Origin of the sequence: Phenylobacterium sp., from assembly GCF_041913825.1 — a bacterium.
Lineage (GTDB): Bacteria > Pseudomonadota > Alphaproteobacteria > Caulobacterales > Caulobacteraceae > Phenylobacterium.
Genome location: NZ_JAYSEO010000001.1, coordinates 221,543 through 276,693, shown reverse-complemented (window position 1 = coordinate 276,693; position 55,151 = coordinate 221,543). Strand labels below are relative to the sequence as shown.

General features: G+C 70.7%; 54 protein-coding genes (2 of these 54 running past the window's edge). 19 read left to right on the top strand and 35 right to left on the bottom strand.

The features are described 5' to 3' along the window. On the bottom strand, positions 1-574 hold the start of the coding sequence (locus ACE3Q8_RS01325) for a polyhydroxyalkanoate depolymerase (RefSeq protein ID WP_374468150.1). The gene continues 698 nt to the left of window position 1, outside the view; the window shows 574 of its 1,272 coding nt (coding positions 1-574); its start codon is at positions 572-574; the stop codon falls past the left edge of the window. A 99-nt stretch (positions 575-673) separates the two neighbouring features. Next, complete coding sequence (locus ACE3Q8_RS01320; protein WP_374468148.1) at positions 674-1,291, bottom strand: SCO family protein; 618 nt, start codon at positions 1,289-1,291, stop codon at positions 674-676. 49 nt (positions 1,292-1,340) lie between these two features. Between ACE3Q8_RS01320 and ACE3Q8_RS01315 the strand changes: the two genes are divergently transcribed. Further along, positions 1,341-2,732, top strand: coding sequence for an ActS/PrrB/RegB family redox-sensitive histidine kinase (locus ACE3Q8_RS01315; protein WP_374468146.1), 1,392 nt, complete (start codon positions 1,341-1,343; stop codon positions 2,730-2,732). Between the two features lie 87 nt (positions 2,733-2,819). Next, entirely contained in the window at positions 2,820-3,377 is a 558-nt protein-coding gene (locus ACE3Q8_RS01310) for an ActR/PrrA/RegA family redox response regulator transcription factor (RefSeq protein ID WP_374468144.1), read from the top strand. A 1-nt stretch (position 3,378) separates the two neighbouring features. On the opposite strand, the gene mmcB is transcribed toward ACE3Q8_RS01310, so the two are convergent. The 6 genes from mmcB to ACE3Q8_RS01280 all read right to left on the bottom strand — a co-directional run bounded on the left by mmcB (position 3,379) and on the right by ACE3Q8_RS01280 (position 7,652). Continuing rightward, complete coding sequence (mmcB, locus tag ACE3Q8_RS01305) at positions 3,379-3,849, bottom strand: DNA repair putative endonuclease MmcB (protein ID WP_374468141.1); 471 nt, start codon at positions 3,847-3,849, stop codon at positions 3,379-3,381. Between the two features lie 46 nt (positions 3,850-3,895). Next, on the bottom strand, positions 3,896-4,105 hold the full coding sequence (locus ACE3Q8_RS01300; RefSeq protein ID WP_374468139.1) for a hypothetical protein: 210 nt from the start codon (positions 4,103-4,105) through the stop codon (positions 3,896-3,898). A 2-nt stretch (positions 4,106-4,107) separates the two neighbouring features. After that, entirely contained in the window at positions 4,108-5,229 is a 1,122-nt protein-coding gene (locus ACE3Q8_RS01295) for a ferritin-like domain-containing protein (protein WP_374468137.1), read from the bottom strand. Positions 5,230-5,397: 168 nt separating this feature from the next. After that, positions 5,398-6,525, bottom strand: a complete 1,128-nt coding sequence (locus tag ACE3Q8_RS01290) for a ferritin-like domain-containing protein (protein WP_374468135.1) — start codon at positions 6,523-6,525, stop codon at positions 5,398-5,400. A gap of 142 nt (positions 6,526-6,667) precedes the next feature. After that, positions 6,668-7,081 (bottom strand): metallopeptidase family protein, encoded by a 414-nt coding sequence (locus ACE3Q8_RS01285; RefSeq protein ID WP_374468133.1) that lies wholly within the window; start codon positions 7,079-7,081, stop codon positions 6,668-6,670. Then, entirely contained in the window at positions 7,074-7,652 is a 579-nt protein-coding gene (locus tag ACE3Q8_RS01280) for a hypothetical protein (protein WP_374468132.1), read from the bottom strand. Before ACE3Q8_RS01280 ends, ACE3Q8_RS01285 begins: the two co-directional genes overlap by 8 nt. A gap of 114 nt (positions 7,653-7,766) precedes the next feature. On the opposite strand from ACE3Q8_RS01280, the gene ACE3Q8_RS01275 reads away from it, so the two are divergent. Together ACE3Q8_RS01275 and ACE3Q8_RS01270 are read left to right on the top strand one after the other, a co-directional pair. Beyond that, positions 7,767-10,091: an ATP-binding protein gene (locus ACE3Q8_RS01275; RefSeq protein ID WP_374468130.1), complete on the top strand. Its 2,325-nt coding sequence runs from the start codon at positions 7,767-7,769 to the stop codon at positions 10,089-10,091. 64 nt (positions 10,092-10,155) lie between these two features. Continuing rightward, on the top strand, positions 10,156-10,872 hold the full coding sequence (locus tag ACE3Q8_RS01270) for a DUF899 family protein (RefSeq protein ID WP_374468128.1): 717 nt from the start codon (positions 10,156-10,158) through the stop codon (positions 10,870-10,872). Between the two features lie 33 nt (positions 10,873-10,905). On the opposite strand, the gene ACE3Q8_RS01265 is transcribed toward ACE3Q8_RS01270, so the two are convergent. From ACE3Q8_RS01265 to ACE3Q8_RS01245, 5 genes are all read right to left on the bottom strand, one after another. Beyond that, complete coding sequence (locus ACE3Q8_RS01265; RefSeq protein WP_374468126.1) at positions 10,906-11,880, bottom strand: S1C family serine protease; 975 nt, start codon at positions 11,878-11,880, stop codon at positions 10,906-10,908. Positions 11,881-12,126: 246 nt separating this feature from the next. Next, a complete protein-coding gene (locus ACE3Q8_RS01260; protein ID WP_374468124.1) occupies positions 12,127-14,139 on the bottom strand; it encodes a sensor histidine kinase in 2,013 nt (670 codons plus the stop codon). 82 nt (positions 14,140-14,221) lie between these two features. Then, positions 14,222-15,298 (bottom strand): HPP family protein, encoded by a 1,077-nt coding sequence (locus ACE3Q8_RS01255; protein ID WP_374468122.1) that lies wholly within the window; start codon positions 15,296-15,298, stop codon positions 14,222-14,224. A 93-nt stretch (positions 15,299-15,391) separates the two neighbouring features. Next, complete coding sequence (locus ACE3Q8_RS01250; protein WP_374468120.1) at positions 15,392-15,742, bottom strand: DUF2200 domain-containing protein; 351 nt, start codon at positions 15,740-15,742, stop codon at positions 15,392-15,394. 4 nt (positions 15,743-15,746) lie between these two features. Next, positions 15,747-16,139 (bottom strand): VOC family protein, encoded by a 393-nt coding sequence (locus ACE3Q8_RS01245; protein WP_374468118.1) that lies wholly within the window; start codon positions 16,137-16,139, stop codon positions 15,747-15,749. A gap of 105 nt (positions 16,140-16,244) precedes the next feature. Here ACE3Q8_RS01245 and ACE3Q8_RS01240 point away from each other — a divergent pair, with 105 nt between their 5' ends. Continuing rightward, complete coding sequence (locus tag ACE3Q8_RS01240; protein WP_374468116.1) at positions 16,245-17,204, top strand: oxygenase MpaB family protein; 960 nt, start codon at positions 16,245-16,247, stop codon at positions 17,202-17,204. 3 nt (positions 17,205-17,207) lie between these two features. Here ACE3Q8_RS01240 and ACE3Q8_RS01235 read toward each other — a convergent pair whose 3' ends face one another. Then, positions 17,208-18,188 (bottom strand): hypothetical protein, encoded by a 981-nt coding sequence (locus tag ACE3Q8_RS01235; RefSeq protein WP_374468114.1) that lies wholly within the window; start codon positions 18,186-18,188, stop codon positions 17,208-17,210. A gap of 171 nt (positions 18,189-18,359) precedes the next feature. Between ACE3Q8_RS01235 and ACE3Q8_RS01230 the strand changes: the two genes are divergently transcribed. The 4 genes from ACE3Q8_RS01230 to ACE3Q8_RS01215 all read left to right on the top strand — a co-directional run bounded on the left by ACE3Q8_RS01230 (position 18,360) and on the right by ACE3Q8_RS01215 (position 23,041). After that, a complete protein-coding gene (locus ACE3Q8_RS01230; RefSeq protein ID WP_374468112.1) occupies positions 18,360-18,767 on the top strand; it encodes a hypothetical protein in 408 nt (135 codons plus the stop codon). Next, positions 18,767-18,985, top strand: a complete 219-nt coding sequence (locus ACE3Q8_RS01225; RefSeq protein WP_374468110.1) for a helix-turn-helix transcriptional regulator — start codon at positions 18,767-18,769, stop codon at positions 18,983-18,985. Before ACE3Q8_RS01230 ends, ACE3Q8_RS01225 begins: the two co-directional genes overlap by 1 nt. A 618-nt stretch (positions 18,986-19,603) precedes the next feature. Further along, positions 19,604-22,279, top strand: coding sequence for a TrlF family AAA-like ATPase (locus ACE3Q8_RS01220; protein ID WP_374468109.1), 2,676 nt, complete (start codon positions 19,604-19,606; stop codon positions 22,277-22,279). A 162-nt stretch (positions 22,280-22,441) separates the two neighbouring features. Continuing rightward, on the top strand, positions 22,442-23,041 hold the full coding sequence (locus tag ACE3Q8_RS01215; RefSeq protein WP_374468107.1) for a hypothetical protein: 600 nt from the start codon (positions 22,442-22,444) through the stop codon (positions 23,039-23,041). A 53-nt stretch (positions 23,042-23,094) separates the two neighbouring features. On the opposite strand, the gene ACE3Q8_RS01210 is transcribed toward ACE3Q8_RS01215, so the two are convergent. The 9 genes from ACE3Q8_RS01210 to sdhC form a co-directional block, all read right to left on the bottom strand. Next, on the bottom strand, positions 23,095-23,709 hold the full coding sequence (locus ACE3Q8_RS01210) for a peptidylprolyl isomerase (protein ID WP_374468105.1): 615 nt from the start codon (positions 23,707-23,709) through the stop codon (positions 23,095-23,097). After that, positions 23,710-23,907 (bottom strand): hypothetical protein, encoded by a 198-nt coding sequence (locus ACE3Q8_RS01205; protein WP_374468103.1) that lies wholly within the window; start codon positions 23,905-23,907, stop codon positions 23,710-23,712. A 16-nt stretch (positions 23,908-23,923) separates the two neighbouring features. After that, positions 23,924-24,244: a 2Fe-2S iron-sulfur cluster-binding protein gene (locus ACE3Q8_RS01200; RefSeq protein ID WP_374468101.1), complete on the bottom strand. Its 321-nt coding sequence runs from the start codon at positions 24,242-24,244 to the stop codon at positions 23,924-23,926. A gap of 37 nt (positions 24,245-24,281) precedes the next feature. After that, a complete protein-coding gene (locus ACE3Q8_RS01195; protein ID WP_374468099.1) occupies positions 24,282-25,505 on the bottom strand; it encodes an NAD(P)/FAD-dependent oxidoreductase in 1,224 nt (407 codons plus the stop codon). Positions 25,506-25,566: 61 nt separating this feature from the next. After that, on the bottom strand, positions 25,567-27,396 hold the full coding sequence (locus ACE3Q8_RS01190) for a DUF885 family protein (protein ID WP_374468098.1): 1,830 nt from the start codon (positions 27,394-27,396) through the stop codon (positions 25,567-25,569). A 26-nt stretch (positions 27,397-27,422) separates the two neighbouring features. Next, entirely contained in the window at positions 27,423-28,205 is a 783-nt protein-coding gene (locus tag ACE3Q8_RS01185; RefSeq protein WP_374468096.1) for a succinate dehydrogenase iron-sulfur subunit, read from the bottom strand. Between the two features lie 14 nt (positions 28,206-28,219). Next, entirely contained in the window at positions 28,220-30,007 is a 1,788-nt protein-coding gene (sdhA, locus tag ACE3Q8_RS01180; RefSeq protein ID WP_374468094.1) for a succinate dehydrogenase flavoprotein subunit, read from the bottom strand. A gap of 4 nt (positions 30,008-30,011) precedes the next feature. Next, complete coding sequence (gene sdhD / locus ACE3Q8_RS01175; protein ID WP_374468092.1) at positions 30,012-30,404, bottom strand: succinate dehydrogenase, hydrophobic membrane anchor protein; 393 nt, start codon at positions 30,402-30,404, stop codon at positions 30,012-30,014. Then, positions 30,404-30,811: a succinate dehydrogenase, cytochrome b556 subunit gene (gene sdhC, locus ACE3Q8_RS01170; RefSeq protein WP_374468090.1), complete on the bottom strand. Its 408-nt coding sequence runs from the start codon at positions 30,809-30,811 to the stop codon at positions 30,404-30,406. Before sdhC ends, sdhD begins: the two co-directional genes overlap by 1 nt. Before the next feature lie 177 nt (positions 30,812-30,988). On the opposite strand from sdhC, the gene ACE3Q8_RS01165 reads away from it, so the two are divergent. After that, positions 30,989-31,873, top strand: a complete 885-nt coding sequence (locus ACE3Q8_RS01165) for a LysR substrate-binding domain-containing protein (RefSeq protein WP_374468088.1) — start codon at positions 30,989-30,991, stop codon at positions 31,871-31,873. Here the strand turns inward: ACE3Q8_RS01165 and zapE are convergent. Beyond that, positions 31,870-32,985 carry a cell division protein ZapE gene (gene zapE, locus ACE3Q8_RS01160; RefSeq protein WP_374468086.1) on the bottom strand — a complete coding sequence of 372 codons (1,116 nt, stop codon included), beginning with the start codon at positions 32,983-32,985 and terminating at the stop codon, positions 31,870-31,872. The genes ACE3Q8_RS01165 and zapE overlap by 4 nt on opposite strands. A gap of 90 nt (positions 32,986-33,075) precedes the next feature. Here zapE and ACE3Q8_RS01155 point away from each other — a divergent pair, with 90 nt between their 5' ends. Further along, positions 33,076-33,669 carry a hypothetical protein gene (locus tag ACE3Q8_RS01155; RefSeq protein WP_374468084.1) on the top strand — a complete coding sequence of 198 codons (594 nt, stop codon included), beginning with the start codon at positions 33,076-33,078 and terminating at the stop codon, positions 33,667-33,669. 36 nt (positions 33,670-33,705) lie between these two features. Here ACE3Q8_RS01155 and ACE3Q8_RS01150 read toward each other — a convergent pair whose 3' ends face one another. After that, positions 33,706-35,202 carry a CoA-acylating methylmalonate-semialdehyde dehydrogenase gene (locus ACE3Q8_RS01150; protein WP_374468082.1) on the bottom strand — a complete coding sequence of 499 codons (1,497 nt, stop codon included), beginning with the start codon at positions 35,200-35,202 and terminating at the stop codon, positions 33,706-33,708. A gap of 113 nt (positions 35,203-35,315) precedes the next feature. Here ACE3Q8_RS01150 and ACE3Q8_RS01145 point away from each other — a divergent pair, with 113 nt between their 5' ends. From ACE3Q8_RS01145 to trxA, 7 genes are all read left to right on the top strand, one after another. After that, complete coding sequence (locus ACE3Q8_RS01145; protein ID WP_374468080.1) at positions 35,316-36,188, top strand: 1-acyl-sn-glycerol-3-phosphate acyltransferase; 873 nt, start codon at positions 35,316-35,318, stop codon at positions 36,186-36,188. After that, positions 36,185-36,658 carry a tRNA (adenosine(37)-N6)-threonylcarbamoyltransferase complex ATPase subunit type 1 TsaE gene (gene tsaE, locus ACE3Q8_RS01140; protein WP_374468078.1) on the top strand — a complete coding sequence of 158 codons (474 nt, stop codon included), beginning with the start codon at positions 36,185-36,187 and terminating at the stop codon, positions 36,656-36,658. Before ACE3Q8_RS01145 ends, tsaE begins: the two co-directional genes overlap by 4 nt. After that, the gene (gene amgK, locus ACE3Q8_RS01135; RefSeq protein WP_374468076.1) at positions 36,642-37,733 is read left to right on the top strand and encodes an N-acetylmuramate/N-acetylglucosamine kinase AmgK; all 1,092 of its coding nucleotides are present in this window, start codon (positions 36,642-36,644) and stop codon (positions 37,731-37,733) included. The genes tsaE and amgK overlap by 17 nt, the downstream gene beginning before the upstream one ends. Then, complete coding sequence (locus tag ACE3Q8_RS01130; RefSeq protein WP_374468074.1) at positions 37,730-38,455, top strand: nucleotidyltransferase family protein; 726 nt, start codon at positions 37,730-37,732, stop codon at positions 38,453-38,455. The genes amgK and ACE3Q8_RS01130 overlap by 4 nt, the downstream gene beginning before the upstream one ends. Positions 38,456-38,464: 9 nt before the next feature. Further along, a complete protein-coding gene (gene addB, locus ACE3Q8_RS01125; RefSeq protein WP_374468072.1) occupies positions 38,465-41,473 on the top strand; it encodes a double-strand break repair protein AddB in 3,009 nt (1,002 codons plus the stop codon). Next, a complete protein-coding gene (gene addA, locus ACE3Q8_RS01120; protein WP_374468070.1) occupies positions 41,470-44,946 on the top strand; it encodes a double-strand break repair helicase AddA in 3,477 nt (1,158 codons plus the stop codon). Before addB ends, addA begins: the two co-directional genes overlap by 4 nt. A 77-nt stretch (positions 44,947-45,023) precedes the next feature. Then, on the top strand, positions 45,024-45,353 hold the full coding sequence (trxA, locus tag ACE3Q8_RS01115; RefSeq protein ID WP_374468068.1) for a thioredoxin: 330 nt from the start codon (positions 45,024-45,026) through the stop codon (positions 45,351-45,353). A gap of 78 nt (positions 45,354-45,431) precedes the next feature. Here the strand turns inward: trxA and ACE3Q8_RS01110 are convergent, their stop codons facing one another. Genes ACE3Q8_RS01110 through ACE3Q8_RS01090 form a run of 5 tightly spaced genes read right to left on the bottom strand, consistent with a single transcriptional unit; the run spans position 45,432 to position 50,404 of the window. Continuing rightward, positions 45,432-46,766, bottom strand: coding sequence for a folylpolyglutamate synthase/dihydrofolate synthase family protein (locus ACE3Q8_RS01110; protein ID WP_374468066.1), 1,335 nt, complete (start codon positions 46,764-46,766; stop codon positions 45,432-45,434). 1 nt (position 46,767) lies between these two features. Beyond that, complete coding sequence (gene accD / locus ACE3Q8_RS01105) at positions 46,768-47,694, bottom strand: acetyl-CoA carboxylase, carboxyltransferase subunit beta (RefSeq protein ID WP_374468065.1); 927 nt, start codon at positions 47,692-47,694, stop codon at positions 46,768-46,770. A gap of 5 nt (positions 47,695-47,699) precedes the next feature. Then, positions 47,700-48,536 carry a tryptophan synthase subunit alpha gene (trpA, locus tag ACE3Q8_RS01100; protein ID WP_374468063.1) on the bottom strand — a complete coding sequence of 279 codons (837 nt, stop codon included), beginning with the start codon at positions 48,534-48,536 and terminating at the stop codon, positions 47,700-47,702. After that, positions 48,533-49,753 (bottom strand): tryptophan synthase subunit beta, encoded by a 1,221-nt coding sequence (gene trpB / locus ACE3Q8_RS01095; RefSeq protein ID WP_374468061.1) that lies wholly within the window; start codon positions 49,751-49,753, stop codon positions 48,533-48,535. The genes trpA and trpB overlap by 4 nt, the downstream gene beginning before the upstream one ends. Before the next feature lie 9 nt (positions 49,754-49,762). Further along, the gene (locus ACE3Q8_RS01090; RefSeq protein ID WP_374468059.1) at positions 49,763-50,404 is read right to left on the bottom strand and encodes a phosphoribosylanthranilate isomerase; all 642 of its coding nucleotides are present in this window, start codon (positions 50,402-50,404) and stop codon (positions 49,763-49,765) included. A gap of 75 nt (positions 50,405-50,479) precedes the next feature. On the opposite strand from ACE3Q8_RS01090, the gene ACE3Q8_RS01085 reads away from it, so the two are divergent. Further along, on the top strand, positions 50,480-51,037 hold the full coding sequence (locus ACE3Q8_RS01085) for a hemerythrin domain-containing protein (RefSeq protein ID WP_374468057.1): 558 nt from the start codon (positions 50,480-50,482) through the stop codon (positions 51,035-51,037). Here the strand turns inward: ACE3Q8_RS01085 and mscL are convergent. The 5 genes from mscL to aroA form a co-directional block, all read right to left on the bottom strand. Next, positions 51,034-51,459 (bottom strand): large-conductance mechanosensitive channel protein MscL, encoded by a 426-nt coding sequence (gene mscL / locus ACE3Q8_RS01080; RefSeq protein ID WP_374468176.1) that lies wholly within the window; start codon positions 51,457-51,459, stop codon positions 51,034-51,036. The two genes, ACE3Q8_RS01085 and mscL, sit on opposite strands and share 4 nt — an antisense overlap. A 76-nt stretch (positions 51,460-51,535) precedes the next feature. Next, the gene (locus ACE3Q8_RS01075) at positions 51,536-51,823 is read right to left on the bottom strand and encodes an integration host factor subunit beta (RefSeq protein ID WP_374468055.1); all 288 of its coding nucleotides are present in this window, start codon (positions 51,821-51,823) and stop codon (positions 51,536-51,538) included. Between the two features lie 191 nt (positions 51,824-52,014). Further along, positions 52,015-53,724 carry a 30S ribosomal protein S1 gene (gene rpsA / locus ACE3Q8_RS01070; protein WP_374468053.1) on the bottom strand — a complete coding sequence of 570 codons (1,710 nt, stop codon included), beginning with the start codon at positions 53,722-53,724 and terminating at the stop codon, positions 52,015-52,017. Positions 53,725-53,889: 165 nt separating this feature from the next. Next, complete coding sequence (gene cmk, locus ACE3Q8_RS01065; protein WP_374468052.1) at positions 53,890-54,540, bottom strand: (d)CMP kinase; 651 nt, start codon at positions 54,538-54,540, stop codon at positions 53,890-53,892. Further along, positions 54,537-55,151 carry the final stretch of a 3-phosphoshikimate 1-carboxyvinyltransferase gene (gene aroA / locus ACE3Q8_RS01060; RefSeq protein WP_374468050.1) on the bottom strand. 729 nt of this gene lie beyond the right edge of the window, so only the last 615 of its 1,344 coding nucleotides appear in the window; the start codon falls outside the window, past its right edge; the stop codon is at positions 54,537-54,539. The genes cmk and aroA overlap by 4 nt, the downstream gene beginning before the upstream one ends.

The window sequence follows — 55,151 nt, the reverse complement described above, 5'->3', positions numbered from 1 at the left end:
CCGCCGCCAGCACCGGCGGGCCGGGCTGGCAGACCGCCACCACGTGCGGCCGCGGGCCCAGGACGCGCAGCATCTGGCGGACGTGGTCGATGTAGTCGTGGAAGTCGAAGCGGCCTTCCATCACCGGCACGTCGCGCGCGTTCGACCACTCGGTGATGAACACCTCGTGGTCCTGCAGGAAGGCCTGGACGGTGCCGCGCAGCAGGGTCGCATAGTGGCCGGACAGCGGCGCCACGATCAGCACCGCCGGCTCCAGCTCGCGGCGGCCGGCCTTGCGCATGTCGGCCATGTCGCGTGCGAAGTGGGTTAGCTTCACCCAGGGGCTCGACCAGACCTCGGTGGGCCGCACGCGGACCGGATGACCCTCGATCTCCACGGTGTCGAAGCCCCAGCCGGGTTTGCCGTACCGGCGGGTGAGGTTCGCGAACAGGTCGGCGCCTGCGTACAGGGTGCGGCCGAGGTCGCTCTCCGCCGCCGGATTGAGCGGCGAGCTCCAGAAGTCCCGCGTCAGTCGGGCCGCGTACCGCAACGGCGTCGTCGCGTAATAGCCGGCCTCGTAGAGAGCGTAGAGCATGCCCGATCCTTATTGCGCCGCAGCATTAACATGCGAGCGGTTAATCGGATGCACAAGGCACAGCTTGTTCGGCGCCGCAGCGTGACGCAGCCTAAGGGCTCAGCAGGAGGTCGCGCCGGAGCCCTGCTTCATCGCCGCACGCACCTTCTGGGCGATCTCGTCGGGCGACAGGCCGTGGCGCAGGACGCAGGCGAACTCCCCCTTCGGGTTCATCAGGTAGGTGATGGTGGAGTGGTCGACCACGTAGTCCGGCCCCTCCCCGTTCTTCCGGTAGTAGACGTGGTAGGCCTTGGCCGCGGCGGCGACCTGCTCGGGGGCGCCGGTGAGGCCCCAGGCCTGCTTCGGGAAGGCCGGGTTGGCCAGGTAGGCGGCCATCTGCTGGACGTTGTCGCGCTCCGGATCGACCGTAATCAGCACCGTCTGAAAGTCCTCGGCGTCGCGGCCCAGGACCTTCTCCGCCCCGCCCAGCGCGAACATGGTCGTCGGGCAGACGTCCGGGCAGTGGGTGAAGCCGAAGAAGACCGCGCTCCACTTGCCCTTCAGCAGCCGCTGGTCGACGGTGCGTCCGGATTGGTCCGTCAGTTGGAACGGGCCGCCCACGGCGGCGGTTTGCTGCTGCGGGCGGGTGCTGAGGATCCCCGAGCGGACAGCGAGGCCGGTGAGGATGGCGAAGGCGAGCGCGAGCAGCGCGATGACGGCGAGGGTGCGGCGGCCCATGTCGGCTTTCCTGGCGGCCCGCCCGGCGCACGATGCGCGGCGCTGAGCCATGGCGAGCATTCGGACCCCTGCGCCAAAGGCGCTGAAGCCCGTGGACCTCGATAAGACCGGCGCCCCGCCGGCGCAAGGCGCGCCCGAGGCCGAGCCCGCGAGCTTCGGCGTCCGCCGCAGCCAGCTCCGTGTCCGGACCCTGGTCACGCTGCGCTGGCTGGTGATCGCCGGCGAGATCCTCCTGCTGCTGGTCGTGGGCCTAGGTTTCGGCTTCCAGGCGCCCTACCCGCTGTGCTTCGCGGTGATCGGGGCCGGCGCCTGGATCAACCTGCTCACCGGTGTCGCCTCCCCCGGCCAGCGGGTGTTCGGCGATCGCGAGGCCACCGGCCAGCTCGCCCTCGACCTGCTGCAGATCGGGGCGCTGGTCTACCTGACCGGGGGCGCCGCCAATCCCTTCGTCCTGCTGCTGATCGCGCCGGTGACGCTCGCCGCCGCCACCCTGCCGGCCTGGCCGGTGGCGACGCTCGGCGCCCTGTCGGCGGCGATCTCCGTGCTGCTGGCCTTCGTCTACATGCCGCTGCCCGACCCGCCGGGCGTGCAGAACGTGCTGCCGGAGGCCTACCGGATCGGCGCGGCCATCGCGAACATCGCCGGCGTCGCGCTGATCGCCGGCTACGTCCGCCAGGCGGCGGAGGAGAGCGCGCGGATGGCCCTGGCCCTCGACATGACCCAGGCGGTGCTGGCCCGTGAGCAGCGGCTCTCGGCGCTGGGCGCCCTGGCCGCCGCCGCCGCCCACGAGCTCGGCACGCCGCTGGCCACCATCTCCATCGTCTCCAAGGAGATGGCCCGCGAGGCGCCCACCCCGCAGGTGAAGGAGGACGCCGAGCTGCTGATGAGCCAGGCCGAGCGTTGCCGCGAGATCCTCAAGCGGCTGTCCGAGACCCCGGACCAGGCCACCGACGAGGTCCACGAGCGCATGAGCCTGCGCCAGCTCGTCCACGAGGTCATCGAGCCGCATGCGGCGGTGAAGGGCGTCCGGGTGGAGGCGATCGTCTCCGGCGCGCCCGGCGTGAAGACCCCCGACATCTGGCGGCTGCCCGAGATCACCCATGCCATGACCTCGTTCGTGGAGAACGCCGTCGACTTCGCCACGTCGGAGGTTCTGGTCTCGGCCCGTTTCGACGCCGAGAGCGTCTCGATCGAGGTGCGCGACGACGGCCCGGGCTTCGCGCCGGAGATCCTGGCCAAGCTCGGCGAACCGTATGTAACCTCTCGCCCAGGAGTTGAGGGCGGCCGCACCGGCCACGTGGGCATGGGACTGGGATTCTTCATCTCGAAGACCCTGTTGGAACGAACCGGGGCGGTTGTGACGTTTCAGAACGGGAGGCCTCGCGGCGCGGTTGTATCCGCTCGCTGGCCCCGATCGCGCATTGAGGTGGGCGCCGGTTGACGACGCAGCCCAACTTGCCGGAAGGTGCGTTGGTGCGACAGCTTGCCGCACGCCCTAGTAGAGGGAGCCCCCGCGAGGGGTTGTTGAATGACCGATCTTTCCGCCGAGGTCGCCGCTCTTCCCGACCGGACGCTGCTGGTGCTGGATGACGATGCTCCGCTCCGGACGCGGCTCGGGCGGGCGCTGGAGCAACGAGGCTTCGAGCCCACCCTGGTGGGCAGCGTCTCGGAGGCGCTCACGGCGGTGAAGGCCCGCCCGCCAGCCTTCGCAGTGCTCGACATGCGGCTGGAGGACGGCACCGGCCTGAAGGTGGTGGAGGCGGTGCGCGAGGCCCGGCCCGACGCCAAGATCATCATGCTCACCGGCTACGGCAACATCGCCACCGCCGTACAGGCGGTGAAGGCCGGGGCGGTGGACTACCTCTCCAAGCCTGCCGACGCCGACGACGTGGCCCGCGCCCTGCTGGCCCGCGGCGACGCGGCCCCGCCGCCGCCCGAGAATCCGATGAGCGCCGACCGCGTGCGGTGGGAGCACATCCAGCGCGTCTACGAGCTCTGCAACCACAACGTCTCGGAGACGGCCCGGCGGCTCAACATGCACCGGCGCACGCTGCAGCGGATCCTCGCCAAGCGCGCCCCGCGTTAGCCTACTCCAGCGCCGTCACCTGCACGCCGGCGGCCCGCATGGCCGCCAGCCGGCCGAACGCCAGCGTCAGCGCCTTGCGCCGCGCGCCGGCGAGCGCCGCCACCGGCGCCTCGCGCAGCACCGCGCCGCCGAAGCCGTCGGCGACGATCAGCCCGGGCTCCTCCGGCAGGATCTGGCGCGGGAACTCCGGCGCGACGGCGAAGGCGAAGGCGTCGCAATAGGGCTGGTACTCGTGCCACTTCCCGTCGGTGCGGAAGTCCTCCACCGAGCTCTTCACCTCGACGATGAAGATCTGGCCCTTGGGCCCGAGCGCCATCAGGTCGGCGCGGCGGCCGTTCGGCAGGGTCACCTCGGCGAGCGGCGCATAGCCGAGCGCGGTCAGCAGTCGGGCGGCGCCGCGGGTGACCTGGGCGGTGGTCTCCGGCCGGCTGACGACCGTGGTGACCGAGACGGTGGTGACGGACACGTCCATGGCCGCACACTGTTCCGCCTTCGTTCCCGACGCAAGCTGCGCCGCGTCAGGTGAGACCGCTTATCGCACGGCTGACGGTGAACACGCCCGCCACCAGCAGGAAGAACGACAGCGAGACGTAGAGGCAGAACAGGCCCGGCCGCTCGGCCCAGCGCACGGTGTTGATCCAGGTGATCCGCCCCTGGCTGGCCGTCCTGAGCGTCCGGACCGCCAGATAGAGCGCGAGGCTGCCGAGGACGAAGAGGACGATCCTCACGCTCACTCCGCCGCGGGCGCCAGGGTCGCCCGGTCCTTGAAGTTGATCTCCTGCAGGTAGCGGATCCCGTCCTCGGCGATGTCGTCGCCGACCATCCGGTCGCCCTCGCCGGCGAGTTCGTCGAGGTCCACGTACATGGCGTAGAAGCTGCGCGTCCGCTCGGTGATCAGCCCGGCCTTCAGCAGCGTCTTGATGAGCACCCGGAACACGTTGGTGTCGCTGCGGTAGCGCCGGTTCGGGTCGCGCTCCTTCCGCCGCTGGACGATCTCGGCGACCACCCGCTCGGGATCCATGCCGTAGGTCCCGAACAGCTCGGCCATCTGGTTCGGCGCGCCGCGGTCGAACAGCAGCTTCTGGGCGCAGTGGGCGGTCCAGTCCTCCACCAGGTTCCGCTCCGCCTCGCTGAGCTGCGGGATGGTCCGGTCGGCCCAGATCTTCCCGAACTTGTGGTGGAAGGCCTCGTCCGTCATCACGAGCTGGAACAGCTTGCGGGCCAGCGGGTCGCGGTTGTGCCGGTAGCCGTGCGCGAAGGCGCCCATGGCCAGGCCCTCCACCAGCATCTGCATGCCGACGATCTTCTTGTAGACCTCCGGCGCCTCGATGATCTCCACCAGCAGCGCCTTCAGGGCCGCGCCGCACTCCACCGGCCGGCCCCAGCGGGCCTTCACGTACCTGGCGAAGGCGGTGACGTGGCGGGCCTCCTCGCGGGTCTGGTTCGCGGCGTACTCCTGGGCGCCCTGGTCCTTCAGCACGTGGCAGAGGCTGGCCGACAGGTTCAGCGCCCCCTGCTCCCCGTGCAGGATCGAGGAAAAGTTGCGAAGCTGCAGGTGGTTGATGAAGGCCACCCGCATCTTTGGGTCCCGCAGGCTCTCGTCCACGTAGGGCAGACGCAGGAAAGGCACCTGCTCCTCCGGCATCATCGCCTCGTGCTCGAGGTCGAACGGCTCGGAGAAGTCGATGTATTTCGGGTCGAGCGGATCCCAGAAGTGGTCGTGGGTGGCGCTGATGATCTTGTCGAACGCCGTGGACCTGGCGTTGTAGCGATCCAGCTCCAGCAGGGACTCGAAGTCGTCCGGCGCCACCGCGCCGTACATGACGTCCTTGGTGATGTTGCCGTCGGCCATGGCGCGTTTCCTCCCGCGCCCGGCCGGTCTGCCGCGGATCTCGTGGCGCTGGAGCGCAGTGTCCGCCCGCAAGCGCCGGCCGTCAAACGCCGTTCGACGCCCCTCGGGCACAAGAACGCCCGCCGGGTCTCCCCGGCGGGCGCGAGTGACACTCGACAGTAGAGAGAGCTATTCGGCCGCGATCAGGATCTGCTTGGCCTTGTCCTTGAAGTTGATCTCCTGGAGGTACTTGATCCCCTCCTCGGCGATGTCGTCGCCGACCATCTTCTCGCCCTCGGACTTCAGCTCGTCCATGTCCACGTAGGTGGCGTAGAAGGCCTTGGTGCGGTCGGTCACGATGCCGGCGTTGACCAGCGTCTTCACCAGCACCCGGAAGATGTTGGTGGCTTCCTTCATGTCCTGGCGGCGGGTCTCGTCGCTGACGAGCTTGCCCATCTCCTCGATCACCCGCTGCGGGTCGAGGCCGAACTCCTCGTAGAGGCTGACGTTCTGGGTGGGTGCGACGAGGTTGAAGAGCAGCGTCTGGAAGCAGTGCGCCGCCCACATCTCGATGATCTCGTGTTCCTTCTCCGTCAGGTGCGGGATGGTCCGGTCGGCCCAGATCTTCCCGAACTTGTGGTGGAAGGCCTCGTCGGTCATCACGAGCTGGGTCAGCTTCTTCGCCAGCGGGTCGTTGGTCTCGTTGAAGATGGTGGCGAAGGCGCCCATGGCCAGACCTTCCACCAGCATCTGCATGCCGATGATCTTCTTGTAGACCTCCGGCGAGCCGATGATCTCCACCAGCAGGTTCTTGAGCACCGGGCCGCATTCCACCGGCCGGCCCCAGCGCGCCTTGATGTACTTGGCGAAAGCCGTGACGTGGCGGGCTTCCTCGCGGGTCTGGTTCGCGGCGTACTCCTGCGCGCCCTGGTCCTTCAGCACGTGGCAGAGGCTGGCCGACAGGTTCAGCGCGCCCTGCTCGCCGTGCAGGATCGAGGAGAAGGTCCGCAGCGTCTGGGCGTTGGCGAAGGCGATGCGGCGCTTCTCGGTGCCCAGCACCTCGTTGACGTAGTCGAGCCGGAGCGCCCCGATCATCTTCTCCGGCAGAATCATCTGGTTCTCCATGTCGAACGGCTCGGAGAAGTCGATGTATTTCGGGTCGAGCGGATCCCAGAAGTGGTCGTGGGTCGCGCTGATGATCTTGTCGAAGGCCGTGGAGCGGGCGTTGTAGCGGTCGAGCTCGAGCATCGACTCGAAGTCGTCCGGCGCCACGGCGTCGTAGATGATGTCCTTGGTGATGTTGCCGTCGGCGGCCATCGCTTCTCTCCTCACCCTCGCGGGCGTTCTTCGACCCGTCTCAGAAGTGGTTAGCTTGAGAGGCGATCGGCGTTCCGTCAAGGAAAATGACGCAAGCGTCATCTTTGCAGATGATCCACCCGCCCCCGAGAGGCGCCGGCCGTCAGCCGGCCGCCGCCTCGATCGCGTCGATGTCGTCGTCCGACAGCCCGAAATGATGGCCGATCTCGTGCACCAGCACGTGGCTGACCAGCTCCTCCAGGGTCACCTCGCCGTTATCCGCCCACTCGTCGAGGATCGGCCGGCGGTAGAGGAAGACCATCGAGGGGTGCGGGTTCGGGTCCATCACCGAGCGCTGGGTGAGGTCGACCCCGTGGTACAGGCCGGTCAGCTCAAACGGGTCCTCCATCCCGAGCGCCGCCAGAGTCTCCTCGTCGGCAAAGTCGTGGACCTGGAACAGCACCTCGCCGGCGAGCCGGCGGAAGCCCTCGGGCAGGGCCTCGAACGCCGCCTCGGCCAGGGCGGCCAGGTCGTCGAGGGACGGCGCCTTGCCGAACCGGCTCGCGGGCTCACTCATCGGGCATCACGATATGCGGGGCCTCCGGGGGCCGGACCTCGAACAGGCCGATGTCCAGCGGCTGCTGCGGCTCCACGGGCCGAAGGGGCGCGCGGGCGATGGCTTTCAGGGTGGCGGGGTCGAGCGCCTGCTTGCCGCGGCGGGCCTGCCGCGCCTGCGGCGCCTCGATCGGTCGCTCGGCGGTGGCGATCCGCCAGTAGCTGACCATCAGCCGCCAAGCGGTGCGGGGCGGCTCGGCCGGCGGCTCGGGCCAGCGGCGGCCGTTCTCGTAGGTGGGCGAGACGGGGGGCAGCCGGGCCGCCTTGCCCCGCTCGGCGACGATCTGCTCGGCCAGCCGGCAGAAGCGGTCCTCCGGCGCCGGCGCGGCCCCGCCGCGCTCGTCGTCCACCCGGCCCTTGTAGGCGTCCAGCGCCGCCTCGCGGGTGGCGAAGGCCGGCCCCACCGGATCGGTGGTGAACACCACCGCCTCCTTGGCCAGCGCGCGGGCCTCGCGCTCGCGCGCCGCCCGCCCCATGGGCTGAGAGAGGGCGAGCTCCGCATTGGCGGCCACCGGGTACTGAATGGCGGTCATGTCCCTGATCATGCGGCAAAAGACGTAAGCACGAAACGCGCCCACCGGAAGGCAAGCCCGGTGCGCCGCAGGGCGAGCCGACGTAATCTCCAGGGGGGTGATTCGGAGTTCAGGGTGAGCGCGGACCAACTGATCCTAGCAGCCGCGGCCGGCGCCGTGTCGCTCGCCATCTGCGCCGTGCTATGGGCGCTGGCCCAGCGCCGACACGCCCAGGCCCACGTGGCCGAACTCGCCGAGCGGCTCCACCAGATCGAGGTCCGCGCCGAGGCGGCCCAGGCCTCCGCCGAGGCCTTCGACTCCGCCCTGCTCGCCGTCGAGGACGGCCACGCCATGCTGGCTTCCGGCGAGGAGAGCCTGATCACCTGCGCCGAGGCGCTGGGCTTCGCCGAGGCCGATCCCCAGGGGCTGGTCAACGCCCTGATGCGCGCCGACCCCGACCACGCGCGCCGCCTGCGCGCCCTGTTCGAGCGTGGCGAGGCCTGCGCCTTCGAAGTCCAGGGAGCGAAGGGCGCCGTCACCGTCGAGGGCCGGGCCGCCGGCGCGCTCGCCTGGCTGCGGCTCTCCGGGGTGATCGGCCAGGACGCCGGCCTGCCCACCGCGCCCCGCTTCGCCGCCTTCCTGAGCACGCGCCCCTGCCCGGCCTGGATCGCCGCCGCCGACGGCTCGCCCATCTGGGTCAACAAGGCCTGGCTGGAGGCCGCCGACGCCCAGAGCCTGGATGACGCGGCGGCCCGGGGCGTCGCCTTCGACAAGGCCGCGGACGCCATCGCCTCGGAGGCCGCCAACCTGGGCCAGCGCCGGGAGGCGGTGCGCTGGTCCACCGTGGCCGGTCGCCGTCGCGCCTTCCGCATCGCCGCCCAGCCGCTGGAAGGCGGCGGCGTCGGCGTCTGGACGGACGACGTCACCGAGCTCGAGGAGATGCGCGAGGTCCTCAAGCGCAACGTCGAGGCGCACGACGAGACCCTGAACCACATCGCCGAGGCGGTGGCCGTGTTCAGCCAGGGCAAGAAGCTGATCTTCCACAACACCGCCTTCGCCGAGCTCTGGGGTCTGGAGCCCGCGTGGCTCGGCGAGCAGCCGAACCACGGTGAGATCCTCGACCGCCTGCGCCAGCGCCGGCGCCTGCCCGAGACAGCCGACTACGGGAAGTGGAAGGCCGCCGAGCTCGAGCGCTACGAACAGCTCGGCCCCGCCGCCGACGACCTCTGGAGCCTGCCCGACGGCCGCACGCTGAAGGTCGTGCGCCAGCCGCACCCGATGGGCGGCCTGCTCGTCCTGTTCTCCGATATCACCGGCGAGCTGAAGCTGAAGGCGCAGTACAACGCGCTGATCCAGGTCCAGAAGGCCACCCTCGACAAGCTGAACGACGCCGTCGCCGTGTTCGGCTCGGACGGCCGGCTCCGGCTGCACAACGAGGCCTTCGAGCGCTTCTGGCACATCCGCCCGCAGCAGCTCGAGGCGGCCGGCGACTTCGAGGGCGTGGTCGAGCTCTGCGTGCCCAAGCTGCACGACATGGGCTTCTGGCGCGAGCTGAAGGGCCGGGTGGCCGACCCCGATCCCACGGCGCGGGCCCCCATGACGGGCGAGGTGAAGACCTCCGACAGCCGCATCGTCGCCTACCAGTCGCGCCCCCTGCCCGACGGCGCGACGCTCATCGCCTTCACCGACGTCACCGACGCCCGCAAGCTCGAGGGCGCGCTCGCCGCCAAGGAGGCAGCCCTGGCCGAGGCCGAGCGCCTGAAGCGCGACTTCGTGGGCAACGTCTCCTACGAGCTGCGGACCCCGCTCACCACCATCATCGGCTACTCCGAGCTGCTGGAGCGCTCCGGCGATGGCCTCTCGGAACGCGGCCGCGCCCATGCGGCGGCCGTGAAGTCGGCGGCCACCCAGCTCGCCCGCTCCATCGACGACGTGCTCGACATGGCCCAGATCGACGCCGAGGAGATGGCCCTCGACCTCGAGGACGTCCGCGTCTCCGACCTGCTGCTCGCCGTGGCCGCCCACTGGCAGAAGGAGGCCGAGGCCGCCCGGGTGTCGCTGGTGGTCGAGCCCGCCGAGAACCTCGGCGTCATCCGCGGCGACGCGCGCCGGCTGCGCCAGATCCTCGACCATCTGGTGGAGAACGCGCTCGGCCAGACGCCCGCCGACGGCGTGGTCACCATCGCGGCGCGAAAGGCCCTGGGCGAGATCCAGCTTCAGGTGTCGGACACTGGCCGTGGCATCCCCTTCCACGTCCAGGCGCACATCTTCGACCGGTTCATCGGCCGGGAGCGCGGCGGACCCGGCCTGGGCCTGGCGCTGGTCAAGGCGCTCACCGAGCTGCACGGCGGCTGGGTGGCCCTGGAGAGCGAGCCCGGCGCGGGCGCCACCTTCACCTGCCACCTCCCCGAGGAGGCGCACGCCGCCGCCGCCCAGCCGGAGCTCGGCCTGCTGGTCTGATTGTCGGTTTCCGGCAGGGTCGTGCGTCCTTGGGGTCGGATGCCAAAGCCAGAGGAGGCCGACCGTGACCGCGCCCGACCCGACGCTTATCCCCGCCACCGAACTCGCCAGGCGCGCCGCCTGGACAATTCCCGGCGAGAGCGACGCCTACCGCGCCGCCCGGACCGCCCTGCTGGCCGAGGAGATCGAGCTTCGCCGCCACCTGGCCCGCGTGGCCGAGCAGCGCCGCCGGCTGCCGCCGGGTGCGCCTGTCGACGGCGAGCGCTACCGGTTCGAGGCCGAGGACGGGACGCAGACCAACCTCGCCGGCCTGTTCGGCGACAAGGCCACCCTGGTCGCCTACTCGGCCATGTACGGCCCGGACCGCGCGCAGCCCTGCCCCATGTGCACCAACCTGATCAACGCCTGGGACGGCAACGCCCAGGATGTCGACCAGCACGCCTCCCTGGTGTTCATCGCCCGCGCGCCCATGGACAAGCTCAAGGCCTGGAAGCAGGCCCGCGGCTGGCAGGCGGTCCGCCTCTACCGCGATCTCACCGACGCCTACTCGAAGGACTGGAAGGGCGTCAGCCCCGACGGCCGCGAGGATTGGGCCAGCATCAACGTGTTCACCCGGCGCGACGGCGCGCTCCGGCACTTCTGGTCGGGCGAGATGGGCGGCGAGACCGCCGATCCCGGCCAGGACCCCCGCGGCGCGCCCGACCCCGCCGCGCTCTGGACCATCCTCGACATGACGCCCGAGGGCCGTCCGGACGGCTGGTACCCGAGGCTGTCCTACTGAGCTTTTCCCTCCCCTCTCTAGGGGAGGGAGACGTCAGTTCGTCCGCGGCTTCTTCAGCAGCTTGGAGCGGTCGGCCGAGCGGACCTCCACCTCGAAGACGTCGCCCTCGCGCGCCAGGGTCAGGGGCACGACCGCGCCTGCGGGGCCGAGCGCCCAGAGCGCCTTGTAGAACTCCGCCAGATCGGAGACCGGCTCACCGGCCACCGCAAGGATCAGGTCGCCGGCCTTCAGCTCGGCCCGCTGGGCCGGACTCTGCGGATTGACCCCCACCACGATGACGTGGTCCTCGATCTCCTGGGCGAAGACGCCCAGCCACGGCCGCGGCGCGAACGGCGCCTGGCCGCGGGCCAGGTCGTCCAGGATCGGCGGCAGGAGTTCGATCGGCACGAACATGTTGATCGGCTTCGGCCCTTCGCGGCTCGTCCGCTCGAGGCTCAGGGAGCCGACGCCCACCAGGTCGCCCTTTGGCCCGATCAGCGCCGCGCCGCTCCAGTGCGGGTGGCCGGGCTCGGTGATCAGCGCGTCGTCCAGCAGGTATTCCCAGTAGCCCGCGAACGGCATGCGGGTGAGCACCTGGCCGGCGGCGGCGTGCGCCCGGCCGCCGGCGCCGGCGATCACCACCGGCGCGTCCGGCCTGAGCTGACGGGAGTCGCCCAGCGGCAGGGCCGGCAGGTCGAGCGGCTCGAGCGCCTGCACCAGGCCGAAGCCGGTCACCGCGTCGACCCCCAGCGGGTGGGCCGGCACGCGCGCGCCGTCGCCGAGCGTCAGCACGACCTCCTCGGCCTCGGTGATAAGGTAGCCGATGGTCAGCACCAGCCCGTTCGTGCCCACTACGATCCCATTGCCCAGCCGCTGGGCGCCGAGCACGCCGGCGGTGAAGGCGTCGGGCGGCACGCGCGCCTCCAGCGCCACCACGGACGACAGCGCCCGGTCCAGGTCGAAGCCGTAGGCCCGCGCCTCCGGGCGCAGGGCCACATCCACCTCATAGCCGTCGAATGGCTGCGCCAACTCGCATCTCCTCAACTCTCCCAATATCTCGGAAGGCGGCCGCGGTTGCACAAGCCATCTTATCCTAAGCGAACGGCGGCCGCCGCGGCGCGCGCGGCCGCTGACGCCGCGCGCGCGATCCCCAGCCTCCTGGAATGACCTGCGGACGCACGACATGGGCCGGGACGTGACCAGCGACGCGGTGGTCGCCGCCTTCAACTTCGCGATCCTGAGGGCCGATCGTCTGGCTGCGGCAGCACCGCTAGGCTACTCGGTCTCGGCGGCGCCGGCCGCCTGGTCCGGCTCGTTTCCATGGCTGTGCAGCGGCACGACCAGGCTGCAGACCAGCCCGCCGGGCCGCCAGTCGAGCTCCGTCCGGCCGCCGATGCCGCCGCCCAGCGCCCGCTGCAGTAGGGTGGCGCCGAAGCCGCGGCGGGAGGGGGCGGTCACCGCCGGCCCGCCGGTCTCTGTCCAGGACAGCCGAAGCTCCCCGGCCGTCACCACCCAGGCCACCTCCACCCGGCCGGCCGGCGAGCTGAGCGCGCCGTGCTTGACGGCGTTGGTGGTCAGCTCGTGCAGCGCCATGGCGATCCCCTGCGCGGCGGCCGGAGACAGCGGCAGCGGCTCGCCGGAGATGGCCACCCGCTGCTGGTCCTCCCCGTGCACGAAGGCCGCCACCTCCTCCTCCACCAGGGTGCGCAGGTCAGCGCCGGTCCAGCGCGAGGCGGCGAGAAGCTGGTGGGCGCGGGCCAGCGCCTCGACCCGGCCGAGGATGACGCGCCGCAGCGCCGCGGGATCGTCCGCCTGGCTGAGCGTCACGGCCCCCTGCACCACCGCCATCAGGTTGTTCGCCCGGTGGTCCACCTCGCGCATCAGCAGCCGTAGCCGGTCCTCCGCCTCGCGCCGCTCGGTGAGGTCGATGACCACGCCCAGCGCCCGGCGGGCCCGGCCGTCGGGACCGAACACCGGCCGGCCCTTGGCGTAGAGCCAACGGATCGAGCCGTCCGGCCGCACCACCCGGTATTCGTTGGTCGACGGGGCCGCGGTCTTGCGCGCCCGCTCCAGCCGCTCGAGGTAGCCGGCCCTGTCCTCCGGATGGATCTTCTCGAGCACCTGCGGTAGGCGCAACGGCCCGCCGGGCGGCAGGCCATGCATCTCGCGATAAGTCTCCGAGACGGTCCCCTCGTCCCTCGCGAGGTCCCATTCCCAGGCGCCGATGCCGCCGACCTCCTGGGCGAGGCGGAAGCTCTCCTGGGTGGCGTCCCGCTGGCGCACCGCCGTCTCGAGGGCCCGGCCGACCTCGTCCACCTCCATCAGGCCGCTCGGCTCGTAGCTGGGTTCGGCGCTCGTCCCGATCTGCGCCGCCGCCGCCGTCAGCCGTCCGATGGCGCGGCCAAGGCGCCGGCCCATGAGGACGGCGGCGGCCGCGGCCAGGGCCAGGAAGAGGGCGCTCGCCCCGAGGCCGTACCAGGCCGCCCGCAGGCGCGGTGCGGCGATCTCGCGCTCCGGCACCCCCACCACGAAAGTCCAGCCCGACAGCGGCGAACGGCTGAATGCGCCCAGGGTTGGCGTGCCTTCCAGGGAGCGGCTGCGGATGATGTCCTCCGGCGCCGCACGGATCGCCGCCAGCAGGTCGGGCGTCGCCGGCGCCCCCAGGAAGCGCTCGCGCCCGACGCTGCGCCAGGCGACCCGGCCGCTGCGGTCGACGATCACCCCCAGCCGGTGCTCGCCCAGCACTCGCGGCGGCAGCAGGGCGTCAAGCGCCTCGGGCCGGAAGACGACGGAGAGGTAATAGGCGGCGCGCCCGTTCTCGATCACCGGCACGTCGACGCAGAGGATGTGCCGCTCGACGAACCCCTCGGCCAGGTTGCACACCCGGCTCTCGCCCCGGTCGAGCACGTCGAAGATCTGCGGCGGCGGGCCGCTCGGCAGGGGCGCGCCGCGCGGGAGTCGTGTGTTGACGAGCTGCCGGCCGCTGCGGTCGCCGACCACGATCCAGGCGTCGCGGCTGGAGAGCACGGCGCGGGCCTGCGCGTCGACCTCCGCCCAGGCGCGCCGCTCCACGGCCGGCGAGCTGCGCAGGGCCAACAGCATGCCGCGGTAGCTCTGCAACTGCCCGTCGACCACCAGCGACAGCGCCCGGGTGGTGTCGAGGAGCTGGCGCTCGTTGGCCGCCTGGCCGAGCTGGTCCACCTGGCGCACGATGATCAGCGCCGCCCCGGTGACCAGCAGCACGAGGAGCGTGGAGAGCGCGACCAGTTGGCTTCTGAGCGACTTCACGGGGCCCTGACTCGCCGGCGACGGCTCAGCAGTAACAGCCCCGATCCGTCCGTACGAGGCGCATCTTGCCGCCTGCCGCGGCCTAGGCGGCTGCGCCGATCCCGGCTTCGACGATGTGCGCCCGGTAGAGCACGGCCAGCAGGTCGGTCTGCGTGACGATCCCCACCAGCCGCCGCTCGGGATCCACCACCATGGCCTCGTGCGCGGCGCCGCTGGACAGGATCGGCAGCAGCGCCGCGATGGGCGTCGCGGGCGTCACCTTGTGCACGAAGGGGTCGAGCACCGCCTCCACCGTGCGGCCGCGCGCCGCCAGCAGCTCGGCGCGGCGGGCCATGCCCACCACACGGCCGTCGGCGTCCAGCACCGGCGCGGTGCGCAGGTCGTGCCTCTGCAGGTAGAGGAGCGCGCTCTCGGTGGTCTGCCGCAGGTCCAGCGAGACCAGGTCCCGCGACATCACGTCGGCGCACAGGATGCGCGAGGGCAGCCGCGCGCGCCCGGCCTGCTCCACCTGGCGGAACAGGGCGTCGAGGTCCTCGCGGCTGACGTCCAGCAGCTCGCCGTACTGCGCCAGCGCCCGGTCCAGGTCCTCGGCCCGGTAGCCCAGCCGCTCGTCCGGGGGAATGTCGCGGGTGCCGTGCGGATGGACCCTGGCCGGCGCCCGGTGCGGATAGGCGTGGCCGCTCACCCGCCCGAACGCCGCGCCCGCCGCCACGAGCAGGGCCGAGCACAGACCGACCGGCACGAGGGCGTAGGCATAGTCCAGCGGCGCGCCCGACCCGGCCGCCAGCGCCGCCCCCAGCGCGATCGCGCCGCCGGGCGGATGCAGGCAGCCGAGCAGCGCCATCGCCAGCACCGCCGCCCCCACGGCCACCGCCGCCGCCAGCGCGGGGTGCGGCAGCGCCGCCGCGCAGGCCACGCCCACCAGGGCCGCCACCACATTTCCGAGGATCACCGCCCGCGGCTGGGCCACCGGGCTGGCCGGCAGGGCGAAGACAAGCACCGCCGAGGCCCCGATCGGCGCCACCAGCAGCGGCAGCCCGCTCGCCCGGCCCTCGGCCAGCATCCGGGCCGCCAGCCCGCAGGCGGCGACGCCGAACAGCGCGCCGGCCGCCACCCGCATCGCGTCGCGGGCCGGCATCGGCGCGGGCCCGCGCAGCAAGGTCCTGAAGCTCCCCCACATGGCGGCCGTGGGTGCCCGGCCGCGGCCGGCGGTTCAAGCCAGAAAGCCTCCAAGCCCTGCGAGGCCCGCTCCTCAGGCCCGCAGGATCTTCTCCATCGCCTTGCCCCTGGCCAGCTCGTCGATCAGCTTGTCGAGGTAGCGGATCTCCCGCATCAGCGGCTCGGCCACCTCCTCGACGCGCACCCCGCAGACCACGCCCTTGATCTCGGCGCGCGCCGGGTTCAGCCGCGGCGCCTCCCCGAAGAAGGCCTCGAAGTTTGTCTTGCGGGCCAGGTGATCCTCGAACGCCGCCTGGCTGTAGCCGGTCAGCCAACGGACGATCTCGTCCACCTCCGCCTTGGTCCGCCCCTTCTTCTCCGCCTTGGCGACATAGTGCGGATAGACGCTGGCGACGCTCGTCGAATAGACCCGGTGCCCGGCCATCGGCTCAGCCCGGCCGGTAGATGGCGCAGAGCTTGTTGCCGTCCGGGTCTCGGACGTAGGCCAGGTGCATCACCCCCAGCGCCCCGTCGCGCGGGCCGGGCGGGTCCTCGATCGACAGCCCGCCGTAGGCCACCGCCATGTCGTGGAACGCCTTCACCTGCTCCGGCGACTGGCACTTGAAGCCGATGGTGCCGCCGTTGGCGCAGGTGGCCGGCTCGCCGTTGATCGGCTCGCTGACGCAGAAGCTGCTGCCGTCGTGGCGGTAGAACAGCCGCGTGTGGCCGCTCGGCGCCACGTTGCGGAACGGCTCGCCGGCCCCCAGCGTCCCCAGCACCGCGTCGTAGAACCGCTTCGACCGCTCGATGTCGTTCGAGCCGACCATCACGTGATTGAGCATGGCTGACCTCCCTTCGCCGCCTTCGCTGCGACCATAGCGCCGAACCGCCCGGCGTCCACGCGCCCGCCCTTCCCTCCCGGCGCCGGCGTCCTATCTTGTGCGCCGATGCCGAGCCGCCCCCCGCCGCCCCTGCCCCTGCCGCCCCGGCCGATCCGCAACGCGGTGGTGGCCCAGGTGCGCAAGCTGATGGGCGGCACGGGCGACGACACGGTCGAGCGCAACCGCGCCGACACCGGCCTGTTCGGCCCCGACAGCGCCTGCTGGAAGGTGCACGGCGACCTCACCGGCATGATGGTCGGCGGCGTCGCGGCGCTCTTCCTGCAGATGCTGCACCCGGGCGCGCTGGCCGGCGTCTGGGACCACTCCAACTTCCGGCGCGACATGCGCGGGCGGCTGCAGCGCACCGCCCGGTTCATCGCCGGCACCACCTACGGCGACCGCGCCGAGGCCCAGGGCCTGATCGACCGGGTCCGCACCATCCATTCCCACGTGACCGGCGTCCTGCCCGACGGCGCGCCCTACGCCGCCGACGACCCGGAGCTGCTCACCTTCGTCCACGTGGCCGAGGTCAGCTCCTTCCTGGCCGGCTACCTCCGCTACGTCGACCCGGCCTTCCCCGAGGCCGAGCAGGACCGCTACTACGGCGAGGTGGCCGAGATCGCCCGCCGCCTGGGCGCGACCGACGTGCCGACCACCCGCGCCGGGATCGCCGCCTACCTCGAGGCGGTGCGCCCGCAGCTTCGCGCCGACGTGCGATCCCAGGCGGTGGCCGCCGCCCTGCTGTCGCAGCCCGCGCCCAGCGCCGCCGCCGCCCCGGCCATGGCGCTGACCTTCGACGCGGCCAAGGACCTGCTGCCCGCCTGGGCGGCGCAGATGCATGGCTTCCGCCTGTCGCCCGCCCGGCGCGCCACCGTCCGGGCCGGCGTCCGCGCGCTCGGCGGCGGCATGCGCTGGGCGCTCACCAACAGCGCTGAGGCCCGCGCCCGGCGCCGCGCCGCCGAGCTGGCCGAGCTCGCCGCCGCCGGCGCGACCCCCGGCACGACCGCCCCCGCGCCCGCCACCTAGGCCCTACTCCAGCGTCCCCATCCAGGCCGGCGGCCGGCCGCTGTTCACCTCGCCGTAGCGCTTGCTCAGCCGCCCGATCCGCCGCCGGGAGGCGCGCAGGTTGCCCGGCGTCACCGCCATGGCCGCCTCGGCGATCTCGTCCAGCAGGGCCTCGTTGCGCCACACCTTGGCCTGCTCGACCATGGCCGCGAAGTGCGGCTTGCGCTTCATCCAGCCGTACAGCGTCCCGTAGTGCGGCGACCCGGCCAGGGTCAGCGACGCGCTGCGCAGCGACCCGCCGCGGAGGATGTGGTCCTCCACCTTCGCCATGAAGTCCGGCGTGCAGCGACCGCGCCCCGTCCCCGCCGCCTCGGCCGCCGCCCAGCGCACCCGCGCCCCGGCCCCCATGGCCTTGCGCAGCGCCGCGGAGAACAGCGGGTCCTCGCGCCGCCAGCGCCGCATGGCCCGCACGCCTGGCCCGCCGCGTCCGGCCAGCACCGTCTCCAGGGTCTCGCCGCGCATCACCCGCAGCAGGATGCGGTCGGCCTCCTCCGGGTCGTACCTCGCCCAGCGCGTCTTCCGCCGCCCCCGCGCCTCCCGCTTCGCCGCCGCGAACGACTCGGCGAAGTCCGGCCGCTGGCGCCTCCACGAGGCCAGCATGGGCCGACCCTGGATCACCAGCGCCCGGCAGGCCTCCGGCACAAGCTCCCCCGCCCGCACCCGGGCCAGCAACGCCTCGGCCTTGCGCGCGTCGAACACCCAGGAGGGCGCCTGCGCCTCCCAGCGCCGCCCCAGCCCCCAGCGCCGCGCCTCCGCCAGCCGCATCCCGAACCCCTCCGGGTCCGCCTTCGCCCACCGCCAGATCGACACGCGGCCCGGCAGCCCCGGCTCCGCGCCGATCATGGCGTCGGTCCAGCCCCGCTCCACCTTGGCCAGCACCGCCGCCTGCACGGCCGCCAGCCTCTCCCCATACGGTCGCGGCGGCGCCGCCTGTCCCTTCGGCATGGCCCAAAGCCTAACCCCGCCCCGCCGAAACCCCCGCAAAGATGCTGGCGCGGCGCGGCGCCGCAGGCGCCCGCCCCACACCCCGAAGCTCAACCTTCTGATGTCGAAAATTTTTGACATCCGCCCGGCGAACTCCTATCCATGTCAAAGATTTTCGACATGGAGGGTCGGATGTCGTTCCGCGAATGCGCCGCCTGGGTCATGGCCGCGGTGATGGGCCTTGCGGGCCTCTGCTACCTGTTGACCGTGCGGGAGCTGGGCGGGGCCGCGCCGCCCACGGCGGTCTTGATCTCCTACACCGTGCTCGTCGTGGTGGGCTCGGTGGTCGCCCATACGGTCCTGGCCATCTGGTCGCCGCGGGACGCCGACGCGCCGGCCGACGAGCGGGAACGACCGCTGCTCGACCGCGCGGGAAACTGGTCCGGCTGGGTGCTGGGAGCCGGCGTGGTCGGCGCCCTCTGGCACTTCCTGTTCCACGGCGACGCGGTGCTGATGTTCCACCTGCTGATCGGCAGCCTGATCGTCTCGCAACTGGCCGAGTACGGCTTCCAGATCTTCCTCTTTCGCCGGCACGGCTGATGGCCAGGCCGCCGCCGATCACCAACCGCATCCGCGCGCTCCGCGAGCAGCATGGACAGATGAGCCAGGCCGCCCTCGGCGAGGCCATCGGGGTCACGCGCCAGACGGTCATCGCCATGGAGCAGGGCCGCTATTCCCCCAGCCTGGAAAGCGCCTTCCGCATCGCCCGCCTGTTCGGCGTCGGCGTGGAGGACGTGTTCGGCTGGGCCGAGGACTGAGCCCTCCCCTCCCCGTTCCTCTTCCCGGCCCCCCAATCCCACACCCCAATCCCTCCCCCCAATCCCTCCCCCACGGGGGGCGGTGGCCCAAAGGGCCGGAGGGGGTCCGCTCAACCGCCCGACCCCACCCCTTTCACCCGCTCCGCGGAAGCTCCCCCGACGGCGGAGCGACCGACCACCGCCGCGGCCCGCATCCTCCCCCTCAGGGGGAGGGGGTCCCTCCAAGCCGCAGGCGAAGGAGGGTGGAGGGGGCTCCCCGCGAGCCCGTCGCCCGCCCCACGCCCTCACCTCACCCCAGGCCCGCACCCACACCCCACCGTCGATCCCACGGCAGCCCACCCGCCGCCCGGCCGCGCCGGGTCAAGGACGCGCGCGCCCGCGCGCGCCGCCCCGCGGCGGCTCGCCAGAGCCGTCCTTGAAGCGGCGCGGGCGGGCGGCAGGATCGGAGAGGGGGAGGGGCGGAGGCTGGTGACTTGCGGACCTCGAGAAGGTCGCCACCAGACAAAAGAATGCGCCGAGGCTGCGGCGGGTAAAGCCCCAGGTTGCAAGTCCAATGGAGACCCGCATTATGGATTCAAAGGTCGCAACTGGGCGGGGCGACCCGGTTCGGGGGCGGCCGTGAATATTGATGAGGCACTGAAGCTCGATAGCGGCGCCCGATTCTTTCGTGGCGATCTGCACGTACATAGCGTGCTGGGCTCCCACGATGTGAAGGACACGGGGGCAACGCCGGAGGCCATTGTGCAAGCTGCGCACGCCGAAGGTCTCAGCATCTTGGCGATTGCGGATCACAACGAGATCAGCGCGGTTTCCGCTGCGGTCGCGGCAGGCAGCGCAATTGGTATGCTGGTGGTCCCTGCGGTCGAGCTATCGACTCAACATGGGCATGTGCTCTGCTACCTCCCGACAGTTCAGGCACTCACCCGTTTTCACGCGAAGCTGCAGTTCGCTGACTCGGGCCTTCCCGATTCTCGATGCTCCACTGGAGTTATCGAGATTTTTGATGCGCTGAAGGCCGAAGGTGGGTTTGCAATCCTGGCACATGTGGACGGCGGCAAGGGCTTAGAGACCCTGCTTCCTGGCAATCCGCCCCACAAAAGAGACATCATCTGTCATCCCGCCCTCCTCGGCATCGAGTTAGTGAGCGCGGCTTCAAAGATAAGCTATTCCGACAGCGACCCAAACCGCGCCCTTGCTCAACTTGGCCAGGACAGGATCGCGGCGTTGAAGCTCGGGAAGTCCCAGTTCCTTGCCCGTGTTCTGAATTCCGATGCGCACACCCTGTCGGCGCTCGGCCGAAATGCGGCCGGCGACAACAAGATCACCCGTTACAAGATGCAGGCGCTCTCGTTCGACGCGCTGCGCATGGCACTGGAGGACGCCGACGCTCGGGTTCGCATCGAAGAGGAAATCCCCGATGCGGTGCCCACGATCCAGGCCATCTTCATGGGCGGAGGCTTCCTGAATGATGCCGCCATTCACTTCAGCCCCAACCTGAACTGCATCATCGGCGGACGCGGCACGGGAAAGTCCACGACGTTTGAGGCGATCCGCCGCCTGACCGGCGCGCCAGGGGGGACCGATGTCGTTGATTCTGATGTCTGGCCGGACGTGATTGATCTCGTCGCTGTCGATCAAGCCGGACAGAAGCATCAACTCCACCGGCTAAGAGATGGCATTGTGGAGAACGTTCTTGACCCAAATGCCGGCGTCGAAGTGTTCCCTATCGAGTGCTACGGCCAGGGCCAAACGCAATCGATCAGCCAGAAGGCTCAGTCGGATCCCGCCGCGCTTCTCGATTACCTCGACCGCTTCGTCGACATCGAAAAGGAGATCGAGCGGGAAAAGGCCATTCTTGAAGAACTGAGGGCTAACGAGGCGAAGATTAAGGAGGCCACAGAATATGTCTCCCGGATCGAAGGCGTCGAACGCGACCTAAATCTCAAGGTCACGCAGCTTGCCGCCTTGGAGAGGGCAAACGGGCGAGAGGTGATCGCGCTCATCAGGAGGGTGGAAGGCGAGAAGCAGCTTCGCGCCTCCATCGCCGCCGATCTGCGGGCGCTGAAGGAGGCCGTGTCTCACGACGGTCTGAAAGAACATACCCACAGCATCGAACTCGCTGCCGATCCTGCGGAGCTTGCGGTGGGCGCGACAGAATATGCCGCCATCATCGCAGCTGCTTCGTCGCTCGACTCTGTCATCTCGACAACGGAGACACAGCTCAAGACGGGCGTGGACACGCTCATCAACGAGACGCAGGCTCAATTTCGGGCATGGCGCCTGAAAGAGGCGGCAACTCTTGCGGAGATCGAGACAAAGAAGAAGGCGCTCGAGGACCAAGGCGTAGTCCTCGACCTGGGCTTCATCAATCGGCTCTCGCAGCAGGAGGCCGACCTCAAGGAGCGCCTGAGGAAGCTTAGAACATGGGTGCCGGCCCTCGCTCAGTACAAGAAGGATCGGACGCTCAAGGTCCGAGAACGCTGGGCCATCAGAGCGCGTATTGCCGTCATTCGATCTGCCTTCGCGGCGAAATCCAGCGAAACGCTGAAGGCGGTACTGACTGACCTACAGGTTTCGCTCAAATTCCAGGAGAGCGCACTTTCCGTCGAAGCGGCGAGCCACATCACGGCGGCGATGGAGTGGCGAACCTCCCAAGTTCCGCGGGGAACGCTGCTGACGGAAAAGCTAACCGTTCCCAAGCTGCTCGACGCCATCGCCAGCAACGACACTGCACCAATCAAGGCCCTGAGGACCGACGACGGGGCGACCGTCTTCGGTGAACAGGAGGCACAGCGGATTATCGACACGCTGAAAGACCCCGCCTTCCTATATCCACTGCAATCCGCAGAAGTCACGGATCGGCCGATGCTCACCGTTTCCAAGGCGGTGCCGGGTCGATCAGCGCCGCTGATTCGCGATTTTGGCCGGCTGTCCCTTGGTCAACAGCAGTCGGTGTTGCTGAGCCTTATGCTGTCGAGCAGTTCGAACAAGCCGCTCATCATTGATCAACCCGAGGACAACCTCGACAGCGAGTTCATTTACCAGACCCTCGTCCCGGTGCTGCGCCGCGCAAAGGAGCGCCGTCAGGTAATCATTGTGACCCATAACGCTAATATCGCCGTACTGGGCGATGCCGAGCAGATCATCGTCCTGAAGAGTGATGCAGACCACACTAGGATCATGTCGCGCGGCTCTATCGACCATCCAGAAACGAGAACCTACGCATGCGCAATTCTGGAGGGTGCTGAGGAAGCCTTCCGCCGGCGCGCGACGATCTACGGGATCGGTCGTTAGACAAACCTAAGCGTATTGGGAGGCAGCTTTCCACCAGACGCCAATGTCCGCTCCTGGCGCAAACCTGCCTAGGTGTTCACGCTCCTCGCATAGACGCAAGGCAGTGCAAACGGTCACGTCGCCGAACTCTGCCCCCCGATATCCGACAGATGAGATGATACCATGTCGACCAATCCCGAGGTGTTCATCGTTGAGTCGTTGGATTTTGAGGATGAGGCGAAGGGGCGCCATGAAGGCGAAATCCTCGCTCGGATGTTGAAGCTGATGGGCAAGACTCAGACTACCTACTTTTACATCCGCACGCGCGCGGAGCTTGAGGAGATCATCGACAAGTTTGATGAGAGCGGAGCGCGCTACCTTCACCTTTCGTGCCACGCTAACAAGACAAGTATGGCGACAACGTTGGACTCGGTACCCTTCGAGCAACTCGGCGAGATGCTCGGGCCATGCCTCAACGGGCGCCGCATTTTCCTCTCTGCTTGCGAGATGGCCAATGCGCGGCTCGCGAAGGCCCTATTTCCGGGGACGGGTCTGCACTCGATCGTGGGGCCAGCGCGGAAAATCTACTTCGATGATTCCGCAGCATTCTGGGTAGCGTTCTACCATCTGATGTTTAAGGCGGACGACGCGCGAATGCAGCACAGCCAGCTTGAGCGGCTTGTGGGCGACTTGGAACGGCTTTTCGGTGAGCGGTTCAACTACTATCGCAAGACAGACAACGCGCGCGGCTACCGGCTCATCGACACGCGCGGAGGGGCCTGAACGCGTTGGCGAATGTCGCCGGTGTCCGGCGCGACTCCACGCCCCCCGCCCCCCTACCCCCGCCGCATGCTCTCGATCGGCACCGGCGGCTTCAGCCACTGGCCGGCCTGGTCCTTGAACTTGGTCTCGCCGTTGGTGGGCAGCGACAGGATCTTCTCCACCACGCTCATGCCCGAGACCACGCGGCCGAAGGCGGCGTAGCCCAGGTTGTCGCCGGGCTCGCCCGGGTGGGCGTCGAGGTAGGGCTGGTCGCCCACGCAGATGAAGAAGTTGTTGGTCGCCGTGCCCGGCGCGAAGCGGCCGAGCGACAGCGTGCCGTTCAGGTGCTTGAGCCCTGTCTTGGTGGTCGGCTCGTGGCGGATCGGCGGGAAGGGCCTGACCTTCGCCGGCGGGGCGCCGACGATGGTGCCGTCCTTCTTCATTCCCGGTGTACGCGCCGCGCGGAAGAAGGTGCCGCCGTCGTAGGCCTTGGCGTCCACGTAGCGCAGGAAGTTGGCCGAGGTGAGCGGCGCGCGCTTGTCTTCCAGCTCCACCACGATGGTCCCGCGCGCGGTCTTCATCGTCACCCGCGGCTTGGCGGGCGCGGCCCGCACGATGGCCGGAGCGGCCAGGACCAGGCCCGCGCCCGCCGCCACCAGGGTCCGCCGGTCGAGGGGGCCTGAACCCATCTACTTCCTCTGCGCCTTGTCCACGACGACGCCGACGCCCGCGCCCACCGCCGCGCCCACCGGGCCGCCGACGATCAGGCCGGCGGCGGCGCCCGTGGCGGCCCGCTGCTCGGCGTTGTGGCCGCAGGCCGCCAGCGCCAGGGCCGCGCCGGCCAGGGCCGCGCCGGTCGGGGCCAGGGTTCCGAAGCTCTTCCGCATGGGCCTGCGCCGCACCCTAGTGCTGGCTCTCCGGCATGCGCACCACCAGGCCATCCAGCTCGTCGCTGACCTTGATCTGGCAGGAGAGGCGGGAGTTCTCCTCGACGTTCTCGGCGAAGTCGAGCATCGACTCCTCCATGGCCGACTTGGAGCCGGTCTTGTCCTGCCAGGCGGCGTCCACATAGACGTGGCAGGTGGCGCAGGCGCAGGCGCCGCCGCAGTCGGCGTCGATGCCCGGGATGTTGTTCTTCACCGCGCCTTCCATCACGGACAGGCCGGGCTTCACGTCCACCACGTGCTCGGTGCCGTCGTGCTCGATGTAGGTGATCTTGGCCATCGGTGATCCTGCCCTTTGTACGCGCCGCCCCAACCCCTTAGGCGACGACCTCTTTCATGGAAACAGCCGGGTCGACAAGCTTCGCCTTGTCCACCGGCTTGCGGTTGAGGATGAGCTGGCGGCCCATCATGAACTCCGGCGGGGCGTTGATCGCCTCCACCGACTGGATCTGGTCGCCCTTCAGGTGGAAGACCGCGAACTTGCCTGACGCCGGCTCGCCGCGCACCAGCACCTCGTCCACGTCGAAGGCGTAGCCGGCGATCTGGAGCTTCAGGTCGTACTGGTCCGACCACTGCCACGGGCACTCGCCCGCCGGCCGCGGCTTGCCGACGATGGCGCTGGCCGCCTGCTTGGCCTGCTCCAGCGCGTTGGGCACGCTCTCCATCCGGAACATGCGGTCGTAGATCGGCATCGGCCGGTGCGCCACGTCGCCGATCGCGAAGACGTCCGGGTCGGACGTGCGGGCGTCGAGGTCGACCACCACGCCGCGCGCCGTCTCCAGGCCGCAGTCCGAGGCGATCTCGTCGTTGGGCGCGGCGCCCACGCCGACCACCGCGGCGTCGCAGGGGATGGTGCGGCCGTCGGCCAGGGTCACGCCCGTGACGTGGCCGTCCTTCCCCTCGAACCCGGTGACGCTGCAGCCCAGCTCGAAGCGCACGCCGTGCTGCTCGTGGTAGCCCTGGAAGAAGTCGGACAGCACCTTGCAGGCGACGCGGGCGAGGATGCGGTCCTCGCGCTCCAGCACCACCACCTCGGCGCCCAGCGCCCGGCCGGACGCGGCGACCTCCAGGCCGATGTAGCCGCCGCCCACCACCGCGAGCTTCCTGCCCGGCCCGACCGCCGCCTTCAGCGCCTCGGCGTCGGCGGCGGTGCGCAGCGCCATGACGCCCTTCAGGTCCGCGCCGGGGATCGGCAGGGCGATGGCGCGGGCGCCGGTCGCCAGGATCAGCTTGTCGTAGGAGAGCTCCGAGCCGTCGGAGAGCGCCACCGTCCTGGCGCTGCGGGAGATCTTCGTCGCCCGCACGTTGGGGCGGAAGCCGATGTTCGCCTCGGCGTAGAACTCCAGCGGCTTCAGCGCCAGCGAGTCGGCGTCGGCCTCGCCCTTCAGCCAGGCCTTCGACAGCGGCGGCCGCTGGTAGGGGGCGATGGGCTCCTCGCCCACCAGAGTGATCGGGCCCTCGTGGCCGTACTGGCGCAGCAGGGCCGCGGCCGTGCCGCCGGCATGCCCCGCCCCGATGATCACCACATGGCCCTGGCTCATGAGACCTCGATGCCCAAAAGTGACGCCCGCGTCAACTTGACCGTGCGGCGGGCGCCGACGCTCAGCCCGCCTTCCGCTGGGCGATCCAGTCGTCGACGCTGCGGTCGAGCACCGACAGCGGCACCGAGCCCGCGCCCACCAGCAGGTCGTGGAAGCCCTTGATGTCGAACTTCGGCCCCAGCTCCCGCTCGGCCTTGGCGCGGAGCTGCTGGATGCGCAGCATGCCGATCTTGTAGCCGGTGGCCTGGCCCGGAAGCGTGATGTAGCGGCGGACCTCCGAGCGCGCCTTGTCCTCGCTCGTGTGCGCCGTCTCGATCATGTAGCGGACCGCCTGGTCCTCGCTCCAGCCCTTAGCGTGGATGCCGGTGTCGACCACCAGGCGGGCGGCCCAGAACAGCTCGGCGTCGAGGCGCATGAAGTCGGCGGCCACGTCCGGATAGACGCCCATCTCCTTGCACAGGGCCTCGGTGTAGAGCGCCCAGCCCTCGCCGAAGGCCACGTAGCGGTAGCCGGCGCGGAACTTCGGCTGGCCGGTCTGGCGCACCTGGATGTCGCCCTGCATCACGTGGCCGGGCACGGCCTCGTGGCACATCAGGCTGTACATGTCGGCCGGGTCGTCGATGTTGCCCAGCATGTGGATGTAGACCCGACCCGGCCGCGAGCCGTCGGGGCTGGGGGCGGCGGCGTGGGCCGCGCCGCCGGCCACCTCGCTGAACGAGGGCTCGCGGATCACCTCCATCCGGTGGGCGGGGACGAGGCCGAACCAGCCCGGGACCTTCTCGCGCACCTGGGCCACGAAGGCGTTGGCGACGCGCAGGTATTCGGCGCGGTTCTGGTCGGTCCAGGGGACCCGCGGGGCGACCCGCTGGCGCTCGGCGTAGAAGGCGTCGGCGGAGGCGAGGCCGGCCTGGCGGGCCAGCGCGTCCTGCTCGCCGCGGATGCGGGCCACCTCGGCCCGGCCGAGCTCGTGGACCTCGTCCGGCGTCATGTCGGTGGTGGTGTTGAGGTTCAGCGCCGCGGCGTACCAGGCCGCCCCGCCCGGCAGGGTCACCGCGCCGGTCGCCCCGGTGGGCGCCTTGCCGATGTCGCCCTCGGCCCAGGCGATGACCCGCTGGTAGGCCGGCCGGATGGAGAGCAGGGCCGCGCGGGTGTCCGCCAGCAGGGTCTCGGCCTCCTGCGGCGTCAGCTTGCCGGCCGTCTGCAGCTTGCCGACCTTGTCCTTGGCGTCGGCCCAGAGCGGCGAGTCGGCGCCGGCGGCGTCGAACGGCTGGCCGGCGATCATCTGGCGGCTGCCCGAGATCACCCGCTCGTACTGGAAGCGCGGGGCGCGGATGCCCTGCGCGGCCGAGCTGCGGCTGGCGGCGACGCCGTCGTCCAGCGCCTGGGTCATCGCCCGGATGCGGGCGTTGTAGGCCCGCATGTCGTCGGCCGAGCCCACGTTGTGGGTGTTGATCAGGAAGTCGGGCAGGCCCGCGTGGGCCGAGTAGAGGAACGAGTAGAACGGCGGGGTGAAGCGCCGGTAGCGGTAGGCGGTCTCCGCCCGGTCCAGCTCCAGCGCCCACATGTCGTACCAGGACTGGGCGCGGGGCGAGAGCTTCTGGCGGTCGAACTGGGCCTTCAGCCGCGCGACGCTGCCGCGCCGCCACTGGAGGAGCCTGAGCTGGCCGGCGTCGGAGGTGTCGTCCAGCCGGTCCATGTGGGTCTTGCGGCCGAGCCGGGTGGCGAGCTGCGGCCGCAGGGCCAGCTCCTGCTCGAACTCGGCGTCGAGGAAGGCCGTCAGCCGGGCGTCCTCGGAGGTCGCCTGGGCCAGCGCCTGGGCGGGCGCGAGCGCCGCCCCGGCCGGAACGGCGCCCAGCGCCAGGGTCAGTGCGAACGCCGCCGTCTTGATCACTACGCCTACTCCCCCCGTGGCCGGGCTCAGGTCACCCGGTCCGCCAGCATCTTCTTGACCTCGGCGATCGCCTTGGCCGGATTCAGCCCCTTCGGACAAACCTGCGCACAGTTCATGATCGTGTGGCAGCGGTACAGTTTGAAAGGATCTTCCAAATCGTCGAGGCGGGCGCCCGTGCTTTCGTCGCGGCTGTCGATGATCCAGCGGTAGGCGTGCAGCAGGGCGGCCGGGCCCAGGTACTTCTCCTGATTCCACCAGTAGCTCGGGCACGAGGTCGAGCAGCAGGCGCAGAGGATGCACTCGTAGAGGCCGTCGAGCTTCTCGCGATCCTCGGGGCTCTGGCGCCACTCCTTCTGCGGCTCGGGAGTCTCGGTGTGCAGCCAGGGCTCGATGGAGGCGTACTGGGCGTAGAACAGCGTCAGGTCCGGCACCAGATCCTTGACCACGGGCATGTGCGGCAGCGGGGCCACCTGACACTCCTTACCGGGCACCTCCTCCCAGCCGTGGGTGCAGGCCAGGGTGTTGCGGCCGCCGATGTTCATGGCGCAGGAGCCACAGACGCCTTCGCGGCACGAGCGCCGGAACGCCAGCGTCGGGTCCATGGTGTTCTTGATATGGATGAGGACGTCCAGGACCATCGGGCCGCAGGCGTCCACGTCCACCTCGTAAGTGTCCCAACGCGGGTTCTCGCTGCCCTCGGGATCGTAGCGGTAGATCCGCAAGGTCTTGGTGCGGCCGGCGCCGGCGGGCGCGTGGAAGTGCTTGCCCTTGGTGACGCGGGAGTTCTTCGGAAGCGTGAGCTGGACCATCTGGGCGTGCGTCCTCAGTACACCCGCGCCTTGGGCGGGATGTAGGCGATGTCGTTGGTCATCGTGAAGTTGTGGACCGGCCGGTAGTCGATCCGCACCTTGCCGGACACGTCGTCGAACCAGGCGAGCGTGTGCTTCATCCAGGTCTTGTCGTCGCGGTCGGGGAAGTCCTCGTGGGCGTGCGCGCCGCGGCTCTCGGTCCGGTTGGCCGCGCCGTTCACCGTCACCACCGCCTGGCCGACCAGGTTGTCGAACTCCAGGGTCTCCATCAGGTCGGTGTTCCAGATGAGGCCGCGGTCGGAGACGCGGATGTCGCCGCGCTGAGCGTGGACGGCGGCCAACCGCTTCACGCCCGAGTTCAGGCTCTCGGAGGTGCGGAACACCGCCGCCTCCTCCTGCATGGCCCGCTGCATCTCGAGCCGCAGAGACGCGGTCGGCGTCGAGCCCGACGCGTTCCGCAGGCGGTCGAAGCGCGCCAGGTGGCTCTCGGTGTGGTGGGGCTTGAGCTCCGGCTGCTTCTCGCCCGCCTTGATGGTGTCGGCGGCCCGAAGCGCGGCCGAGCGGCCGAACACCACCAGGTCGATCAGGCTGTTGGAGCCGAGGCGATTGGCGCCGTGCACCGAGACGCAGGCCGCCTCGCCCACCGCCATCAGCCCCGGCACCACCCGGTCCGGATCCTTGCCGTCCTTGGTCACCACCTCCGAGTAGAAGTTCGTCGGGATGCCGCCCATGTTGTAGTGCACCGTCGGCAGGACCGGGATCGGCTCCTTGGTGACGTCGACGCCGGCGAAGATCTTGGCGCTCTCCGAGATGCCCGGCAGGCGCTCGGCCAGGACCGCGGGATCCAGGTGGTCGAGGTGCAGGAAGATGTGATCCTTCTTCGGGCCGACGCCGCGGCCTTCACGGATCTCGATGGTCATGGCGCGGCTGACCATGTCCCGCGGTGCGAGGTCCTTCACGGTCGGCGCATAGCGCTCCATGAACCGCTCGCCCTCGGAGTTGGTCAGATAGCCGCCCTCGCCCCGCGCGCCTTCGGTGATCAGGCAGCCCGCGCCGTAGATGCCGGTCGGGTGGAACTGCACGAATTCCATGTCCTGCAACGGCAGGCCGGCGCGCAGCACCATGGCGTTGCCGTCGCCCGTGCAGGTGTGGGCGCTGGTGCAGGAGAAGTAGGCCCGGCCGTAGCCGCCGGTCGCCAGGATGACGAGCTGCGCCTGGAAGCGGTGCAGGGTGCCGTCGTCCAGCTTCCACGCGGTCACGCCGCGGCAGACGCCCTCGTCCATGATCAGGTCGAGCGCGAAGTACTCGATGAAGAACTCGGTGTCGTGCGCCAGCGACTGCCCGTACATGGTGTGCAGCATGGCGTGCCCGGTGCGGTCGGCCGCGGCGCAGGTGCGCTGGATCGGCGCCTCGCCGAAGTTGCGGGTCATGCCGCCGAAGGCGCGCTGGTAGATCTTGCCGTCCGCGGTCCGCGAGAACGGCACGCCCCAGTGCTCCAGCTCGTACACCGCGGCGGGCGCGTTGCGGCAGAGGTACTCGATGGCATCCTGGTCACCCAGCCAGTCCGACCCCTTGACGGTGTCGTACATGTGCCAGCGCCAGTCGTCTTCGCCCATGTTGCCGAGGCTGGCGGAGATGCCGCCCTGGGCCGCGACCGTGTGCGAACGGGTCGGGAAGACCTTCGAGATGCAGGCCGTCTTCAGGCCCGCCTGGGCGCAGCCGAGCGCGGCGCGGAGGCCAGAGCCGCCGGCGCCGACGACGACGACGTCGAACTTGTGGTCGATGAATTCGTAGGCCGACATGGCTTCAGTAGACCCCGCCGCTGAATGCGACTTTCAGGATGGAGATGACCGACAGCGCCCCCGCGAGGCCGCAGACGAGAAGGTTGAGGAGCAGCAGCCCGGCCTTGCTGAGCGTCTTGTGGATGTAGTCCTCCACAATGATCCGCATGCCATCGTGCATGTGCCAGAAGCTGACGGCGAACAGCAGGACGAGCAGGGTCGCGTTGACCGGCTGGCTCACCCATTCCACGGCGAAGGCGTAGTCGTGGGCCGCCAGGCGCATGGCGGCGAACACCGCCCACAAGCAGAGCGGCACGAGGGCGACACCGCCCACCCGCTCGCCAATCCAGGTGCCGACCCCGTGCTTGGCGGCGCCCAGGCCGCGAGCCCGGGAAAGCGGCGTGCGATAGCTGGCCATCAGAGCGCCCCCGTCATGCCGGCGATGACCCAGACCGCGATCGTGGCCGCCAGCGCGAAGGCGAGCACCAGGGCCGCCGAGGCGTTGGCGCTCTTCACGTCCAGGCCGTGGCCGAGGTCCCAGACCACGTGCCGGACGCCGTTGGCCAGGTGGTAGAACAGCGACAGCGTCATGCCGAACAGCACGAACTTGCCGATCGGCGAGCCGAGCACCGCCTTGAAGGTGGCGTAGGCCTCCGCGCCGCTGGCCAGCGACACGGCCCAGGCCGCGGCGATCAGGGCGCCCAGGTAGAGGCCGACCCCCGTCACCCGGTGCAGGATCGAGGTCAGCATGGTGATGTGCCACCGCCAGACCTGGAGGTGTGGCGACAACGGGCGCTCGCGCGGAGCCCGGGTGGCGTCGGTCATGTTTAGCCGCTCGCTCTTTGTGTGGAGGCGGCCCCGCTTTTAAGCCGCCCCGGAACGCTGTCAACGAAGGCCCCCACCAGAACGCAGGCGCCTTCGCAAACGCCGAATCCTGTGACTTTCCGGTCGCTTCGCAATGCGTGATTGCTGTAGTGATCCTTCGCGAAAGACGAAGGAAACATGCGGTTCGACCTCACCGACCTGCGCCTCTTTTGTGAAGTGGTGGACGCCGGCTCGATCACGGCGGGCGCGGAGCGGTCGGCGCTGGCGCTGGCGGCGGCGTCCACGCGCATCCGCGGCATGGAGGACAGCCTCGGCGCGCCGCTGCTCTCCCGCTCGCGGCAGGGAGTGACGCCGACCCCGGCCGGACGGATGCTGCTGAAGCACGCTCGGGCGATCCTCGACCAGAGCGCCCGCATGCGCGAGGACCTCGGCGCCTTCGCGGGCGGCGTTTCGGGCGAGGTGCGGGTGCTGGCCAACACCAACGCCCTGACCGAATTCCTGCCCGAGGCGCTGTCGTCCTTCCTGGCCGACCACCCCCACGTCAGCGTCGACCTGGAGGAGCGCCTGTCGGACGAGATCGTCGGCCTGATCGCCGAGGGCGTCGGCGATGTTGGCATCGTCGCCGGCACGGTGGAGGTCGGCGCGCTGCAGACCTATCCCTTCCGGTCCGACCGCTTCGTGGTGGTCACCGCCGAGGACCACCCACTCGCCGCCCGGACGAGCGTCGGCTTCGCCCAGGTGTTGGACTACGACTTCGTCGGGCTCGAGCGCTCCAGCTCGTTGCAGCGCTTCCTGTCCGCCAAGGCCGCGCGCGAGGGTCGGCCCTTGAAGCTGCGGGTCCAGCTCCGCAGCTTCGACGCCGTCTGCCGGCTGGTGGAATGCGGCGTCGGGGTGGGAGTCGTGCCCCAGACCACCGCCCGGCGCGCGGCCAAGACCATGCGGCTGGGGATCGTGGAACTGGCCGACGACTGGGCGGTGCGGGACCTCAACATCGTCGTCCGCGCCATGGACGACCTGCGCCCCTACGCCCGGGAACTGGTGGAGAGCCTGCGCGGCGGCTAGCGGTCCGCGAGCCAGTCGGCCGAGCGCATTTCCTGCAGGCGCGAGGCGGTGCGCTCGAACTCGAAGGCGCCGTCGCCCTGCGGATAGAGCGTCTGCGGCTCGGCCTCGGCCAGCACGATCAGCCGGGTCCGCCCCTCGTAGAGCGCGTCGATGAGCAGGACGAAGCGCCGGGCCTCCTCCCGGCGGCTGGGCGTGAGCTTCGGCACGTCCTCCAGGAAGACGGTGTGGAAGCGCTCCGCAAGCGCCAGGTAGTCGTTCGGCCCGAGCGCCACCGAGCAGAGGCTGGCGAACGAGGCCCGCACCATGCCGCCGGCGGCCCGAGGCAGCGTCACCCGGCGTCCGAGGACCTCGAGCTCTCCCCCCGTCTCCTCCTCGCCGCCGAGCATCTCGGTCCAGAGCCGGTCGAAGCTGCGCTGGTTGTCGGGGTCGTTGGGCGAGAACCAGGTGCCCGCCGCGCGCAGCCGGTCCAGGCGGTAGTCGTGGGGACCGGCGATCTCCACCACCTCGACCTTCGACTTGAGGAGATCGATGAAAGGCAGGAAGAGCTGACGGTTGATGCCGTCCTTGTAGAGCTCGTCCGGCAAGCGGTTGGAGGTGGCTACCAGCGTCACGCCGCGGGCGAACAGCGCCTCGAACAGCCGGCCCAGGATCATGGCGTCGGCTATGTCCGTCACCTGGAACTCGTCGAAGCAGAGCAGCCGCGCCTGGTCGGCCACGACGTCGGCCACCGGCGGGATCGGATCGTCGCCCTTCGCCTGGCCGAACCGCGCCTTGCGGGCGGCCGCATCGCCCTTGCGCCAGGCATCGATCAGCCGGTGGATCTCGCCCATGAAGACGTGGAAGTGGGTGCGGCGCTTCTTCTCCGCCGGCGCGGTCTCGAAAAAGAGGTCCATCAGCATGGACTTCCCCCGCCCCACCGGTCCCGCGAGATACACGCCGCGCTGGCTCTCCGGCTTGCGGAACAGCGCCTTGAGCCGGCTGGAGGGCTGCGCCTGGGCGAGGTCGGCTTCCAGCCGGACGAGCGCCTCCAGCCCCCGCTTCTGGGCCGGATCGGGCCGGATCTCCCCCGCGGCCAGGCGGGCGTCGTAGGCGGCGGCGAGGGTGTCGGCCATTCCCGTCCGCCTAGCGGCGGACGGCTTCCGGCGCAAGGAACAGCGGCGCGCCGGGCGGGTTCATGAAGGCGACAAGTAAGGAGACCTTCCATGGCCGAAGACCCCCGCACCTACCAGCCCAGCACCACCTCCGTGAACCGCGCCCGCATGCAGGGCGGCGGCGTGGGCCAGCAGGACATGGACATGCAGCAGGACCCCGATCGCGGGACCCACGCCACCGAGCCGCAGCGCACCGAGGGTTGGGACAACGACCCGGCCGGGACCGGCGACGACCGGGGCCAGGGCTCCAGCGACATGGGCGCCGGCGCGGTAAGCTGGGACGGCGCGAACGCCAGCGGCGCGGCCATGGAGGACCGCAGCTTCGCGTCCACGGGCGCCGGCGATGAGGCGCAGTCCGAGGACGGCGGCGGCGAACGCCGCGACGGCATGGGGCTGGACCCGGACACCGGTCGCGACGAAGCCGGAGTCGGCGAGGTGGGTGACCTCGGCGCGGGCACCCCGGCCAATGTCGACATCCACAAGCTCGGCCAGCCGGACAAGCCCGAGCAGGAGTGGGGCGAGCCTGCCGAGGGCGCCACCTACTCCTCCACCAACACCAATCGCGGCGGTCGCACCGAGTTGGAACGCGGCCAGGGGGCCAAGACCCGGGCCTTCAACAAGGACCAGTTCAGCCGCCGGACTTGAGGCTGGTCCCTCCCTCGGCGGGAGGGACCCTTTCCCTTACCGCATGGTGGGAATGACGAAGGCGCTGTCCTCGACGGCGCCTTCGGGCCACCGGGCGGTGATGGTCTTCACCTTGGTGTAGAAGCGTACGCCTTCCATGCCGTGCTGGTTCGCGTCGCCGAACGCCGAGCGCTTCCAGCCGCCGAAGGTGTGGTAGGCCACCGGCACCGGGATCGGGACGTTGATGCCCACCATGCCGACGTTCACCCGGGCGGCGAACTCGCGGGCCGCGCGGCCGTTGCGAGTGAAGATGGCGACGCCGTTGCCGTACTGGTGCTCCGACGGAAGGGCGAGCGCCTCCTCGAAGGTGTCTGCGCGCACGATCTGGAGGACCGGACCGAAAATCTCCTCCTGGTACGTCCGCATCGTGGGCTTCACCTGGTCGAACAGGCTCGGGCCAATGAAGAAGCCCTTCTCGTAGCCCTGGAGCTTGAAGTCGCGGCCGTCGACCACGAGCTCGGCGCCTTCGTCGACGCCCATCTGGATATAGTCGGTGACGCGCTTCTTGTGGGCCTCGGACACCACCGGGCCGTACTGCGCGGCCGCGTCGGTGGAGACGCCGACCTTCAGGGTCTCGAGCTCGGCAAGCACGCGCTCGCGCACCTCGTCGGCGGTCTTGCGGCCCACGGGCACCACCACCGGCAGGGCCATGCAGCGCTCGCCGGCCGAGCCGTAGGCCGCGCCGATGATGTCCTTGGTGGCCTGCTCCAGGTCGGCGTCCGGCATGATGATGCCGTGGTTCTTGGCGCCACCCATGGCCTGCACGCGCTTCCCGTTCGCCGTGCCGCGGGCGTAGACGTACTGGGCGATGTCGGACGAGCCGACGAAGCTCACCGCCTTGATGTCCGGGTGGTCGAGGATGGCGTCGACGGCCGCCTTGTCGCCGTGCACCACGTTCAGCACGCCCTTGGGCGCGCCCGCCTCCATCATCAGCTCGGCCAGACGGTTGGGGACCGACGGGTCCTTCTCCGAAGGCTTGAGGACGAAGGTGTTGCCGACGGCGATGGCGATGCCGAACATCCACATCGGGATCATCGCCGGGAAGTTGAACGGGGTGATGCCGGCGGCCACGCCGAGCGGCTGGCGCATGGAATAGACGTCGATCCCGGGGCCGGCGCCCTCGGTGTATTCGCCCTTCAGCGCATGCGGGATGCCGCAGGCGAACTCGATCACCTCGAGGCCGCGCTGGATGTCGCCCTTGGAGTCGGCGATCACCTTGCCATGCTCGGAGGACAGCAGCTCGGCCAGTTCGTCCATGCGGGCTTCCACCAGACGCTTGAACTCGAACATGACCCGCGCCCGGCGCTGCGGGTTCACCAGGGCCCAGGTCTGCTGCGCGCGCACCGCCGAAGCCACGGCGGCGTCCACCTCGGCGGTGGTGGCGAGCCCGACGCGGGCCTGCGCCTCGCCGGTGTTGGGGTTGAAGACCTCTCCGAACCGGCCGGAAGTCGACGCGACGGACGCACCGTCGATGAAGTGGGTGATGTCTCGCATGCCGGCGTTTTAGGCCGATGACGTAGCGTCCGCCACCCGGCGCGGTGGCCCAGTCCCTGCTCCACTGTCCGGGGCCGCTTGCCCCTGGTCCCCTCCGCGTCGCATCTTGGGCCATGAGCCTCGCTTCGCCGGCCCAGACCCTGACCACGCCCAGGGCGCGCGACCACATCGTCGACGTGCTGATCTCGGAGCGTGCGCCGCGGCTGTCCGGTTCGGCCGCCTGGCCCGTCCTGCGGCCGCTGCTCTACTCGGTGTTGGACTACGCCAAGGCGCGGCGGATGGCCGACGCCATCGCGCCCCTGCCCGGCCCCCAGGCCCTGGCGCACATCTCCGCCCTGCTCTCGCTGCAGACCGCAGCGGAAGGCCTGGCGCGGGTTCCCCGTGAGAGACGGCTGGTGGTGGTCTGCAACCATCCGACCGGCATCGCCGACGGGATCGCCGTCTACGACGTCCTCAAGCCGGTCCGGCCCGACCTCTGCTTCTACGCCAACTCCGACGCCCACCGGGTCTCGCCCCGGCTCGGCGAGGTGCTGATCCCGGTGGAATGGGTGGAGGCCAAGCGCACGCGCGAGCGCACCCGCGTCACCCTGCAGATGACCCGTGAGGCGCTGGAGTCGGAACGCTGCCTTGTGATCTTTCCCGCCGGCCGGCTGGCGCGACGGCAACCCGACGGCCTGCTGGCCGATCCGCCCTGGGCGCCCAGCGCCGTGTCCATCGCACGCAAGTACGAGGCGACCGTCGTGCCCATCCACGTGGCGGGTCCGTGGTCCACCCTGTTCCACCTGTTCAACCGGGTCTCGCCGGAGCTGCGGGACATCACCCTGTTCCACGAGCTGCTGAACAAGCAGGGCCGGGCCTTCCGCCTGAGGGTTGGCCAGCCGATCCCACACGCCGCGCTGGCCGGCGACCCCGCGGCGGTCACCTTGCGCCTGAAGCATCACGTGGAGCGCGCCCTGGCCGCGGACCCGGAGGCGGCGTTCGCATGATCCTGGAGGCCGAAGGAGACTTCCGCCTCGTCGACGAGGCGGCGACGGCGCGTCTGGGCGAAGCCATCGCCGAGGGCCTGCGGGGCGGCGAGGCCGTTTGCCTATCCGGGCCGCTCGGGGCCGGCAAGTCGACGCTCGCCCGAGCCCTGGTGCGCGCGCTGACGACGCCGGACGAGGACGTGCCCTCGCCCACCTTCACCCTGGTGCAGTTCTACGAGGGGCCGCGGCTGAAGGTCGCCCACTTCGACCTCTACCGCCTCTCGTCGCCGGACGAGGCGTATGAGATCGGTCTGGACGAGGCGCTGGACGACGGCGCGGCAGTGATCGAATGGCCCGAGCGGCTGGAGGGCCGCCTGCCTCCGGACCGACTCGATGTAGAGATTGCGCTTTCCGAGGAAGGCGAAGAACGGCGCGTGCGGCTGATCCCGCACGGCGCGTGGGAAGGACGAGGGCTTGAGTTCGGACCGTGAGGCCCTGAAGGCCGAGTTCCTGAGGCAGGCGGGCTTCGCGGACGCGCAGCGCATCCCGCTGAGCGGCGACGCCTCCACCCGGAGTTACGAGCGCCTGCGCACGCCGGGCGGGGCGAGCCTGATCTTCATGGACCAGCCGCCGGCGCTGGAGAGCAGCGTGTGCCCGCCGGGCGCGACCCGCGAGGAGCGCCTCGCGCTAGGCTACAACGCCGCCAGCCGCCTGGCCGCGGGCTCTGTGGCGGCCTTCGTCGCCACGGCGACCTACCTCAAGTCCCGCGGGCTCTCGGCGCCGGAAATCATCGCCCACGACGTGGTCGCCGGGCTCTGCATCCTCGAGGACCTGGGCGACGGGCTGTTCGCGAGCCTGATCGCCGGCGGCGAGGACGAGCGCCCGCTCTATGAGGCGGCTGTGGACGTGCAGGTGGCCCTGCAGGCCGAGACGCCGCCGGACGTGCTGCACGCCGGCGAGGCGGCCTGGCCGCTGCTCACCTACGACGCCCTCGCCTACAAGGTGGGCGCCGACACCTTCCTGGAGTGGTGGCCGAAGTTCGCCGGCCTGCCCGCCTTTGGCGACGAGGCCGTGGCCGAATGGGACGCCCTGTGGGAGCCCGTGTTCGTGCGCGGCGAGGCGGGCGCCGCCGTGTTCACCCATCGCGACTACCACGCGCAGAACCTGCTCTGGCTGCCGGCGCGCTCCGGACCGGCCCGCGTCGGGCTGATCGACTTCCAGGACGCCCTCAAGGCGCATCCGGCCTGGGATCTCACGCACCTGCTGCAGGACGCGCGCCGCGACGTCTCCGCCGAATTGGAAGCGCTCATGCTGGAGCGCTTCCTTGCGGCCCGGCCGGAGCTCGACCGGGAGGCGTTCCTGGCCGACTACCGCGCGCTCGCCGCCTCCAACGCCGCCCGGATCCTCGGGCGGGTGTTCGCCCGCCAGGCGATCCTCGGCCGGGTGCACTACACCACCTACATGCCGCGCACCTGGCGCTACCTCGAACGGAACCTCCAGGATCCCGCGTTGTCCGACCTGAAGACCTGGTTCGACCGGCACGTGCCGCGCGAGGCGCGGGCGTGAGTGGGCTCCCTCCCGGCCCCACCACCGCCATGGTGCTGGCGGCGGGCCTAGGCACCCGGATGCGGCCGCTGACCGATGTCATGCCCAAGGCGCTCGTGCCGGTCGCAGGCCGGGCGCTGATCGACCGCGTGCTGGACGAACTGGTCGCCGCCGGCGTCACCCGGGCTGTGGTCAACGTCCACCACTTCGCCGACCAGATGGAGCGCCACTTGGCGCAGCGCACCGATCTGGAGGTCCTGGTCTCCGACGAGAGGGCCGAGCTGCTGGATTCGGGCGGCGGCATCCAGCACGCCCGCGACAAGCTCGGCGACGCGCCGATCTTCGTGGCCAACATCGACTCGCTGTGGATCGCGAAGGGCGAGCCGCCGCTCCAGACCCTGAAGCGCGCCTGGGACCCCGCCCGGATGGACATCCTCCTGCTGCTGGTGAAGCGCGGGAACGGTATCGGCTTCGAAGGGCCGAACGGCTTCTTCATGGACGGCGAGGGCCGGCTGACCCACTCCATCCAGCCGGAGCCGCCCACCCCGTTCGCCAACGTTGGCTTCGGCATCATGAAGCCGCAGGCGCTGGATGACTCGCCCCGGACGGGCCCGTTCTCCGTGCTGCCGGTGTGGCGCCGGCTGCAGGCCGAAGGTCGCCTGCACGGCGCGGTGATGGACGCGTTCTGGATGCACGTGGGGGATCCCGCCGCCCGGGAGGCGGCGGAGCTTCGGCTGGGTTAAGGTCCGCCCGTGAGCTTCCTCGACCGCCCCGGCCCCCGCTGGTTCAACATCCCGGCCCACCGCCCGTTCGCCCAGGACCTGGCGCAGGGGCTGCACGAAGCCCTCGCGCCGCTCGGCCCGGAGGCGCTGTCGCAGGCGGTGGTGCTGATCCCCACCCGGCGCGGCGCGCGCGCCATCGCCGACGGCTTCGTCGCCGCGGCCGGCGGGCGGGCCGTCCTGCCGCCGCAGATGCGGCCGCTCGGCGACCTCGAGGAAGGCGAGCCGCCGTTCGAGCCCGGCGACCTGTCGCTGCACCTCCCGGCGGCCATCGATTCGCTGAAGCGGAAGTTCGAGCTGACCCGGCTGGTCGTCGCGCACGAGCACCTGCTCGGCGGGCGCACGCTCACTGCCCCCGCCGCCCTCGAGCTCGCCGAGGCGGTCGGCGGCTTCTTCGACAGCGTGCAGATCGAGGAGGCCGAGGTCGAGGACCGCCTGGCCGATCTCGTGGAGAGCGACTACGCCGAGCACTGGCAGATCAGCCGCGCCTTCCTGGAGAGCGCCGTCCGCGGCTGGTCAGCGCGCCTGCGCGAACTCGGCCTTGTCGACGTCAGCGCCCGCCGCGTCACCCTGCTCCGCCGCCTGGCCGAGGTCTGGACCGAGCGGCCGCCGCCGGGCGTGCTGGTCGCCGCCGGCTCCACCGGCACGGCCCCCGCCACCCGCGCCCTGCTGATCGCCGTCGCGAACGCGCCCCAGGGCTGCGTCGTGCTGCCTGGCCTGGACGAGGGCCTCGCCGACAAGGCTTGGGCCAAGGTCGATGTGCAGCATCCGCAGGGCGCGCTGAAGCGGCTCCTCGACGATGCCCGGATTGAGAAGCGGAACGTCCCGCTCTGGCCGGCCTCGATCCAGGCCAGCATGGCGCGGCGCTGGCGCCAGCGGATCGTCAACGAGGCGCTCCGTCCCGCCGACGAGACCGCCGACTGGCTGCGGGTGATCGCCGAGCTCCGCCGCGAGGGCGGCGACGCCGATCCCATCGCCGAGGGCCTGAAGGGGCTGTCCCTGGTCACCGCCCGCCATGAGGACGAGGCCGCCACCGCCGCCGCCCTGCTGCTACGCGAGGCCATGGAGCAGAAGGACCTCAGCGCCGCCCTCGTGACCCCGGACCAGGCGCTGGCCCGCCGGGTCACCGCCAAGCTCGCGCGCTGGGGCGTCGTGCCCGACTCGTCGGCCGGCGAGAGCCTCGCCGGCAGCCCTTGCGGCTCGCTGGCCGGCCTTGTCGCCAAGGCCGCGGTCGACCCGCTCGACCCCGTCTGCCTGCTGGCCGTCCTGAAGCACCCCTACGTGCGCCTGGGACTCGACCCGGAGGCGCTCGACCGCGCGCGGGACGACCTCGAGCGCCGGGGCCTGCGTGGGCCGCGCGCCGGCGACTGGGACCGGCTCGACCGACGGCTCGAGCGCGCCCCCGACGGCGCCAGCCTGGCCACCCGGCTGCGGGACACCCTGGCCCCGCTCGCCGCCGCGTCGGACGCCCCCGCCGCGCAGGCCGCGGCGCTGGCGGAGGTGATGGAAGCCCTTGGCCGGGACGAGACCGGTGACCTGCGCGACCTCTGGACCGGGTTCGACGGCGAGGCGGTCAGCCGCCTGCTCTCCGGCCTGATCCGGGACGGCGGCGAGCTGCCGCCAGCGAGCCGCCGGGGCTTCGCCGAGCTCCTGGAGCGGCTCATGTCCGGCGAAAGCGTCCGGGCCGGCGGCTCCACTCATCCGCGCCTGCGGATCCTCGGGGCCATCGAGGCGCGCCTTGTCCGCGCCGATCGCCTGGTGGTGGCCGGCCTTGAGGAAGGCGTCTGGCCGCGTGGCGCGCCCCTCGATCCTTTCCTGTCGCGGCCCATGCGCGAGCGCCTGGGCCTGCCGAGCCCCGAGCGGCGGGTCGGCCTCGCCGCCCATGACTTCGCCCAGGCCGCCTGCGCGCCGGAGGTCATCCTGCTGCACACCGAACGCCGCGAGGGCGCGCCGGCCGTGAAGTCCCGCTGGCTCTGGCGGCTGGAGACCCTGGCCAAGGGCGCGGGCCTGACGCTCGCCGGACGTCCCGACGTGCTGGACTGGGCCCGCGCCTTGGACGCGCCCGGCAAGTACGAGCCCTGCCCGCGCCCGGCGCCGAAGCCGCCGCTCGCCGACCGGCCGAAGCGGCTCTACGTCACCCGGATCGAAGCCCTCACCCGCGATCCCTACGCGGTGTGGGCGCGCGACATCCTCGGCCTGCGCCAACTCCCCCGGCCCGATGAGGAGGTGGACGTCCGCATCCGCGGCACCGCCATCCACCTCGCCTTCGAGAAGCTGGCCCTGAACTGGCCCGATCAGGCGCCCGACACGGCCGCCGGTGCGTTCGAGCGCTACTATCTCGACGCCCTTGCCGAGGGCGGGATGCCGCCGGAAGGCTTGGCCCGGGAGACGGCGCTCGCCCGGGAGGCAGCCGCCTGGGTCGCCGAGCTGGAGCGGGAACGCCGCGCCGACGGCCGGGCCATCCACGTGGAGAAGGAGGGTCACCTCGACCTCGACGTCGACGGCGAGGTCTTCCGGGTCTCGGCCAAGGCCGACCGCATCGAGATCGATCCCTCGGGCCTGGGCCACGTGCTCGACTTCAAGACGGGCCGGGCGCCCAGCGCCAAGATGGTCCGCACCGGGTTTTCGCCCCAGCTCACCCTCACCGCCGCCATACTGGCCCGGGGCGGCTTCGCGGCCGCCGGCCTGCCGGCCGCCCCCACCGGCGAACTCGTCTACCTGGAGGTCACCGGCCGCAAGCCAGCCGGCCGGGCCGAGGTGCGCGCCGCGCCCGATGGCGACGGCTCCAGGGTGCTGGAGAGCCAGGGCGCCGTGGACGGGGCCCTGAACGGCCTGGTGGAGCTGGTCCGCCAGTTCCGCGATCCCCGCCGCGGCTACGCCTCGCGCACCGCCCCGCAGTTCGTGAAGCTCTACGCCTCCGACTACGACCACCTGGCCCGCGTGTTCGAGTGGTCCACCTCGGGCGAGGAGGGCGAGGAATGAGCCAGGACCTGCTCGACCGCACGATCGATCCCCAGCAACTCGCCGCCGACCCGACGCTCTCGGCCTTCGTCACCGCCAACGCGGGCTCCGGCAAGACCAAGACCTTGATCGACCGCGTCGCCCGCCTGCTGCTGGCCGGCGCCGATCCGGCTACCATCCTCTGCGTCACCTACACCAAGGCCGCCGCCTCCGAGATGCAGCGCCGGCTGTTCGACCTCCTGGGCGATTGGTCGGTGATGGAGGGCGCGAAGCTCGCCGAGAAGCTGCACGCCCTCGATGGCCGCCATGTCGATCCGAAGGACGAGGCGGCGCTCTCCGAGGCGCGGCGCCTGTTCGCCCGCGCCCTGCAGACCCCCGGCGGTCTGAAGATCCAAACGATCCACGCCTTCTGCGAGAAGCTGCTCCGACGCTTCCCGCTGGAGGCCGGCATCTCTCCGAGCTTCCGGGTGATGGACGACTCGGGCGCCGCCGTCGTGGCCCGGAACGCCCGCGGGCTCGTTGCCCGCCACGCGCTCACCGCCGACGACGCGGTGGCCGAGGCCTACGCCCGCTTCTCCGTCGCCCTGGACTTCCAGAGCTTCGAGGCGATGTTCGCGGACTTTGAGGCGCGGCGGAGCGCCCTCGCCGAGTTCTTCGGCAGGCATCAGGGTCTGGAGGGCGCTGTCGCCTGGGTTTGGCGGACGGTCGACGTGCCGCGCGGCGCCACCGGCGAGAGCCTTTCGGCCGAGGTGATGGACAGGCTCGACCGCGGGCTCTGGCGGCGCGCCGCCGAGACCCTGCTGCGGGGCGGAGCGACCGACCAGAAATGCGCGGCCCAGCTCGCCGCTGTCGCGAACAACCTGGATGCGACCTTCGCCGAGGCCCTGCTGCCGTTCTTCACGGAGAAGGGCGAGGGCGACGCCGCCAAGTGGGTGGGCAAGACCAGCGGCCTGAAGAGCGACGAGGGCTTGCGCGCCCTGCTGCTCGCCGAACAGGCGCGCCTGGAGACCGCCCGCGAGCGGCTTCGGGCCGTGCAGGTCGCCTGGGAGACGCTGGACGCGCTGACGCTCGCCTCCGCCTACCTGTCCGCCTACCAGATCGAGAAGGACGCGGCCGGGGTCCTCGATTTCGCCGACCTGATCGAGAAGGCCTGCCACCTGCTGCGCGACCGGCCCGCCGCGGCCTGGGTGCTCTACAAGCTGGACGGCGGCATCGACCACATCCTGCTCGACGAGGCGCAGGACACCGCACCGGACCAGTGGACGATCATCGACCAGATCACCGGCGAGTTCTTCGCCGGCGCGGGCGTCGGCGGCGAGGGTCGCCTGCGCGACCTGTTCGTCGTCGGCGATCCCAAGCAGTCGATCTACTCCTTCCAGGGCGCCCGGCCCGAGCAACTGCGCCACAAGCTGGAGTTCCACCGCGACCGCGCCACAGGCGCCGGCTTCCGGTTCGAGGAGGTGGAGCTGGTGGACTCCTGGCGCTCGACGCCGGAGGTCCTGCGCTTCGTCGACGCCGCCTTCGCCCCCGCCGCCCTGGCCACGGCGATCCAGCCAGCCCTCGACCGGCCGATCCGACACAGCGCCCAGCGGCGCGACCACGCCGGCTGCGTCGACATCTGGCCGCTGGAGGTGGAGTCCAAGGGCGACGAGCGCGACGCCTGGGATGCGCCGCTCGACGTGGAGTCGGAGGACAGCGCCAACCGCCGGCTCGCCCGCCGGATCGCCGCCGAGATCCAAGCCCTGGTCGCCCGCGGCGACGCCGTGTTCGACAAGGAAAGCCGCCGCTGGCGCGCCGCCCACTACGGCGATGTCCTGATCCTGGTCCGCCGCCGCCGCGCCCTGTTCGAGGAGATCCTCCGCGCCCTGAAGCAGGCCGGCGTCCCCGTGGCCGGCGCCGACCGCTTGGCGCTGTCGCAGCACATCATCTTCGATGACCTGGTGGCGCTCGCCCGCTTCCTGCTGTTCCCCAAGGACGAGTTGACCCTCGCCGCCCTGCTGAAGAGCCCGCTCTGCGGCTTGGACGACGACAGCCTCTACGCACTGGCGCACGGCCGCGACCGGGAAAACCTGTGGCTGCGTCTGCGCCGGCGAGCCGACGAGAGGGCCGACTGGTCCGGCGCGCTGGCCTTCCTCGACCGCGCGCTCGCCGAAAGCCGGGCGCGACGTCCGTTCGAACTCTACGCGGTCCTGCTGGGCCTGAAGGACGGCGCCGGCCTCTCCATGAGACAGCGCCTGCTGCGTCGCCTGGGCGCCGAGGCCGAAGACGCGCTCGACGAGTTCATGAACCAGGTGCTCGCCGCCGAGTCTCGCGGCGTTCACAGCCTCGAAGGCCTCGCCGCCGAGCTCGCCGGGCTCGACATCGTCGTGAAGCGCGAAATGGAAGGAGCCGAGCGCGAGGTCCGGGTGATGACCGCCCACGGCGCGAAGGGGCTGGAGGCGCCGATCGTCTTCCTGCCGGAGACCACACTGACCCAGAGCGCCCGTGGCTCGTCCCTGCTGCACGTCAAGGACGGCTTCCTCTGGTGCGGTTCCTCGGCCCGCGACTGCGAGGCCACCGCCATCGCCCGCCAGGCCCGCGTGGAGCGCGAGGAGGCCGAAGCCTACCGCCTGCTCTACGTCGCCCTCACCCGGGCGCGGGACCGCCTGGTGCTCTGCGGCCGCATCTCCGAACGGACCGACCCCGCCAAGCTGAAGGGCTGGTGGGGCGCGATCCGCGAGGCCCTTGACCACGCCGACATCTCGGACGCGGTCCGCGAGGTGGAGAGCGCCGGCCTGCACTTCCGCCGCTATGGCCCCGACCCGGCCCGCCTGCCGCCCGAGACCGCCGTCGCCACCGCGCCCGCACCCCTGCCGGCTTGGGCCGCGACCTCGCCGCCCCCCGAAGCCTTCGCCCGCTACGCCTCGCCGTCGGACCTCGGCGAAGGGGTGAAGGCGCCCGCGCCCTCGCCGCTGGCGACCGCCGGCGGCCTGGGTCGCTTCCGTCGCGGCGACCTGATTCACCGGCTGCTGCAGATCCTGCCGGACCTCGCCCCCGAAGCTCGGCCCGACGGCGCACGCGCCCTGCTGGCCCGGGAGCGCGACCTCACGGACGATCAGCGGAGCGAGATGACCGCGGCGGCGCTCAGCGTGCTCGAGGACCCCCGCTTCGCGGACGTGTTCGGCCCCGGCTCCCGCGCCGAGGTGGGCATCGCCGGCACGGCGGCCGCCCTGCCGTCCGGCCTCAGGATCTCCGGCCGCATCGACCGGCTGGTGGTGCTCCCCGATAGGGTGCTGGTGGTGGACTTCAAGACGAACCGGCCGTCTCCGCAGCGGATCGAGGACGCCGATCCTGCCTATCTCCGCCAGATGGCCCTCTACGCCGCGGTGCTAGGCGAGGTCTTCGCCGGCCGCAGGATCGAGGCGGCGCTCGTCTGGACCGATGGGCCGAAGCTGATGCCTATCGCAGAAAACCTGTTGGCCCAGAGCCTTGCCGAGCTGCGCCGCGGCGGTTGATACCGGGCTGAACGCGGCCTACATCGCGGATCAAGAGGCGCGCGCCTGCGTTCAGGCCGCGCGAAAGGAGCTACCTCATGGCCACCGTGACGGTCACCGACGAGTCCTTCGAAAAGGACGTCCTGCAAGCCGAGCGCCCCGTGCTCGTGGACTTCTGGGCGGAGTGGTGCGGCCCCTGCAAGCAGATCGCCCCCGCCCTGGAGCAAATCTCGGAAGAGCTGGGCGCCCAGGTGACCGTGGCCAAGCTCAACATCGAGGAAAGCCCCACGACCCCGTCGCGCTACGGCGTGCGCGGCATCCCGACCATGATGCTCTTCAAGGGCGGCCAAATGGCCTCCATGAAGGTCGGCGCCATGCCCAAGCAGAAGATCCTCGAGTGGCTGAACGAAGCCGGCGTGGCGGCGTAAGCTGCCTCGCCCGTCCCGGTTGACGCCGGGACCGACCGTGACCGCAGAGGCCCGCCGGCTGTTCCCGGCGGGCCTTTTTCATGTCGGCCAGGTCTCGGGGCTCATGGCCAGCACCTCGCCGGCGAAATGCAGGCCGCCGCAGACCAGCACGTGGGGCGGCGGGCCATCCACGGTGAGTGCGCGCCTCACGCCCGCGGTCACGTCGCGCACCACCTCCACCTGCAGGCCGTGGGCCCGGGCCGCCTCGGCGATCTCCTCGGCCGAGGCCGCGTTCGGCGAGTCGAAGGTGGTGGCGAAAACCTTCGGGTGCATCTCGGCGAACGGCTCGAAGAAGCCGCGGGCGTCCTTGCGCGCGAACATCCCCACCACCAGCGCCAGCGGCCGACCGTCACGGTCGGTGAGCCGCGAGGCGGCCTCGGCCAGCGCGCGCCCCGCGTGCGGATTGTGCCCGCCGTCCAGCCACAGGTCGGAACTCCGCGAGCGGGCGAGGTCCGCCAGCGGCCCCTTGGTCAGGCGCTGGAACCGGGCCGGCCAGACGGCCGAGGCCACGCCCTCGCCGATGGCCTCCTCGCTGAGGCTCGGATCGAAGGTGATCGCCGCCGCCACCGCCAGCCCGGCGTTGGCGAACTGGTACCCGCCGAACAGGCTGGGCGGCGGCAGGTCCAGCAGACGCTCCGGCATCTGCACCAGCAGCCGGCCACGCTCCTCCCAGGCGTCGAAGTCGCGGCCCATGAGCAGCATGGGGGCCATGCGGGCGTCGGCCTCTCGCTCGATGATGTCGAGGGCCTCTTCCTGCTGGCGGGCGACCACCACCGGCCGGCCGGGCTTGATGATGCCCGCCTTCTCCCAGGCGATCTTGGCGAGGCCCGGCCCCAGCATCTCGAGGTGGTCGTAGTCCACCGGCGTGATCACGCTTACTGCCGGGGAGTCGAAGATGTTGGTGGCGTCGAACCGCCCGCCCAGGCCCACCTCGACGATGCACACATCGGCCGGCGTGTCGGCGAAAGCCTCGAAGGCCAGCACCGTGGCGATCTCGAAGAAGCTGATCGGCTCACCGGCGTTGGCGGTCTCCAGCCGGTCCGTGAGCTCGGCGAGACGGGCGTCGCTGATCAGTTCGCCGGCCACCCGGATCCGCTCGGCGAACCGTACCAGGTGGGGCGAGGTGAGCGCATGCACCTTCAGGCCCTGGGCCTCGGCGATGGCCCGGAGATAGGCGACGGTGGAGCCCTTGCCGTTGGTGCCCGCCACATGGATCACCGGCGGCAGCCGACGCTCCGGATGGCCGAGCGCGGCCAGCAGCCGCTCCACACGGCCCGTGGTCAGGTCGATCAGGCTCGGATGGTTGGCGCGCAGGCGCTGGATCACCGCGTCGGACGCGCGGATCGGATCGTGATCGATCGCAGGCGGGGTCACATCAGGCGGCGGAGGGAAGTCGCTCGCGCCCCAGCATGAGGGTCTTGAGGATCGAGCCGAGCACCGCCGGCAGGTCGGCGCGCGCCACGACCATGTCCACCATGCCGCGCTCCACCAGGAACTCGGACTTCTGGAAGCCCGGCGGGAGGGTCTCGCGGATGGTCTGCTCGATCACCCGGCGCCCGGAGAAGCCGATGGTGGCGTTGGGCTCGGCGATGTGGATGTCGCCCAGCATGGCGTAGGAGGCGAGCACCCCGCCGGTGGTCGGGTCGGTCAGCACCACGACGTAGGGCAGGCCGGCCGCCTTCACCTCGTTCAGGGCCAGCGTGGTACGGGCCATCTGCATCAGGGAGAGCGTGCCCTCCTGCATCCGCGCGCCGCCCGAGGCGGTGAAGATGATGAACGGCACGTCCCGCTTCACGGCTTCCTGCGCGGCCTTGATGAAGGTCTCGCCGGCGCCCATGCCGAGCGAGCCGCCCATGAAGTGGAAGTCCTGGACCACCGCCACGGCCGGCTGGCCCTGGATGTGGCCGTAGCCGATCGCCATCGAGTCCTGCTCGCCGGTGGCCTTGCGGGCCGTCTTCAGGCGCTCGTTGTAGGGCCGCTCGTCGGGAAACTTCAGGGGATCGTCGGCGACCACCGGCGACGCGATCTTCTCGTAGGTCCCGCCGTCGAAGGTGTAGCGCAGGCGCTGGGCCGCGCCGATCCGCATATGGCTGCCGGAGGGCGTGACCCACAGGGCCGCCTCGAGGTCCGGCCGGTAGATCATCTCGCCCGTGTCCGGGCATTTCACCCAGAGGTTCTCCGGCGTCTCGCGCTTGGAGAAGGCGTTGCGCACGCCAGGCGCGATGCGGGACAGCCAGCCCCGGCGTTCGCGAGGCCCTTGCGGGCGGCCGGGCTTGTCGTTTCTCTGATCAGCCATCGCCATAGGTTCTAGACCATCGTCGTTTGGCCGGCGCGCGCGGCGCGCACAGACTTAGCCAAGGATTCGGCTTTGGAAAGAACGGCGGCGGTCACGTCTTCGTTTCTCTCCACCGCCGCGGCCACTTCATCCACAAGCGCGGAGCCCACCACAACCGCGTCGGCGACGCGGGCTACCGCCGCAGCTCTTTCCGGAGTCTTGATGCCGAAGCCGACCGCCACCGGCAGGCCCGAGGCCTTGCGGACCCGCTCCACGGCGGGCGCGACGGCGGCTGCGTCGGCCTCCTTCACCCCGGTCACCCCGGCCACCGACACGTAGTAGACGAAGCCGGAGGTGCCCTGGACGATGGTCTTCAGGCGGGCGTCGTCGCTGGTCGGCGTCGCCAGGCGGATCAGCGAGAGGCCCGCAGCGTCGAGCGCGCTCGCCAGCGGCCGGGCCTCTTCCGGCGGGCAGTCCACGACGATCACACCGTCGATCCCCGCCTCGGCCGCGTCGCGCGCAAAGGCCTGGAAGCCCCAGTTCAGCAGCGGGTTCAGGTAGCCCATGAGGATCACCGGCGTGTCCTGGTCCCCGTCGCGGAACGCCCGCGCCAGGTCCAGCGTGCCCTTGAGGGTCATGCCCTTGGCGAGGGCCCGCTGCGCAGCGCGCTGGATCGGCGGCCCCTCGGCCATGGGATCGGAGAACGGGAAGCCGAGCTCGATCAGGTCGGCGCCGGCGGCGGGCAGGCCGCGCAGGATGGAGAGCGCCGTCTCGCGGTCCGGGTCGCCGGCCATGACATAGGCCACGAACGCGGCGCGGCCCTCCTGCTTCAGCGCGGCGAAGCGGGCGTCGATGCGGGCAGTCGTCAAATCGTGCGTCCCAGGTGGGCGGCGACGGTCGCCACGTCCTTGTCGCCACGGCCGGAGAGGTTCAGCACCACCACGCCGTCCTTGCCGACCTCCCGGGCGATGTCGCCGATGCGGGCGAGCGCATGGGCGCTCTCGATGGCCGGGAGGATGCCCTCCAGTTTCGAGAGCAGCATGAAGGCTTCCAGCGACTCGGCGTCGGTGGCGGTGAGGTAGGTGGCCCGGCCGACGTCGTGGAGCCAGGAGTGCTCGGGTCCGATGCCGGGATAGTCCAGGCCGGCGGAGATCGAGTGAGCCTCGGTGATCTGGCCTTCGGGATTCTGCAGCAGATAGGTCTTGTTGCCGTGGAGCACGCCCGGGCGGCCGCCGTTGATGGCCGCGGCGTGGCGGTCCGTGCCCATGCCCTCGCCCGCCGCCTCGACGCCGTAGAGCCGCACGCCCTCGTCGTTCAGGAACGGGTGGAACATGCCGATCGCGTTTGACCCGCCGCCGACGCAGGCCACCACCGCGTCGGGCAGCCGGCCTTCCAGCTCCAGCACCTGGTCCTTCGTCTCCTGGCCGATCACCGCCTGGAAGTCGCGGACCATCACCGGATAGGGGTGCATGCCGGCAGCGGTGCCGATCAGGTAGTAGGTGTCGTGGACGTTGGTGACCCAGTCGCGGAGCGCCTCGTTCATGGCGTCCTTGAGGGTCGCCGAGCCGCTGGTGACGGGCCGGACCTCGGCGCCTAGCAGGTTCATCCGGAAGACGTTGGGCTTCTGCCGCTCCACGTCCACCGCGCCCATGTAGACCACGCACGGCAGGCCGAAGCGGGCGCAGACGGTGGCGGTCGCCACCCCGTGCTGGCCGGCGCCCGTCTCGGCGATGATCCGGGTCTTGCCCATCCGCATGGCCAGGAGGATCTGGCCCATGCAGTTGTTGATCTTGTGGGAGCCGGTGTGGTTCAGCTCCTCGCGCTTAAGATAGATCTTTGCGCCGCCGAAGTGCTCGGTCAGCCGCTCGGCGAAATAGAGCGGGCTCGGGCGGCCGACGTAGTGGGTAAGGAAGCTCTTCAACTCCGCCTGGAACGCGGGGTCGGCCTTGGCCGCCGCATAGGCCGCGTCGAGCTCGTGCACCAGCGGCATCAGCGTCTCGGGCACGTAGCGGCCGCCGTAGTCGCCGAAGCGCCCTTCGGCGTCGGGATAGGCGTTGTAGTCGTTCGGGCGGGTCGAAGCGTTCACGGGGCCGAATCAGGCTCGTCTGGCGGCGTCCAGGAACGCCGTGATCAAGGCCGGGTCCTTTAGGCCGGGACCGCGCTCCACGCCAGAGGAAACGTCAACCATGGGCGCGCCCGAGGTCTCCACCGCCTCGCGCACGTTCCAGGGATCGAGGCCGCCGGCCAGGAACCAAGGCCGCTTGAAGCGGCGCCCGGAGAGCAGCGTCCAGTCGAAGCTGTGGCCCGTGCCGCCCGGCGTGGCGGAGCCCTTTGGCGGCCGGGTGTCGAACATCAGGTGCTCGACGACCGGTTCGTAGTCGAGGGCGGGGGCGAGGTCGCCGGCCTCGGAAACCGGCACGGCCTTGACGATGCCGGCCCCGGAGCGTGCGGCCACTTCCCGAACGCGGGCGGGGCTTTCGGCGCCGTGCAACTGGATCAGGTCGGGCCGCAGGCCCTGGGCCACCTCGTCCACCTGGGCGTCGGTCGGATCGACCAGCAGGGCGACCACCCTGGCGCGGTTGCGGACCGGCTCGGCCAGCCGCCGCGCGGCGTCGGGGCCGATGTTCCGCGGACTCTTCGGGAAGAACACGAAGCCGAGATAGCCCGCCCCGCCTTCGAGGGCGGCGCGCACCGCCTCGGGCGTCGAGACCCCGCAGATCTTCGTCTTCACGCTCATGTGGCCGCATTAGGGGATGAACCGGAACAGGGGCAAGGGGCGGCCCGTTGTCCCGGCGATCCAGGGAGAACTCTCATGCGCAATCCGTCCGGCAGCTCGTTCGGCGCCGTCGCCACCGGCGCGGCCCTCGGCCTCGTGGCCGGCCTCGCCATCCCGCATGCCCGCAAGGCGGTGATGCAGGGTCCCTCGCTGGCAGCCGGCGACTGGGTCGCAGCGCTGACCGCCGAGCACCGGCTGGTCGAGAAGATGTTCGACCAGCTCCTCAAGACCCACGACGACGAGATGCTGAAGCGCGAGATGCTGCTGGCCAAGATCGCCTACGCGCTCACCAAGCACGCGATCGAGGAGGAAAACGTGATCTACCCGGCGCTGGCGGAGAACGCCCGCACCGACCAATCGCATCACCTGGCCGAGGATCACCTCGAGGTGAAGACCTTCATCTACGACCTGCGGCGCACGCCCACGACCGATCCCCGCTGGCTGATCAAGGCGCGCGCCTTCTGGACCAGCCTGTCCGAGCACATGCGCGAGGAGGAGGAGGACGTCTTCCCGGCCCTCCGCGACGCCCTGCCGCCGGACGAGAACGCCAAGCTGTTCAAGATGCTGAATTGGGAGGGCTTCAAGGTCGCCTAAGGCGCCTTGCGGCCCTCGGCCTGCGCCTTCAGGAGGTCGCGGATTTCGGTCAGCAGCACCTCCTGCGGCGGCGGCGCGGCGGGGGCCTTCGGCTCCTCGGCCTCGCGCCGGCGGATCACGTTGACCAGCTTCACCAGCAGGAAGACGACCCAGGCGACGATGACGAACTTGATGCCGGCGTTGATGAACGCGCCGTACTTCACCGCCACCAGCTCGTCGACCTTGGTCGCCGGGTTGTCGCGCTTCAGCACCCACTCCAGGTGCGAGAAGTCGATGCCGGACAGCAGCAGGCCGATCGGCGGCATCACCACCTGATCGACCAGGGTCTTCACGATGTCGTTGAAGGCCGCGCCGATGATCACGCCGACGGCCAGGTCGATGACGTTGCCGCGGGCGATGAACTCGCGGAACTCGCCGAAAATCGGCGCCCGCTTCTGGATCTTGGTCTCGAGCTTCTTGAGCTCGTCCTGGACGTTGGTCACGTCCCCGGCTCCTCGCCTATTCGTCCACCACGTTCAGCCGCTCGCGCAGCTCCTTGCCGCTCTTGAAGAACGGCACGTGCTTGGCGCGGACGTCCACTGGCTCGCCAGTGCGGGGGTTGCGACCGGCGCGGGCGTCGCGCGAGCGCACCGACAGCGCACCGAAGCCGCGCAGCTCCACCCGGCCGCCCTCTTCCAGCGCCAGGATCATGCGTTCGAGGATCACGCCCACCACGCGTTCGATGTCGCGCTGCGTCAGGTGCGGGTTCTCTTCGGCGAGTTTCGCGATGAGCTCGGACTTGATCATGCGGCCCTTCGGGGAGTGGGAGCGGCGGGACCATGGAAGACTCCGCCAGGCGATTCAACCCGGAAAGAGGGTTTACCAGGCTCTATGGCGAAGCTTGGGCGCGGAGGCGCGGCGCACGCGGCGCTTATCAAATGACAACGGCGGCCCGGTCGCCCGGGCCGCCGCGTCTTGGTCAGCCGTGAGGCTGAACCCTACTCCTTCTGGGCCTTCTCGCGGAGAGCCGCGCCCAGGATGTCGCCCAGCGAGGCGCCGGAATCCGACGAGCCGAACTGCTCGATGGCTTCCTTCTCCTCGGCCATTTCCAGGGCCTTGATCGACAGGGACACGCGGCGCGCGGCCTTGTCGACGTTGGTCACCTGGGCGTCGACGCGGTCACCCACGGCGAAGCGCTCCGGACGCTGGTCCGCGCGGTCGCGCGACAGGTCCGATTTGCGGATGAAGGCGGTCATCGGCGCGTCGTCCTCGCCGAACCGGACCTCGATACCGCCCGAGGTGACCTCGGTGACGGTGCAGGTGACGGTCTGGCCCTTGCGGAAGGTGTCGCCAGACATCGGGTCGCCCGAGAGCTGCTTGATGCCGAGCGAGATGCGCTCCTTCTCGACGTCCACGTCGAGCACCTTGGCCTTCACCACGTCGCCCTTGTTGTAGCGGGCGATGGCTTCCTCGCCGGGCGCCGCCCAGTCGAGGTCGGACAGGTGCACCATGCCGTCGATGTCGCTGTCGAGACCGATGAACAGGCCGAACTCGGTGGCGTTCTTGACCTCGCCTTCCACGGTCGAGCCGATCGGATGGGCCTCCAGGAAGGCCTCCCACGGATTGGCCATGGCCTGCTTGAGGCCGAGCGACACGCGGCGCTTGGACGGATCGACGTCCAGCACGACCACGTCGACTTCCTGCGAGGTCGACACGATCTTGCCCGGGTGGACGTTCTTCTTGGTCCAGGACATTTCGGAGACGTGCACCAGGCCTTCCACGCCGGGCTCCAGCTCCACGAAGGCGCCGTAGTCGGTGATGTTGGTGATGCGACCGGTGAACTTGGCGCCCACCGGGTACTTGGCTTCCACGCCGTCCCACGGGTCGGACTGGAGCTGCTTCATGCCGAGCGAGATGCGCTGGGTCTCGGGATTGATCTTGACGATCTGCACCTTGACCGTGTCGCCCACCGCCAGCACCTGGCTCGGGTGGTTGACGCGCTTCCAGCTCATGTCGGTGACGTGCAGCAGGCCGTCGATGCCGCCCAGGTCCACGAACGCACCGTAGTCGGTGATGTTCTTGACCACGCCTTCGCGGACTTCGCCCTCTTGGAGCTGGCTGACCAGCTCGGTGCGCTGCTCGGCGCGGGCTTCTTCCAGGATGGCGCGACGCGACACGACGATGTTGCCGCGCGGACGGTCCATCTTGAGGATCGCGAACGGCTGCTCGCGGCCCATGAGCGGGCCGACGTCGCGCACCGGACGGATGTCCACCTGCGAGCCCGGCAGGAAGGCCGAGGCGCCGCCGAGGTCGACGGTGAAGCCGCCCTTCACGCGGCCGACGATGGCGCCCATGACCGGCTCGTTCCGCTCGTAGACGGCTTCGAGGCGGGTCCAGGCTTCTTCGCGGCGGGCCTTGTCACGGCTGATGACGGCCTCGCCCATGGCGTTCTCGACGCGCTCGAGGAACACCTCGACCGTGTCGCCCGCCTTCAGGGCCGGCTTGTCTTCGCCCGGATTGGCGAATTCCTTCAGCGGCACGCGGCCTTCGGTCTTCAGACCGACGTCGACGATGGCGAAGTCCTTCTCGATGGCCACGACCTTACCGTGGACCACTTGGCCTTCCATGAAGTCGCGCCCGCCGAGGGACTCGTCGAGCAGCGCGGCGAAGTCGTCGCGCGAGGGATTGAGGCTAAGATCGTCAGCCATATGCACTTTCATCTTCAAATGATCCGAGGGCCCGCACATCCACGAGGATGTCGGACGGAGTCCCGCCGGATCGGGTTAGGGGTTGCAACCGAAGGCGCGGGCATACCCACGCAGTGAGATTTGCCCGCAGCGACCGAGGGAAAGGCGCGGTTGGATTTGCCGTGGCTAGGAAGCTTCCCAGCGGGCGCGCGCCGCCTCGACGATGCGGCGGGCCGCATCGGCGGCCTGCTCTATAGTCATTTCAGAGGTGTCCAGCAAGACGGCGTCGGCCGCCGGCCGCATCGGCGAGTCCGCCCGGCCGCCGTCCCGCTCGTCCCGGCGGACGATGTCGGCGAGGATCTCGTCGTAGGTGACGGCCTCGCCCTGAGCCTGCAACTGCTTCCAGCGACGCGTGGCGCGGACCTCGGGCGAGGCGGTGACGTAGAGCTTGGCCGGCGCCTCGGGACAGATCACGGTGCCCTGGTCGCGGCCGTCGAGCACCGCGCCGCCGGGCCGGCGGGCGAAGTCGAGCTGCAGGTCTCGGAGCGCCAGCCGCACGGCGGGATGGACGGCCACCCGGCTCGCCGCCTCCCCCGCCCCGCGCGTGCGGAAGTCGGGATCGGTGAGCTGCTCCGCGGTGAGGCGGCGGGCGATCTCGGCGGCCGCCGCGGGGTCGTCCAGGTCGTGGCCGGACCGCTGCGCGAGCACGCCGACCGCACGGTAGAGCAGGCCGGAGTCCAGCATCGGCAGGCCGTAGACGGCGGCCAGCCCGCTGGCGACGGTGCCCTTGCCCGAGGCGGCCGGTCCGTCGACGGTGATGACGAACGGCGGCTTCACGCGGCGGCCGGACGCTCTTCGGCGATCTCCGCGCCCAGGCCGGTCATCAGCTCGACGAAGCCGGGGAAGCTGGTGGCGATCATGCCGGGCTCGTCCACCGATACGGGCTGCTCCGACGCCAGGCCGAGGATCAGGTGGGACATGGCGATCCGGTGGTCGCCGTGGGTGGTCACCCGCGCCCCGCCCGCCACCGGATGATTGCCGCGCCCGGCGCCGATCACGGTGAGCGTCTCCGGCTCCTCCTCCACACCCACGCCGCAGGCGGCCAGGCCGGCAGCCATCAGCGCGATACGATCGCTTTCCTTCACCCGCATCTCGCCGATGCCGCGCATGACGGTCCGCCCCTCCGCGAAGGCCGCGGCCACGGCCAGGATCGGGTACTCGTCGATCATCGAGGGCGCGCGCTCCGGCGGCACCTCGACGCCTTCGAGCTCGGAGTAGCGCGCGGTGACGTCGGCCACCGTCTCGCCGCCCTCGTCGCGGACGTTGGTCACCGACAGGTCGGCGCCCATCTCGCCCAGGGTCTCCAGCAGGCCGATACGCAGCGGGTTGAGCAGCATGCCCTGGACCGTCACCTCCGATCCCGGGGTGACCAGCGCGGCCACCAGCGG

What these genes read in the sequence shown, in the direction of transcription:
- ACE3Q8_RS01320 (WP_374468148.1), bottom strand. Translation starts at nt 1,291, where the DNA reads ATGGGCCGCCGCACCCTCGCCGTCATCGCGCTGCTCGCGCTCGCCTTC.
- ACE3Q8_RS01315 (WP_374468146.1), top strand. Translation starts at nt 1,341, where the DNA reads ATGGCGAGCATTCGGACCCCTGCGCCAAAGGCGCTGAAGCCCGTGGAC.
- ACE3Q8_RS01310 (WP_374468144.1), top strand. Translation starts at nt 2,820, where the DNA reads ATGACCGATCTTTCCGCCGAGGTCGCCGCTCTTCCCGACCGGACGCTG.
- mmcB (WP_374468141.1), bottom strand. Translation starts at nt 3,849, where the DNA reads ATGGACGTGTCCGTCACCACCGTCTCGGTCACCACGGTCGTCAGCCGG.
- ACE3Q8_RS01295 (WP_374468137.1), bottom strand. Translation starts at nt 5,229, where the DNA reads ATGGCCGACGGCAACATCACCAAGGACGTCATGTACGGCGCGGTGGCG.
- ACE3Q8_RS01290 (WP_374468135.1), bottom strand. Translation starts at nt 6,525, where the DNA reads ATGGCCGCCGACGGCAACATCACCAAGGACATCATCTACGACGCCGTG.
- ACE3Q8_RS01285 (WP_374468133.1), bottom strand. Translation starts at nt 7,081, where the DNA reads ATGAGTGAGCCCGCGAGCCGGTTCGGCAAGGCGCCGTCCCTCGACGAC.
- ACE3Q8_RS01280 (WP_374468132.1), bottom strand. Translation starts at nt 7,652, where the DNA reads ATGACCGCCATTCAGTACCCGGTGGCCGCCAATGCGGAGCTCGCCCTC.
- ACE3Q8_RS01250 (WP_374468120.1), bottom strand. Translation starts at nt 15,742, where the DNA reads ATGGCCGGGCACCGGGTCTATTCGACGAGCGTCGCCAGCGTCTATCCG.
- ACE3Q8_RS01245 (WP_374468118.1), bottom strand. Translation starts at nt 16,139, where the DNA reads ATGCTCAATCACGTGATGGTCGGCTCGAACGACATCGAGCGGTCGAAG.
- ACE3Q8_RS01240 (WP_374468116.1), top strand. Translation starts at nt 16,245, where the DNA reads ATGCCGAGCCGCCCCCCGCCGCCCCTGCCCCTGCCGCCCCGGCCGATC.
- ACE3Q8_RS01235 (WP_374468114.1), bottom strand. Translation starts at nt 18,188, where the DNA reads ATGCCGAAGGGACAGGCGGCGCCGCCGCGACCGTATGGGGAGAGGCTG.
- ACE3Q8_RS01230 (WP_374468112.1), top strand. Translation starts at nt 18,360, where the DNA reads ATGTCGTTCCGCGAATGCGCCGCCTGGGTCATGGCCGCGGTGATGGGC.
- ACE3Q8_RS01225 (WP_374468110.1), top strand. Translation starts at nt 18,767, where the DNA reads ATGGCCAGGCCGCCGCCGATCACCAACCGCATCCGCGCGCTCCGCGAG.
- ACE3Q8_RS01215 (WP_374468107.1), top strand. Translation starts at nt 22,442, where the DNA reads ATGTCGACCAATCCCGAGGTGTTCATCGTTGAGTCGTTGGATTTTGAG.
- ACE3Q8_RS01210 (WP_374468105.1), bottom strand. Translation starts at nt 23,709, where the DNA reads ATGGGTTCAGGCCCCCTCGACCGGCGGACCCTGGTGGCGGCGGGCGCG.
- ACE3Q8_RS01205 (WP_374468103.1), bottom strand. Translation starts at nt 23,907, where the DNA reads ATGCGGAAGAGCTTCGGAACCCTGGCCCCGACCGGCGCGGCCCTGGCC.
- ACE3Q8_RS01200 (WP_374468101.1), bottom strand. Translation starts at nt 24,244, where the DNA reads ATGGCCAAGATCACCTACATCGAGCACGACGGCACCGAGCACGTGGTG.
- ACE3Q8_RS01195 (WP_374468099.1), bottom strand. Translation starts at nt 25,505, where the DNA reads ATGAGCCAGGGCCATGTGGTGATCATCGGGGCGGGGCATGCCGGCGGC.
- ACE3Q8_RS01185 (WP_374468096.1), bottom strand. Translation starts at nt 28,205, where the DNA reads ATGGTCCAGCTCACGCTTCCGAAGAACTCCCGCGTCACCAAGGGCAAG.
- sdhA (WP_374468094.1), bottom strand. Translation starts at nt 30,007, where the DNA reads ATGTCGGCCTACGAATTCATCGACCACAAGTTCGACGTCGTCGTCGTC.
- sdhD (WP_374468092.1), bottom strand. Translation starts at nt 30,404, where the DNA reads ATGGCCAGCTATCGCACGCCGCTTTCCCGGGCTCGCGGCCTGGGCGCC.
- sdhC (WP_374468090.1), bottom strand. Translation starts at nt 30,811, where the DNA reads ATGACCGACGCCACCCGGGCTCCGCGCGAGCGCCCGTTGTCGCCACAC.
- ACE3Q8_RS01165 (WP_374468088.1), top strand. Translation starts at nt 30,989, where the DNA reads ATGCGGTTCGACCTCACCGACCTGCGCCTCTTTTGTGAAGTGGTGGAC.
- zapE (WP_374468086.1), bottom strand. Translation starts at nt 32,985, where the DNA reads ATGGCCGACACCCTCGCCGCCGCCTACGACGCCCGCCTGGCCGCGGGG.
- ACE3Q8_RS01155 (WP_374468084.1), top strand. Translation starts at nt 33,076, where the DNA reads ATGGCCGAAGACCCCCGCACCTACCAGCCCAGCACCACCTCCGTGAAC.
- ACE3Q8_RS01150 (WP_374468082.1), bottom strand. Translation starts at nt 35,202, where the DNA reads ATGCGAGACATCACCCACTTCATCGACGGTGCGTCCGTCGCGTCGACT.
- ACE3Q8_RS01145 (WP_374468080.1), top strand. Translation starts at nt 35,316, where the DNA reads ATGAGCCTCGCTTCGCCGGCCCAGACCCTGACCACGCCCAGGGCGCGC.
- tsaE (WP_374468078.1), top strand. Translation starts at nt 36,185, where the DNA reads ATGATCCTGGAGGCCGAAGGAGACTTCCGCCTCGTCGACGAGGCGGCG.
- addA (WP_374468070.1), top strand. Translation starts at nt 41,470, where the DNA reads ATGAGCCAGGACCTGCTCGACCGCACGATCGATCCCCAGCAACTCGCC.
- trxA (WP_374468068.1), top strand. Translation starts at nt 45,024, where the DNA reads ATGGCCACCGTGACGGTCACCGACGAGTCCTTCGAAAAGGACGTCCTG.
- accD (WP_374468065.1), bottom strand. Translation starts at nt 47,694, where the DNA reads ATGGCGATGGCTGATCAGAGAAACGACAAGCCCGGCCGCCCGCAAGGG.
- ACE3Q8_RS01090 (WP_374468059.1), bottom strand. Translation starts at nt 50,404, where the DNA reads ATGAGCGTGAAGACGAAGATCTGCGGGGTCTCGACGCCCGAGGCGGTG.
- ACE3Q8_RS01085 (WP_374468057.1), top strand. Translation starts at nt 50,480, where the DNA reads ATGCGCAATCCGTCCGGCAGCTCGTTCGGCGCCGTCGCCACCGGCGCG.
- ACE3Q8_RS01075 (WP_374468055.1), bottom strand. Translation starts at nt 51,823, where the DNA reads ATGATCAAGTCCGAGCTCATCGCGAAACTCGCCGAAGAGAACCCGCAC.
- rpsA (WP_374468053.1), bottom strand. Translation starts at nt 53,724, where the DNA reads ATGGCTGACGATCTTAGCCTCAATCCCTCGCGCGACGACTTCGCCGCG.